48 protein-coding genes (2 of these 48 running past the window's edge) are annotated in these 57,671 nt (G+C 57.8%); 25 read left to right on the top strand and 23 right to left on the bottom strand.

The window, feature by feature from the left end; all coding sequences use genetic code 11:
* On the bottom strand, window positions 1-534 hold the 5' portion of the coding sequence (gene ubiG / locus B1C80_RS21640) for a bifunctional 2-polyprenyl-6-hydroxyphenol methylase/3-demethylubiquinol 3-O-methyltransferase UbiG (protein ID WP_077923300.1). Its footprint begins 258 nt before the window's first position; only the first 534 of its 792 coding nucleotides appear in the window; the start codon lies at window positions 532-534; the stop codon falls past the left edge of the window.
* A gap of 122 nt (window positions 535-656) precedes the next feature.
* Here ubiG and B1C80_RS21635 point away from each other — a divergent pair, with 122 nt between their 5' ends.
* Window positions 657-2,114 (top strand): APC family permease, encoded by a 1,458-nt coding sequence (locus B1C80_RS21635; RefSeq protein WP_077923299.1) that lies wholly within the window; start codon window positions 657-659, stop codon window positions 2,112-2,114.
* Here the strand turns inward: B1C80_RS21635 and B1C80_RS21630 are convergent.
* Entirely contained in the window at window positions 2,111-2,653 is a 543-nt protein-coding gene (locus B1C80_RS21630; protein ID WP_077923298.1) for a DUF2231 domain-containing protein, read from the bottom strand. The genes B1C80_RS21635 and B1C80_RS21630 overlap by 4 nt on opposite strands.
* A 162-nt stretch (window positions 2,654-2,815) precedes the next feature.
* Between B1C80_RS21630 and B1C80_RS21625 the strand changes: the two genes are divergently transcribed.
* A complete protein-coding gene (locus tag B1C80_RS21625) occupies window positions 2,816-4,162 on the top strand; it encodes a peptidoglycan DD-metalloendopeptidase family protein (protein WP_077923297.1) in 1,347 nt (448 codons plus the stop codon).
* Window positions 4,163-4,327: 165 nt separating this feature from the next.
* Here B1C80_RS21625 and B1C80_RS21620 read toward each other — a convergent pair whose 3' ends face one another.
* The 4 genes from B1C80_RS21620 to atpA all read right to left on the bottom strand — a co-directional run bounded on the left by B1C80_RS21620 (window position 4,328) and on the right by atpA (window position 8,250).
* Window positions 4,328-4,600: a hypothetical protein gene (locus tag B1C80_RS21620; protein WP_236648879.1), complete on the bottom strand. Its 273-nt coding sequence runs from the start codon at window positions 4,598-4,600 to the stop codon at window positions 4,328-4,330.
* Window positions 4,601-4,720: 120 nt separating this feature from the next.
* Window positions 4,721-5,296 carry a DUF4136 domain-containing protein gene (locus tag B1C80_RS21615; protein WP_077923295.1) on the bottom strand — a complete coding sequence of 192 codons (576 nt, stop codon included), beginning with the start codon at window positions 5,294-5,296 and terminating at the stop codon, window positions 4,721-4,723.
* Window positions 5,297-5,692: 396 nt separating this feature from the next.
* Window positions 5,693-6,577 (bottom strand): ATP synthase F1 subunit gamma, encoded by an 885-nt coding sequence (atpG, locus tag B1C80_RS21610; protein ID WP_077923294.1) that lies wholly within the window; start codon window positions 6,575-6,577, stop codon window positions 5,693-5,695.
* A 98-nt stretch (window positions 6,578-6,675) separates the two neighbouring features.
* The gene (atpA, locus tag B1C80_RS21605) at window positions 6,676-8,250 is read right to left on the bottom strand and encodes a F0F1 ATP synthase subunit alpha (RefSeq protein ID WP_077923293.1); all 1,575 of its coding nucleotides are present in this window, start codon (window positions 8,248-8,250) and stop codon (window positions 6,676-6,678) included.
* 356 nt (window positions 8,251-8,606) lie between these two features.
* Between atpA and B1C80_RS21600 the strand changes: the two genes are divergently transcribed.
* The 3 genes from B1C80_RS21600 to B1C80_RS21590 all read left to right on the top strand — a co-directional run bounded on the left by B1C80_RS21600 (window position 8,607) and on the right by B1C80_RS21590 (window position 11,875).
* Window positions 8,607-9,374, top strand: coding sequence for an FKBP-type peptidyl-prolyl cis-trans isomerase (locus B1C80_RS21600; RefSeq protein WP_255376584.1), 768 nt, complete (start codon window positions 8,607-8,609; stop codon window positions 9,372-9,374).
* Window positions 9,375-9,463: 89 nt separating this feature from the next.
* Window positions 9,464-11,548 (top strand): carboxy terminal-processing peptidase, encoded by a 2,085-nt coding sequence (locus B1C80_RS21595; RefSeq protein WP_077923292.1) that lies wholly within the window; start codon window positions 9,464-9,466, stop codon window positions 11,546-11,548.
* A gap of 87 nt (window positions 11,549-11,635) precedes the next feature.
* The gene (locus B1C80_RS21590; RefSeq protein WP_077923291.1) at window positions 11,636-11,875 is read left to right on the top strand and encodes a hypothetical protein; all 240 of its coding nucleotides are present in this window, start codon (window positions 11,636-11,638) and stop codon (window positions 11,873-11,875) included.
* Window positions 11,876-11,877: 2 nt separating this feature from the next.
* Here the strand turns inward: B1C80_RS21590 and B1C80_RS21585 are convergent, their stop codons facing one another.
* Complete coding sequence (locus B1C80_RS21585; RefSeq protein WP_077923290.1) at window positions 11,878-13,230, bottom strand: MATE family efflux transporter; 1,353 nt, start codon at window positions 13,228-13,230, stop codon at window positions 11,878-11,880.
* 157 nt (window positions 13,231-13,387) lie between these two features.
* Here B1C80_RS21585 and B1C80_RS21580 point away from each other — a divergent pair, with 157 nt between their 5' ends.
* The 3 genes from B1C80_RS21580 (at window position 13,388) to B1C80_RS21570 (ending at window position 16,512) form a co-directional block, all read left to right on the top strand.
* Window positions 13,388-14,176 (top strand): DUF4290 domain-containing protein, encoded by a 789-nt coding sequence (locus tag B1C80_RS21580; protein ID WP_077923342.1) that lies wholly within the window; start codon window positions 13,388-13,390, stop codon window positions 14,174-14,176.
* Between the two features lie 110 nt (window positions 14,177-14,286).
* Window positions 14,287-15,594: a UDP-N-acetylglucosamine 1-carboxyvinyltransferase gene (gene murA, locus B1C80_RS21575; protein ID WP_077923289.1), complete on the top strand. Its 1,308-nt coding sequence runs from the start codon at window positions 14,287-14,289 to the stop codon at window positions 15,592-15,594.
* A gap of 258 nt (window positions 15,595-15,852) precedes the next feature.
* On the top strand, window positions 15,853-16,512 hold the full coding sequence (locus B1C80_RS21570; RefSeq protein ID WP_077923288.1) for a DUF305 domain-containing protein: 660 nt from the start codon (window positions 15,853-15,855) through the stop codon (window positions 16,510-16,512).
* A 100-nt stretch (window positions 16,513-16,612) separates the two neighbouring features.
* Here the strand turns inward: B1C80_RS21570 and B1C80_RS21565 are convergent, their stop codons facing one another.
* Both B1C80_RS21565 and B1C80_RS21560 read right to left on the bottom strand, forming a co-directional pair.
* Window positions 16,613-17,398, bottom strand: coding sequence for a ferritin-like domain-containing protein (locus B1C80_RS21565; protein ID WP_077923287.1), 786 nt, complete (start codon window positions 17,396-17,398; stop codon window positions 16,613-16,615).
* A gap of 15 nt (window positions 17,399-17,413) precedes the next feature.
* On the bottom strand, window positions 17,414-18,175 hold the full coding sequence (locus tag B1C80_RS21560) for a ferritin-like domain-containing protein (RefSeq protein ID WP_077923286.1): 762 nt from the start codon (window positions 18,173-18,175) through the stop codon (window positions 17,414-17,416).
* A gap of 335 nt (window positions 18,176-18,510) precedes the next feature.
* On the opposite strand from B1C80_RS21560, the gene blaOXA reads away from it, so the two are divergent.
* Window positions 18,511-19,326 (top strand): class D beta-lactamase, encoded by an 816-nt coding sequence (gene blaOXA, locus B1C80_RS21555; RefSeq protein ID WP_139361708.1) that lies wholly within the window; start codon window positions 18,511-18,513, stop codon window positions 19,324-19,326.
* A 32-nt stretch (window positions 19,327-19,358) separates the two neighbouring features.
* Here the strand turns inward: blaOXA and B1C80_RS21550 are convergent, their stop codons facing one another.
* Window positions 19,359-21,191, bottom strand: a complete 1,833-nt coding sequence (locus B1C80_RS21550; protein ID WP_077923284.1) for an ABC transporter ATP-binding protein — start codon at window positions 21,189-21,191, stop codon at window positions 19,359-19,361.
* An 83-nt stretch (window positions 21,192-21,274) separates the two neighbouring features.
* Between B1C80_RS21550 and B1C80_RS21545 the strand changes: the two genes are divergently transcribed.
* Together B1C80_RS21545 and B1C80_RS21540 are read left to right on the top strand one after the other, a co-directional pair.
* Entirely contained in the window at window positions 21,275-21,619 is a 345-nt protein-coding gene (locus B1C80_RS21545) for a PadR family transcriptional regulator (RefSeq protein ID WP_077923283.1), read from the top strand.
* An 89-nt stretch (window positions 21,620-21,708) separates the two neighbouring features.
* Window positions 21,709-22,410, top strand: coding sequence for a hypothetical protein (locus tag B1C80_RS21540; RefSeq protein WP_077923282.1), 702 nt, complete (start codon window positions 21,709-21,711; stop codon window positions 22,408-22,410).
* Between the two features lie 269 nt (window positions 22,411-22,679).
* On the opposite strand, the gene B1C80_RS21535 is transcribed toward B1C80_RS21540, so the two are convergent.
* From B1C80_RS21535 to B1C80_RS21490, 10 genes are all read right to left on the bottom strand, one after another.
* Window positions 22,680-23,030 (bottom strand): hypothetical protein, encoded by a 351-nt coding sequence (locus B1C80_RS21535; protein WP_077923281.1) that lies wholly within the window; start codon window positions 23,028-23,030, stop codon window positions 22,680-22,682.
* A 34-nt stretch (window positions 23,031-23,064) separates the two neighbouring features.
* A complete protein-coding gene (locus B1C80_RS21530) occupies window positions 23,065-23,415 on the bottom strand; it encodes a hypothetical protein (RefSeq protein WP_077923280.1) in 351 nt (116 codons plus the stop codon).
* 38 nt (window positions 23,416-23,453) lie between these two features.
* On the bottom strand, window positions 23,454-23,798 hold the full coding sequence (locus tag B1C80_RS21525) for a hypothetical protein (RefSeq protein ID WP_077923279.1): 345 nt from the start codon (window positions 23,796-23,798) through the stop codon (window positions 23,454-23,456).
* 87 nt (window positions 23,799-23,885) lie between these two features.
* Window positions 23,886-24,224 (bottom strand): hypothetical protein, encoded by a 339-nt coding sequence (locus B1C80_RS21520; protein ID WP_077923278.1) that lies wholly within the window; start codon window positions 24,222-24,224, stop codon window positions 23,886-23,888.
* A gap of 76 nt (window positions 24,225-24,300) precedes the next feature.
* Window positions 24,301-24,663: a hypothetical protein gene (locus B1C80_RS21515; protein WP_165358914.1), complete on the bottom strand. Its 363-nt coding sequence runs from the start codon at window positions 24,661-24,663 to the stop codon at window positions 24,301-24,303.
* A gap of 102 nt (window positions 24,664-24,765) precedes the next feature.
* Window positions 24,766-25,455 carry a hypothetical protein gene (locus B1C80_RS21510; RefSeq protein WP_077923276.1) on the bottom strand — a complete coding sequence of 230 codons (690 nt, stop codon included), beginning with the start codon at window positions 25,453-25,455 and terminating at the stop codon, window positions 24,766-24,768.
* 58 nt (window positions 25,456-25,513) lie between these two features.
* Entirely contained in the window at window positions 25,514-25,885 is a 372-nt protein-coding gene (locus B1C80_RS21505; RefSeq protein WP_077923275.1) for a hypothetical protein, read from the bottom strand.
* Window positions 25,882-26,253 carry a hypothetical protein gene (locus tag B1C80_RS21500; protein ID WP_077923274.1) on the bottom strand — a complete coding sequence of 124 codons (372 nt, stop codon included), beginning with the start codon at window positions 26,251-26,253 and terminating at the stop codon, window positions 25,882-25,884. Before B1C80_RS21500 ends, B1C80_RS21505 begins: the two co-directional genes overlap by 4 nt.
* Window positions 26,254-26,282: 29 nt before the next feature.
* The gene (locus tag B1C80_RS21495; protein WP_077923273.1) at window positions 26,283-26,624 is read right to left on the bottom strand and encodes a hypothetical protein; all 342 of its coding nucleotides are present in this window, start codon (window positions 26,622-26,624) and stop codon (window positions 26,283-26,285) included.
* A 79-nt stretch (window positions 26,625-26,703) separates the two neighbouring features.
* Complete coding sequence (locus B1C80_RS21490) at window positions 26,704-27,039, bottom strand: hypothetical protein (protein ID WP_139361707.1); 336 nt, start codon at window positions 27,037-27,039, stop codon at window positions 26,704-26,706.
* A gap of 105 nt (window positions 27,040-27,144) precedes the next feature.
* Between B1C80_RS21490 and arfB the strand changes: the two genes are divergently transcribed.
* The 3 genes from arfB (at window position 27,145) to B1C80_RS21475 (ending at window position 28,649) form a co-directional block, all read left to right on the top strand.
* Window positions 27,145-27,546 (top strand): alternative ribosome rescue aminoacyl-tRNA hydrolase ArfB, encoded by a 402-nt coding sequence (arfB, locus tag B1C80_RS21485; RefSeq protein ID WP_077923271.1) that lies wholly within the window; start codon window positions 27,145-27,147, stop codon window positions 27,544-27,546.
* Between the two features lie 92 nt (window positions 27,547-27,638).
* Window positions 27,639-28,229 carry an RNA polymerase sigma factor gene (locus tag B1C80_RS21480; protein WP_077923270.1) on the top strand — a complete coding sequence of 197 codons (591 nt, stop codon included), beginning with the start codon at window positions 27,639-27,641 and terminating at the stop codon, window positions 28,227-28,229.
* Window positions 28,230-28,238: 9 nt separating this feature from the next.
* Complete coding sequence (locus tag B1C80_RS21475) at window positions 28,239-28,649, top strand: hypothetical protein (protein WP_077923269.1); 411 nt, start codon at window positions 28,239-28,241, stop codon at window positions 28,647-28,649.
* Between the two features lie 73 nt (window positions 28,650-28,722).
* Here B1C80_RS21475 and B1C80_RS21470 read toward each other — a convergent pair whose 3' ends face one another.
* A complete protein-coding gene (locus B1C80_RS21470; protein ID WP_077923268.1) occupies window positions 28,723-29,925 on the bottom strand; it encodes an acyl-CoA dehydrogenase family protein in 1,203 nt (400 codons plus the stop codon).
* 224 nt (window positions 29,926-30,149) lie between these two features.
* Between B1C80_RS21470 and B1C80_RS21465 the strand changes: the two genes are divergently transcribed.
* From B1C80_RS21465 to B1C80_RS21450, 4 genes are all read left to right on the top strand, one after another.
* A complete protein-coding gene (locus tag B1C80_RS21465) occupies window positions 30,150-30,830 on the top strand; it encodes a porin family protein (protein ID WP_077923267.1) in 681 nt (226 codons plus the stop codon).
* Window positions 30,831-30,866: 36 nt separating this feature from the next.
* Window positions 30,867-31,565 carry a porin family protein gene (locus B1C80_RS21460; protein WP_077923266.1) on the top strand — a complete coding sequence of 233 codons (699 nt, stop codon included), beginning with the start codon at window positions 30,867-30,869 and terminating at the stop codon, window positions 31,563-31,565.
* A gap of 212 nt (window positions 31,566-31,777) precedes the next feature.
* Window positions 31,778-34,792, top strand: a complete 3,015-nt coding sequence (locus B1C80_RS21455; protein WP_077923265.1) for a glycoside hydrolase family 3 N-terminal domain-containing protein — start codon at window positions 31,778-31,780, stop codon at window positions 34,790-34,792.
* On the top strand, window positions 34,789-35,244 hold the full coding sequence (locus B1C80_RS21450) for a DinB family protein (RefSeq protein ID WP_077923264.1): 456 nt from the start codon (window positions 34,789-34,791) through the stop codon (window positions 35,242-35,244). The genes B1C80_RS21455 and B1C80_RS21450 overlap by 4 nt, the downstream gene beginning before the upstream one ends.
* 29 nt (window positions 35,245-35,273) lie before the next feature.
* On the opposite strand, the gene B1C80_RS21445 is transcribed toward B1C80_RS21450, so the two are convergent.
* Window positions 35,274-39,500: a hybrid sensor histidine kinase/response regulator transcription factor gene (locus tag B1C80_RS21445; RefSeq protein WP_077923263.1), complete on the bottom strand. Its 4,227-nt coding sequence runs from the start codon at window positions 39,498-39,500 to the stop codon at window positions 35,274-35,276.
* Window positions 39,501-40,045: 545 nt separating this feature from the next.
* On the opposite strand from B1C80_RS21445, the gene B1C80_RS21440 reads away from it, so the two are divergent.
* From B1C80_RS21440 to B1C80_RS21420, 5 genes are all read left to right on the top strand, one after another.
* Window positions 40,046-43,195, top strand: a complete 3,150-nt coding sequence (locus tag B1C80_RS21440; protein WP_077923262.1) for a TonB-dependent receptor — start codon at window positions 40,046-40,048, stop codon at window positions 43,193-43,195.
* A 30-nt stretch (window positions 43,196-43,225) separates the two neighbouring features.
* Complete coding sequence (locus tag B1C80_RS21435) at window positions 43,226-44,815, top strand: RagB/SusD family nutrient uptake outer membrane protein (RefSeq protein WP_161492800.1); 1,590 nt, start codon at window positions 43,226-43,228, stop codon at window positions 44,813-44,815.
* Window positions 44,816-44,902: 87 nt separating this feature from the next.
* Entirely contained in the window at window positions 44,903-46,489 is a 1,587-nt protein-coding gene (locus B1C80_RS21430; RefSeq protein ID WP_077923260.1) for a glycoside hydrolase, read from the top strand.
* Window positions 46,490-46,497: 8 nt separating this feature from the next.
* Window positions 46,498-49,923: a VCBS repeat-containing protein gene (locus B1C80_RS21425; protein ID WP_077923259.1), complete on the top strand. Its 3,426-nt coding sequence runs from the start codon at window positions 46,498-46,500 to the stop codon at window positions 49,921-49,923.
* Between the two features lie 135 nt (window positions 49,924-50,058).
* Window positions 50,059-53,388, top strand: coding sequence for a DUF5107 domain-containing protein (locus B1C80_RS21420; protein WP_201723579.1), 3,330 nt, complete (start codon window positions 50,059-50,061; stop codon window positions 53,386-53,388).
* Between the two features lie 116 nt (window positions 53,389-53,504).
* Here the strand turns inward: B1C80_RS21420 and B1C80_RS21415 are convergent, their stop codons facing one another.
* Complete coding sequence (locus B1C80_RS21415) at window positions 53,505-54,380, bottom strand: AraC family transcriptional regulator (protein ID WP_077923258.1); 876 nt, start codon at window positions 54,378-54,380, stop codon at window positions 53,505-53,507.
* A gap of 102 nt (window positions 54,381-54,482) precedes the next feature.
* Between B1C80_RS21415 and B1C80_RS21410 the strand changes: the two genes are divergently transcribed.
* Both B1C80_RS21410 and B1C80_RS21405 read left to right on the top strand, forming a co-directional pair.
* Complete coding sequence (locus B1C80_RS21410; protein ID WP_077923257.1) at window positions 54,483-55,835, top strand: sugar porter family MFS transporter; 1,353 nt, start codon at window positions 54,483-54,485, stop codon at window positions 55,833-55,835.
* Between the two features lie 122 nt (window positions 55,836-55,957).
* Window positions 55,958-57,671 carry the 5' portion of a glycoside hydrolase family 2 gene (locus B1C80_RS21405; RefSeq protein WP_077923256.1) on the top strand. Its footprint extends 1,064 nt past the window's final position, so only the first 1,714 of its 2,778 coding nucleotides appear in the window; the start codon lies at window positions 55,958-55,960; its stop codon lies beyond the right edge, outside the window.

Here is a 57,671-nt window from a genome sequence, read left to right as displayed (position 1 = left end):
GAACGACCAGCGCGGCCAGTCCTGCGCAATTTTGATCAGGAAGAGCCAGCTCAGCCACGTTCGGTTCACGGTGTCGTAGAAAAAAAGGCCGCCCGGTTTCAGCACCCGGCTGATCTCGCGGATGACCGTATCGACATCGCGGACGTGCTCAAGGACGTCGCAGCAGCTGACATAATCGAAAGACGCATCGGCAAAAGGAAGTCGCTCTCCTTCGCCAACCACATACGTAATGGGAAGCTGTTGCTGGCTGGCATGATGGCGCGCCGTATCGATGGCCGAAGCCGAGGGGTCGATGCCTACCACCTGCATACCCATCTGCGTAAAGGCTTCGGCCAGGATACCGCCCCCACAACCTACATCGAGTAGGGTGGCGTGTTTGATGGGCACCTGCTGTTGCTGAAGAATACGCCGGAAGTAGCCCATACGAGCGGGATTGACGGAGGTTTCGAGCATGAAAAACAACTCATCGGGATCCCACCAGATGTCGCGGTCGGCGTTGTATACGGTATTGTTCGTGACTGGTTGAGCAAGCATAGGTCGACAGAATGGCCAGCGGTTCGCCGGTACATACTAACCCGATAGGACCCATCCTGTTCAGACAACTTGCTTTTTCGGCGGTTGCGATGCTTCTTGTAACACTTATCACCCCCTGACGCATGGCCGAACAACTCCTGACCGAAGAGAAGACCGATTTTAAACGCTCGCTGAGCCTGCTTGATTCAACACTTATCGTTTCCGGCTCCATGATCGGTTCGGGGGTGTTTATCGTTACCGCCGACATGGCCCGCAACCTGGGGTCGTCGGGCTGGCTGCTCATGCTTTGGGTGCTGACGGGGGTGTTGACGGTAGCGGCAGCGCTGAGTTACGGTGAGCTGGCCGGTATGATGCCCAAAGCGGGTGGTCAGTACATCTACATCCAGCGGGCGTTTGGCTCGCTGACGGGGTTTGTTTACGGCTGGACGGTCTTCACCGTCATTCAGACCGGCACCATAGCGGCTGTAGCCGTAGCGTTCACGAAATATACTGCGGTATTTATTCCGGCACTTAGCCCCGACAACGTGTTGCTGGTACTCGGGCCGATCAAGATTTCGGCGGGGTCGCTGTTTGCCATTGCCAGCCTGGTGCTGCTGACCTGGCTCAACAGCCGGGGGGTGCAGAGCGGTAAGCTGATTCAGAATGTATTCACCTCGGCCAAACTACTGGCCCTGGTCGGGTTAATCGTAGTGGGCATTACGCTGGGCCTGAGTACGGGTTTGCTGGGTACCAACCTCGAAAATGCCTGGGAGGCCAGTACAGCCACGGCTACCGGCGAGGTGCTGCCGCTGACTGGCATGGCGCTGCTGCTGGCTTTCGGTACGTCAATGATTGGATCGCTCTTCTCGGCCGACGCCTGGAATAACGTAACGTTCATTGCGGGCGAGATCAAGAACCCCCGCCGGAATATTCCGCTGGCCCTGTTCTTCGGAACGGTGATCGTAACCGTTATCTACTTCCTGGCCAACGTCTCGTACCTATCGCTGTTGCCCCTCAAAGGCTCTCCCCTGGCTACGGACATCGTCGGGCGCGGTATCCAGTTTGCCGAAGCCGACCGGGTGGCTACGGCGGCCGTTTCGACGCTGTTTGGTAACGTGGCTGTGGCCATCATGGCCGTGCTGATCATGATTTCGACCTTCGGCTGTAACAACGGGCTGATTCTGGCCGGAGCGCGCCTGTATTACGCCATGGCGAAGGACGGCCTGTTTCTAAAGCAGGGGGCCGAACTGAACCGTAACTCGGTACCTGGTAAAGCGCTCTGGTACCAGTGTATCTGGGGGTCGCTGCTGTGTTTGTCGGGTAAGTACGGTGATCTGCTCGACTATTGTACGTTCGCGTCGCTGATATTTTACATGATCACCATTGCCGGGCTGTTTCGGCTCCGGCGTACCGAGCCCAGCGCCGAGCGACCCTACCGGGCATTCGGATACCCGATCGTGCCAGCTCTGTACATTGGCGCTACGCTGCTTATCTGTGTAATTCTGCTGTATACGAAGACGTTCAATACCGGCATGGGCCTGCTGATTGCGGGATTGGGTATTCCGGTTTACTACCTCACCAAACGAAGCCAAAAGGCCTAGGCAAACCGCTGATGACTTCGCGGGTCGGTAACCCGCCCCCCTTTTCCATCTATATCCGTAGCCGGCCGACCCGATAGCGAATTGGGCGCGTTGAGGTGCGCGCCATCGTCGACACCAACACCCAGCCGCTCCACCAGCTCACTGCCCATCCAGCCCGTTACCCCGGCCAGGGCAAAGGCAACGAAGGAAAGGCTCATGGCTACGACCGACGGTACGTGGCCCGCTTCGTCGCGCCGGAACAGCCAGCTGACGGCGAACAGTAGCAGGACAACCACGTTGCCTACGCCATGCAGCAAACCGATGCGCTTGGCGCGGGTGCCGCCCGGAATAGCCAGCCAGTCGATCCAGCCGGGCAGAGCCGCAGCCACCCCGCCCAGCAGGCCCGCTACCACCATCCAGTACGCTACCAGTGCAAACACCGAATTGTCGGTTAGCAGATAAACCACGTCGAAAAGAACCGCCGTTGCCAGTAGGCCCAGCGGAAAAACGATTAGGATAGGGTGGGCCGCGTGACCCGCCAGTTTAGCCTGGCTTTCCATAACGTATGCTGTTTACATATAATGCCTATCAACATACTTGATTTTTCTTTGTTCACCCTATAATCCGTAAGGAAGCCGGTAGCTATTTACCGGTACCGGCGCATTGCCGGACCCGTGGAAAATACGGGCGGTGTAAAATTCGTTTGCTACTATAGGCATAGTATGATAAATAAACTTGTATCTCGTTATTGGCTGGCCCCCCTGCTGGCGGGGTGTTTGGGGGCGTGTACCGGCGTAGGACCTACAGCCAGTCTGTTCCGGCCATCGTCGCTTCATGATCAGTATGGACAGTCGCTCAAAACGGCTAAACTCGATAAAACCGCCCTCGGTACCGACTGGATAACGGCTGGCGAACGGGCCCTGACCGACTCGCTTCGGATTACGGTGCCGTACCGGGAAAGCGGCTACTTTTCGGCTTCCAGGGCATTTGCGGTTGGGTACCGGATCGATGTCCAGCGGGGCGATCGGATGCTGGTGCGGGTAGAAACGCAGGGCCGTTCCGACACGCAGGTGTTCATCGACATATTCGCGCTCGATTCCCGCAATCGGACCAGTCTGGTAGCCAGCTCCAAAGCCGATACGAACGTACTGGCCTGGGAGCCTCGTAAAACCCAGACTTACCTGATTCGGATACAGCCTGAACTGCTCCGGACCGGGCGTTATACGGTATCGATCACCCGCGAGCCGGCCTTGAGTTTTCCGGTACAGGGCCGCGACAGCCGGCAGATCAGCAGTTTCTTCGGGGCGTCGCGCGATGCCGGTCGCCGGCGACACGAAGGGGTCGACATCTTCGCCCCCCGCGGAACTCCCGCCGTGGCTGCCGTCGATGGTGTGGTGACGGGCGTTGGCACCAATAGCCTGGGGGGAAACGTGGCTTTCCTGACCGACAACGAACGGAATATACGGCTCTACTACGCCCACCTCGACCGCTGGCATGTGACCAACGGGCAGCGCGTGTCGGTAGGGGATACAATCGGGTTTGTGGGGAACACGGGAAACGCCCGTACTACGGGCCCACACCTGCATTTTGGCATTTACGGATTTAGCGAAGGTGCCACTGATCCGCTTCCGTTTATCCGGCTGGGGCGGGGTCCGGCCCGGCAGGTCCTGCTCGACGATGCCCGGCTGGGCGATTCAGTTCGGGTATCGGTAGCCCGGTCGGCAGTGCGTCTGTCTCCCACTGCGGACTCGCCCGTACTGCGTGAGATAACCAGAGAGGCCGGGGCGGTAATAGTAGGTGGTACGCAGGCCTGGCTACGGGTCGAGCTGCCCGACGGTCTGGTGGGTTATGTAACCAGCAAGGCTACCGAACCCGTCAGACGGCCGCTGCGGAGCCTGCGCCTGACTACGCCGGGTAAGCTGCTCGATACGGCGGATGCGTCGGCGGCTACGATCGATACGCTGGCTGCCGGCACCCCGCTGGAGGTACTGGCCACAACGGGTTCGTTTCAGCTCGTACGGCGACCAAACGGGCAAACCGGCTGGCTGTTGCGCCCGGCCGGTCCGTAACCGAATGCCGGAAGAATCGTTGCATTAGGATACAAAAAAAAGCCTCCTGAGTCAGGGGGCTTTTTCGTAACGTACTTGCCAGATTAGTGTGTGGATGGTGTCATATAAGCTGGCATGGATGAATATATTGAGAGGATATTTACTGCATCTATATTGAGAGAACGTTCACTGCATGGTCCATGACACCTGCCGAAGCACATCCAGAGAATCTGCTTTGGGTACATACCCCCAGGAGGTGTCGACAGGGGCTTCTGACGAATTGGTATCGCAATCCTGCAGGCGTTCCTGAAGGGTTTTGATCTGCCCCTGTTGCTGGGTTAGGTTACGTCTGAGATCGGTCGTTTCGTCGGCCAGCCGCTGATGACGGTAGTAAGCAACCGCAAGCAGGCCCGCAATGCCCATCAGCAGCACCAACACGACTGTCAAAAGCGAATACACAACTCCTCGATTTACGGCAGACATAACACCCTTATGACCAAAAATTCATGAAAGGTCACCACAAAAAAAGTCTGCAACCTATTAAAGTTGCAGACTTTTCAATGGAGGGTATATGCCTGGTTAGCGAGCCGCTCCGTAGTCCTGTCCGGCACTCTCGGGGAAGTTCTTCATGATGCTGGTCACCGTCTCGCGGAACGCCTGATCGCGGTCGCGCTCTTTGTTCCGGTTGTTAAGCTGACCCGTTGCCCATCCCTGCCATACGATGTCGTTGGTACGGGCGTCGATGACGTTGATCACCACCCGGTTTTCTTCATACTGCCGGGAGTAAACCTGGTTTGGCATGCCCCAGCCGCCCCAACCCCAGCCCCAGGGGCTCATGGTGTTGTTCGACTGAATTTGCTGCCGGTCGCGGGCGTCGGTAAAGAACCGGACAACCAGATCGGCTTCGCCCTGGGTGACGGGTTTGTAACCGCGAGCTTTGAGCGACTGGTCGAGCGCGTCGGCAATCCGGCGCTGGTTCAGGTTGCTCCCCACAATCGGGTCGGCATTGCGCTGCCGGTCGGCTTCGATGCGGTAGGTCGTGAACTGACGAACGTTCACTTTGGGGTCGTAATCGTACTTGACCGTAATGGCCGGGGCGCAGGACGCCAGCGTACCGACGACGAACAGACTGCTGATTATGCCTTTGAGTTTCATGAGTTTTTGTATCGTTAAGCGGTGTCAAACCAACTACTAAACGCACTGGATTGTGTTGTTCGTATGTGACATCTAAATAACTAAATGGCCCTGGTATTGGTTCCGAAAATGATGTGCTTTATTTGTTCCTGATTGTCCGTCAATATGTTGATAATCAGCAGGTAACAAGGCGTTCTGCCGGCTACTGTTATAAATGAACAGCCGGTGACGTCGGGCGCGGTTACATCCACGATTACGGTACGTGCCGGCCGGCCACTTCGTTGCAGAAAAGAAGCCGGGTAGTAGGTCTCGTTTGCCGCCGATGTTCAATAACGGTCTACTTTATACAGGACCCAAAAAAAGACCCTGCCGTTTACCAGCAGGGTCTTTTTTTTATGGAACCGGAATGGAAGTGGCTTAGGCATTGGCCAGCGCTTCGGCACCACCCACGATTTCGAGAATTTCGGTCGTGATAGCGGCCTGGCGGGTTCGGTTGTAAACCAGCTTCAGCTCTTTCAACAACTCACCGGCGTTGTCGGTCGCCTTGTCCATGGCCGTCATCCGCGCCCCGTGCTCTGATGCGTTGGAGTCCAGAACGGCTTTGTACAGCTGCGTTTTGAGCGTCTTGGGAATCAGTTCGGTAACGATCTCCTCTTCCGATGGCTCAAAGGTGTAGTTGATGGCAGCGGCCGCACCGGCTGCCGGGGGCGTTGCTACGATGGGCAACATCTGCTCGGCCCGTACGATCTGGACGGCCGCGTTTTTAAATTCGTTGTAGATAATCTCTACGGCGTCGTAGCGTCCGGCGGCAAAACCGTCCATGGCTTCTTCGGCGGCTATTTTCACCGTTCCGAAATTCAGCGACCCAAAGGTGTTGACGTGCGTCGTGTTGACCCGGAAGCCCCGGCGCTGAAATGCTTCGGCGCCTTTCTTCCCGATCGCCATGATCTCTACATTACCCGAACGAGCCTGGGCTGCATACTTCTGATCGAGCAGCGTCAACGCGCCTTTTACGGCGTTGGTGTTAAACGCGCCACACAGCCCGCGGTCTGAGGTAACGACAATCAACAGCACCCGCTCAACAGGACGTGCCTGCTTGTACGGGCTATCTGACGCCGTTTCGGCCCCGGCCGATACCGTGCCCAGCATCTGGCTCAGCTTCTGGGCGTAAGGCCGCAACTGCGTAATATTGTCCTGCGCCCGACGTAGCTTGGCAGCCGCCACCATTTTCATGGCTTTGGTAATCTGCTGGGTCGAGTTGACCGACGCTATCCGGTTGCGTACTTCTTTTAGAGATGCCATAGTTCAGTGAGCGGTATTCAGTGAACAGTTTTCGGTTTACGATGGCCGACCAGCGGGCCGTTAATCATAAACCGAAAACTGAAGACCGTAAACCCAGATTAATAATTTGCCGACAGATCGGCTGCTACTTTCTTGATGGCAGCGGTGGCTTCGTCGGTCAGTTTGCCAGCCCGCAGGTCGGCCAGTACGTTGGGGTACTGAGCGTCCAGCACGGCGGCAAATTCGCCTTCAAAGGTTTTTACTTTGCTGACCGGCACCTTATCCATCATACCGTTAATCGATGCGTAGATGATGGCAACCTGCTGCTCTACCTTCACCGGCGAGTACTGCGGCTGCTTCAGGATCTCCTGGTTCCGCCGACCGCGTTCGATGGTCAGTTTGGTTGAGGCATCGAGGTCAGAACCGAATTTGGCAAACGCTTCGAGCTCGCGGAACTGCGCCTGGTCGAGTTTCAGCGTACCAGCCACTTTCTTCATCGACTTGATCTGCGCGTTACCACCCACCCGCGATACCGAAATACCTACGTTGATGGCCGGACGGATACCGGCGTTGAACAGGTTCGACTCCAGGAAGATTTGACCGTCGGTGATCGAGATTACGTTGGTCGGGATGTAAGCCGATACGTCACCGGCCTGCGTTTCGATGATGGGCAGCGCCGTCAGCGAACCACCGCCTTTAACCTTATCCTTCAGGACAGGGGGCAGGTCGTTCATGTTGCGGGCAATCTCATCGTTGGCGTTGATTTTGGCGGCCCGCTCCAGCAGACGGCTGTGCAGGTAGAATACGTCGCCGGGATAGGCTTCGCGTCCTGGTGGCCGACGCAGCAGCAGCGATACTTCGCGGTAAGCAACGGCCTGTTTCGACAGATCGTCATACACAACCAGGGCCGGACGACCCGTATCGCGGAAGTACTCGCCGATGGCAGCCCCCGTAAACGGAGCAAAGAACTGCATCGGTGAAGGGTCAGAGGCACTGGCCGATACGACTACCGTATAGTCCATAGCACCCGCTTTGCGGAGCGTCTGCTCTACCTGCTTCACGGTCGACGCTTTCTGACCGCAGGCTACGTAGATACAGAATACCGGCTCGCCTTTGTCAAAGAATTCTTTCTGGTTGATGATCGTGTCAACAGCCACGGCGGTTTTACCCGTCTGGCGGTCGCCGATGATCAGTTCGCGCTGGCCCCGACCGATGGGGATCATGGCGTCGATAGCTTTGATACCTGTCTGCAGCGGTTCGTTTACCGGCTGGCGATAGATTACGCCCGGTGCTTTACGCTCCAGCGGCATCGGATACAGCTCGCCCTGAATAGGACCGAGACCGTCGATAGGCTGACCGAGGGTGTTAACAACCCGGCCCAGGATACCATCGCCCACGTTTACGTAGGCAATCTGGTCGGTGCGCTTAACGGTATCGCCTTCTTTTACTTCCGAGTAGTCGCCGAGCAATACGGCTCCTACGTTATCTTCTTCGAGGTTCAGCGCCATAGCCTGAAGCCCATTGTCGAACGACAGCAATTCGCCGGCCTGCACTTTCGAGAGGCCGTAGATACGCGCTACGCCGTCGCCGATTTGCAGCACCGTACCGACTTCTTCGAGTTCAGCTTCTGACTGTGTGCCGGCTAATTGCTGGCGCAGAATGGCCGATATCTCGTCGGGTCTTACGGATTCCATATGTATTGGGATGAGTTAAAACGATTGATTTTTCGGCCGCAAAGGTACGACTAAAATTTCATAAAAACGTGTTAATTCTCGTTTTCGCTTCCTGTAAATTAGACTTTTCCGATACGTTCGGTCGATTGGGCCAGGCCGCTGGGCCGTGCGAAAAACCGTTCGTCCCGATTCAGCGTATTTTTACGGGCCCGGGATTGCAGCCTGGCGTGAAAAATGCTACTTTTATCAGACGCAGAATCAATCTGAAAAGGAGGTTAAAATTTCCCGGAAAGCAATCATTGCCAAACTTTTCCGTTATCCGTTCGTGTTTTACCAATAAATACCTTTTTGTTACAATCACCCTGTTACTTGTTCGCATGAAGTTCAACCAATGGATGTTGGCCGGTATGGTATCGGCCGTTTTTGTGGCCGGTTCGGCCTCCGCGCAAACGAAAAAACCTGCTCCCAAACCGGCCGCCCGCCCGGCTGCCGCTCCGCCCCGGCCCGCTGCTGCCGGTGCCATTACCTCCAGTCGTGATTCAATCAGCTATAGCATAGGCCTGTTCATGGCGCAGAGCCTAAAGCAGCAGGGCATGACCGATCTGAATAACGCGCTGCTGGCGCAGGGACTGGAAGACGCGCTAAAAGGACAAAAAACCCGGTTGACCATTGACGAGGCTGGCGCTGTGATGAATGCTTTCCAGCAGAAGCAGTTTGCCGCCAAGAATGCCGAAGCCATGAAGGAGTCGGCCGAGAACAAGAAAATAGGAAACGCGTTTCTGGCTGAGAACAAGGCGAAGGCTGGTGTGACCACGACCGCCAGCGGACTGCAATATTCAGTCGAAAAAGAAGGCACGGGTGCCAAACCAACAGCCTCGGATCGGGTTAAAGTACACTACACCGGTAAACTGCTCGACGGTAAAGTATTCGACAGTTCGGTCGAGCGCGGTCAGCCCGCCGAGTTTGGCGTTTCGGAAGTAATCAAAGGCTGGACAGAAGCGTTGCAGCTAATGCCGGTTGGCTCGAAGTGGAAACTATACATCCCGTCTGAGCTGGCCTATGGGGATCGGGCCGCCGGTCCTGACATCAAACCCGGATCAACGCTGGTGTTTGACGTCGAGTTGTTGGATATCGTTAAACAATAAATGAGCGAAAAGGTGAACCGACCACAGGGCGTACCGACGACCAGATAATTCGTCCGCTGAGCTGTTCACCTTTTCATCAACGAAAGCGGATGAAAAAATATCTGGTAACCCTTGTACCCGTGCTGATGCTGAGCTTTCAGCCGGATTCGCCTTCGGGAGCGTCTACCCCGGGCAGTGCATCCATGCGCACCGTCTCATCCGGCCCCATCGACGAACTAAAACCGTCGATGTCGCAGGAGAAAGTAGAGACACTGGTGGCTAAACTGCTGACGACCTACCACTACCGGAAAGTTCGGCTGAACGATTCGCTGTCGTCAGTTGTATGGGACAACTACCTGAAAGAGGTCGATAATAATAAAACGTACCTGCTGGCGTCTGACGTGGCCGCTTTCGAGAAATACCGGTATCAGATCGACGACGCCCTCGTCAATGGCGACCTGACGGCTGCCTACGATCTGTACAATGTATTCCGGAAGCGCTACCAGGAGCGCAGTACGTTCATTAAAGAACAACTGAAGAAGCCGTTCACGTTTACCGCCGACGAAAGCTTCAACACCGACCGCGAAAAAGCGGCCTGGCCAAAATCGGTCGACGAGCAAAATGATCTGTGGCGTAAGATTCTGAAGAACCAGGCCCTGGAGCTGAAACTGGGCAACCGGAGCGACAGTGCGGTAACGGCTACCATGACGCAGCGTTACAACAACCTCGACCGGGCCATCAACCGGATCAAGAGCGCCGAAGTGTTTCAGCTGTACATGAACTCGTTTGCCGAAGCACTCGACCCGCATACCAACTACCTCTCGCCCAGCAATGCTGACCGGTTCAATCAGGAAATGAGCCAGTCGCTGGAAGGAATCGGGGCTATGTTGCAGGAAGATGGCGATTACATCAAAATCACGAGCGTACTGCCAGGCGGACCAGCATTTAAGAGCAACCTGCTGAAAACCAACGACAAGATTGCGGGGGTGGCCCAGGGCGATAATGGCCCGATGGTCAACACCATGAACTGGCAGGTCGACGAAGTGGTCAAACTGATCAAAGGACCCAAAGGAACCGTAGTCCGGCTGCATGTCGTATCGCCCGATGCGATTGCCGGTGCACCGCCGAAAGAAATCCGTCTGGTTCGTGAGAAAATCAAACTGGAAGAGCAGCGTGCCAAGAAAGAAACCATCGAAGTATCGGACAACGGCCGTACGTTCAAGATCGGTGTGATCAACATTCCGATGTTCTACCGCGACTTTGAAGGTGCCCGTCGGCGTGAAGAAGGGTTCAGCAGCACGACCAGCGACGTGAAGAAGTTCGTTGAAGAGCTGAAAGGCGAGAAAGTAGACGGTATCGTCATCGACCTGCGCGATAATGGCGGTGGGTCGCTGACCGAAGCCATCGACCTGACGGGTCTCTTTATTCCGAAAGGCCCTGTCGTTCAGGTTAAGGAATCGACCGGCGAAACCGAAGTGTATTCGGATAAAGACGGCGGGTCGGTATTCTACGACGGTCCGATGGCGGTGCTGGTAAACCGGTTCAGCGCGTCGGCATCGGAAATTTTTGCCGCGGCTATTCAGGATTATAAGCGGGGCATCATTGTCGGTGGCCAGACGTTTGGTAAGGGTACGGTACAAACGCTGATCGATCTGAACCAGTGGCTGCCCAAAGAGCCCGAGAAGGTGGGTCAGGTGAAAATGACGATCCAGAAGTTCTACCGTATCAACGGCAGCAGCACCCAGCACCGGGGCGTTACGCCGGACGTTGAACTCCCCTCGGCATTCTCGGCCGAAGAGTACGGCGAAAGCTCACAGCCAAGCGCCCTGCCCTGGGATCAGATCAACGCAACCCGCTACGAACAGTCGCGCGGGATCGATGACAAGATTCTGACCCGGCTGCGGACCCGGTTCGATCAGCGGCTGAAGTCGGACCCCGAGCTGAAACAACTGGCGCAGGATCTGGCCGACTTCCGGAAAGCCAAGGAGAACACGGTTGTATCGCTCCTCGAGAGCAAACGCCGGAAAGAGCGGGAAGAAGCCGAGCGGAAGCGGGCCGCTGCCAGCAAAGTATCGCAGGTGACGGCACCGATCGACGAAACCGGATCGCCCAATGCGCCCAAGAAAAAGAAAGACCTGTTTCTGAACGAAGCCGGTCTGGTACTGGCCGATTACATCCTGGCCGTTAATAAATAATCAGGGCCAACACTGGCTACCAACCCCGCGCAGCGAACCGTTGCGCGGGGTTTTTGTTACTACTCTACGCCAGCCATCCAGCTTCTTATGTGGTACTTTCTGATCAGACAGGATAGTCTCGACACTGCCCAATACCAGGGCCTGCAACGACAGGCTTCGCTTACCGAGGTCGAACTCTTCAACGAGCCGTACGCCAACTGGTATGTATTCTCAGTCGAGAAAGACCGGTATCGCGACTTCATCGATCACCTCGACCGGAACGGAATTGCCTACGACCTCACCGCCGGCCGTCCTACGCGCGACGAATTGCTGGAAACGATGCGGTAACGCTAGCGGGGTGTCGATTCGGTCAGCATCGGTAGGCGACGTACCCGCTGGAAGAACCGCCAGGTGAGCAGAATGGCCGCCAGGGTCAGCCCGGCCAGCAGACCGATCCAGACACCGACCGCATCGAGGCCGAACGGAAAGGCCAGCACGTAACTCATGGGCAGCGCTACCACCCAGTAGGCAAACAGTGTAATCAGCGTCGGTACGTTTACGTCTGACAGACCCCGCAGGCTGCCCAGGGCCACAACCTGAATACCGTCTGACAGCTGAAAGAAGCCCGCCATGATGACCAGCGTAGCCGCTATGGTCGACACCGCCGGATTGTCGCGGATGTATAACGACACCAGCCATTCGTTGGCCGTCAGGAAAATCAGGGCGGCCAGACTCATGAAGCCGATCGATAGCAGAAACGCAGCTACGCCCGCCCGCCGAACCCCGGCGCTGCTGCGTTGCCCCACGGCAGCCCCAACCCGGATGGCAGCCGCCGATGAGATGCCAGTGGCCATCATGTAGGTCACCGAGGCCATGTTGATCGCAATCTGGTGGGCGGCCAGCCGGTCTTCGCCGAGCCAGCCGACAATCACCACGGCCAGCGAGAAGGTAGCTACCTCGAAAAAGAACGTAAGTCCCCCCGGAATGCCCAGCCGCAGTACAGTCCATACCTCTTTGGTTGTAGGCAGTACCGCATAGGCCGACTCCAGGAACGGCCGGAACTTACCCGACCGGTAGATATAAAGCAGCATCGCCACCGCCATAAATACCCTCGACAGCAGGGTAGCCGTGGCTGACCCCATCAGGCCCATGGCCGGAAAGGGCCCCGCGCCCGTAATGAGCAGGTAGTTGAACCCGGCGTTTAGAAGCAGCGCCAGCAGCGTGATGGCCATAGCTACGCGCGGGTACCGAAGTCCATCGCACAGTTGCCGGGCGGCCACAAAAATCAGTAGCGGAAGCAGCGATGCGCTCAGAATCAGCATGAACGTCTGGGCCAGCGCGGTTACTTCAGCCGTTTGCCCGAACAGGTCGAAGAAGTAGGCCAGCAGCGCCGAGAGGCCGCCCAGGAGTAAGCTCAGCAGAACCGCTACCCGCAGGCCCGCCCGAAACAGCCGGTTTACCGCGGCCGGGTCGTTCTGGCTTCGCGCCGTCGATACCAGCGCGGCTACCACCGTCAGGCCGCCTACGCCCACACTCGACATCAGAAACGAAAGCGAGTTGGCCAGGCCGGCAGCGCCCAGCGGTACCGCCCCCAGCAGCCGCCCCACAAAAAGATTATCGGTAACCCCCATCAGCACCACCCCCAGCTGGGCAATCACAATCGGTATACTGAGCCGGAGCGTATCGGTCAAATCGGAGCGCATATAGTTGGACAGATGTAAACAGTTGATCAGAATCGGTGTTGTAGCTGGCAAAGGTACGGTTTCCTGTCTTGCCCTATGGACCGTAGCCGAAGAGCGCTGTTCACTGATGGCGGTTTTTCGTACTTTTGCTTTCTTTATCACGAATCCGGCTACGTCCTTGAAAGAATACGGTAGTAGTATCCAGAAGTTAGTTGACAATATGGTCAACATAGAAGACCGGGAGAAGCGTACGCGCTATGCTCATATCCTGGTTGAGTTGATGCGGCAAATCCATCCGAATATGAAAGATGGGCAGGATTACTACAATAAGTTGTGGGACGACCTGTACATCATGTCCGGATTTACCCTCGACGTCGACAGCCCGTATCCTCCGCCATCGGAAGAAGCCCTGGGGAAGAAGCCGCAAACGGTACCGTACAATACCCATCACCTGCGGTTCAAACACTTTGGCCGGAATATCGACCTGCTCATTGCCAAGGCCATCGCGCTCGAAGAACCCGAAGAACGCCGGGCCTTCGTATCGTATCTGACCCGGCTGATGCGTACTTTTTATCAGGCCTGGAACAAAGAATCGGTCGAAGACGAAACCATCTATCAAAGTCTGCTGGAGCTCTCGAACGGAAAGCTGGGGCCCGATATCCAGCTGATTCGGGAAGAGGGTCTGGTCGAAGCAACCCCCCGCGAACGAACCGGCGATCAGGTACAGCCGCAGCGGATTGGCGGGGGTGGAAACAACAACGCCTACCGCAACCAGAACAACCGCAACCGCAACGACGGCCCCGGTCGGCCCAATAACTTTGGCGGACCCAACCGAAATCAGGGTAGCCGACCCAACAACCAGGGCGGGCAGCGTAACTTCGGCAACCGCAACGACCGCGATGGCAACTCGGGCCAGGGCGGGCAGCGACCAAACAACAATCGAAACAATGACCGCAGAAGGCGGTAATTTCTGAACGATGAGTGATGCGCCAGGAGCGGAGCCATACGGCTCCTCTGTGTTTGTTCATGGCCACCAGATTCATTCATCGCTCACCACTCATAACCCAGTATTACATAATGGCATCTTTTCAAATTACCGGTGGGCGTCGGCTCAACGGCGAACTCGTTCCCCAGGGGGCCAAAAATGAAGCCCTGCAGATTCTTTGCGCTGTGCTGTTGACCAAAGAAGCGGTAACTATCCATAATATTCCGGGCATCCGCGATGTGAACCAGCTGATCGAACTGCTGGGCGATCTGGGCGTATCGGTAACCAGCCTGGGCGAAGGGTCGTACCGGTTCCAGGCCAGTGATGTCAATCTGGATTACCTGGAAACCGAGCAATACAAACGCAAAGCGGCCGCGCTGCGGGGATCGGTCATGCTGCTCGGCCCGATGCTGGCCCGGTTCAAGAAAGGCCGTATTCCTCGTCCTGGTGGGGATAAAATCGGTCGTCGGCGGCTCGACACCCACTTCCTGGGCTTTGAAAAACTGGGGGCTCAGTTCAATTACGATGCCAACGACGGCGGCTATTACCGGGTAGATGCCAGCAACCTGCGCGGCACCTATATGCTGCTGGACGAAGCCTCGGTAACCGGCACGGCCAATGTGCTGATGGCGGCTGTTATGGCCGAAGGCATCACAACGATCTACAACGCGGCCTGCGAGCCATATCTGCAGCAGCTCAGCAAGATGCTGAACTCGATGGGCGCCAAAATCACCGGCGTTGGCTCAAACCTGCTGACCGTTGAGGGCGTATCGGAACTGCATGGTACCGAGCATACCATGCTGCCCGACATGATCGAGATCGGCTCGTTTATCGGGATGGCGGCCATGACCCAGTCTGAAATTACCATCAAAAACTGTCAGATTCCGCAGCTGGGTATTATTCCCGATACGTTCCGGCGGCTCGGTATCCAGATGGAGTTTCGGGGCGACGATATCTTTATTCCGGCGCAGGAACGCTATCAGATCGAAAGTTTTCTGGATGGCGGCATGATGACCGTAGCCGACGCCCCCTGGCCCGGTTTTACGCCCGATCTGCTCAGCATCGTGCTCGTAACGGCCGTACAGGCGCAGGGGACGCTGCTCATCCACCAGAAAATGTTTGAAAGCCGGCTGTTCTTCGTCGACAAGCTGATCGACATGGGCGCGCAGATTATTCTCTGCGATCCACACCGGGCTACTGTAGTGGGGCTGAACCGCCAGTTGCCGCTGAAAGGCATCCGCATGTCATCGCCCGATATCCGGGCCGGGGTGGCTTTACTCATTGCGGCTCTGTCGGCTCAGGGAACCAGTATCATCGACAACATCGAGCAGATTGATCGCGGGTATCAGCACATCGACACCCGGCTCAACGCCATCGGGGCTGAGATCGTACGGTTGTAAGTAATGCCAAGGGCAGCGGTGGCGATCCGTCGCGCCCGGGTGCCGTGGGGGAGAGGGGCGCTCCTGTCTGGGATCGATTGGCTGATGAGCCGTCGCGGGCAGGAGCGCCCCTCTATATATAGGTAGCTTCCGCCGGCAGGGCGAGTCAGTAAGCGCCAACGGGACAGTTTGTTACAGCAATTTTGTTTCCCGATAAACCTTTGCGCTTTTTTATGGTCTCATTAGTGTATTGAGAAATTGACAATGTCGCTTTTTCCTATGAAAACCGTACAAAAAACTATCCGCCATCAGGCCGCTCTTCTGTTTGTTGGCGCCCTATCGCTCGGTTCACTGGCTGCCTGCGCGCAGGCCAAACCCGTTTCGTCTACCGGCGCTGCCCGGGCTGCGAGCCAGCCTGAGCCCGCCAAAGCAACCCTGCTTCAGCCCATGCAGCAGATGGTGGCGAAACTAAAAAAGCTACAGGCCACCGGCGACCCTGATTTTGACTATGCTTTCCAGGCCAAGGTGCATAACCAGGGCGTGCAGGACCTGCTGAAGCAGGAGATTGCGAACGGTAAAGATTCGGCGCTGAAAACAATGGCCCAGTCGCTGCTGACGGCGGCCCAGTCGGATATGAACACCATCGACGCCACGGTGAAACAGCTGAAGCCGTCGCGCCCGAACCAGACATTTACGCAGCAGCAGAGCCGCAATATCGAAGCGATGAACCTGAAGCTGCAGCAGACCGGATCGAGCGACAAGCTGACGAGCGATATCGATAAGAATTTCAAAGTACTGCTGCTCGACCAGCGGCAGGATGCCATCGATCTGGCAACGACCTATCTGCAATATGGCCGCAACAGCACCCTGCGGACCTATGCCGAACAGATGACCGCCAAAGCCAAAGCCGAGATGGAGCAAATCAAAGCCATGCCCTGAGGCAGCTGGCTCGTTATTACTAAAAAGGCGTTTTCCCGAACCGGGCAGCACGAGTGGTGACTGATCGATCGGGTAAAACGCCTTTTTTACAAAGTTTCGCTTAAGCCAAGAATGGCTTCACAATGGCCAGGATTTCTTCTTTTGTCAGGATTTCGTCCCAGGCTTCGGTCGCGTTCTCGTAGGGAACACCGGGTAGCAGCGCCGATATTTCGAGGTGTTTAACGGCTTCGTCGCCGGCGTAAACCTGGGGCGGGATACCTGGGCTCTGGTTGCCCGTAATCCATCCTTTCTGACCGCGCAGATCCCGAACCTTGGCCGCGTGCCGCGCTTCGACCGAGTGAATCTGCAGGGCCGCCGTCAGGATCGCGTCGTTGCTCATGAGCCGGGGGGCCTGGCCTTTATAAGCCCGAACGCCGGTATCTTCAAACGCCTGCGATACGGTCAGGTAAGTCTGGTAGTTTTTGAAGATATCCGGGAACATACCTTTGGCCGTAAAGTCAAAAGCGGGTTTGGCGATGGCCGCGCTGCCGAGTACCGATTTCAGGACGGCCACGTGTGCGTTCTCGTGCTTCCGGATCTGCGTAAAGGCAATGCGGGCGGCACTGTCTGTGATCAGACCGGGCATGTCCAGACCAACGTTGTAGAACTCAGCCTCCAGGTATTCGAGCGTGAGGGCAAAGTTGAGTACGTCGATGATGTCGGGGTTGAGCCCGGCGGCCTGCCCGTAGGCTTTGTTCAGGGCAGAAGCTAGCACCGTTGGGGCCGCCACGGCAGCGGCTTTCCGGCCGATCATGTTAAACATGCTGCGACGCGATACGTGCGCCAGACGGTCAACTACCTCGCCGTCAACTTTTTCTATTTCGGAGATAATATTCTGTAAATTCATGACAGTCAGGTCGGCTTATGCCATTGGTTTGGGCAGGGTGCTGGTGTTGAGTACTTCTTTGATAAACCGCGATGCCTGCGGTACAACCTGCTCGGGAAGCAGGGCCCGCTCCAGACCCGAAACCGGATCGATAACGTCGTCGCCCGCAAAGTCGGCGCTGCCCGGACTGATCAGCTCCCGGATAATGGATGCGTGCCGGGCTTCTACCGATACAATGTTGCCGCTAATGGTCAGGTTGGTTGCACTTGTCAGCAGCTGCCCCGCCCCGTTATAGGCCGCCGTTGCCAGGTCGGCAAAACTTTTAGCGGTCTCCAGCACACTCCGGCGACTGTTGAAATCAACACTGCTGTAATCGAGCGTCAGGGTAGGGATGGCGTAGCTGCCCAGTACCTGCTTGAAAAACTCGCGGTGGGTGATTTCCTGATTGCGCAGGTCGAGGAAAACCTGCCGCTCTTTCTGGCTTATGCCCGCGTAGGGTCGGTCGTTGACCAGCTCCAGAAAACGCAGTTCGGCCTGTTCCAGCGCGTAGGCATAGTTCAGGATGCCGATATCGCCCGAGCCCAGCTCGATCAGGTCACCCGCCCGGGCGCCTGCCGTTGACCCACCGCCCGGCCCGGCCAGCGGGTCAACAATGGTGTTGGTGCAGGCGCTCATGACAACACCTGTTGCCGTGGCAACACCCACGTACCGCATAAACATCCGCCGTCCTGAGAATACAGGGAGAATTGGCAACACCGATAATGGCCTCTCGGCCGGTGTCTGTGACAATTTTTCCATTAGTGGAACCAGTTATGTTGAGTAAGCTTTCCGCCCATCGGAAAAGCAACAGTAGTACTGGATCGGCGACAAACAGTTTTTTATGATCTATAAAATATGTAGACTTACTTATTTTATTGAGTAAGCGGTAGTCGCCGGACCGAATGCTCACTGGCGGGTCATTTTACGTACGGTCTGTAACCTATATACGTAGCCCAAATTCGAAGGCTATCGGGAGGTCGTCTGCGACCGGGGCGTGTTCCGAAATAGCCCGAGAAACGACGGTAGGGTAGGTCGTGGTGACGACTAATTTGCTTTATTTACGGTTGATCGTCTGCTCGTTCACCCACCTGCCCATGCTTACCCGCTTTCTGTTGATGGCCCTGGCCGTTTCCTGTGCCTACCGGCCTCCCGCACCCGTTATCGACCGGCCCGACCTGGGCCGTTTTTTCGAGGCCGAAAAGCTGAACGGCTCGTTTCTGCTGTACGATCTGAAAAAAGACAGATACACGGCTTATCGGTACGCGCGCAGTCGGCAGGGGTTCCTGCCTGCGTCGACCTACAAGATCATCAACACCCTGATCGGACTCGAAACCGGGCTGCTTACCGATGACGCGACGATCATGAAGTGGGATGGGGTCCGGCGTGAACGGGAGGTGCTGAATAAGGACATGACCCTCCGTGAGGCTTTTCAGGTATCCTGCGTACCGTGTTATCAGGCGCTGGCCCGCCAGATCGGGGTGCAGCGTATGCGGTCGTTCGTGAAAAAAGCCGACTACGGCCGTATGGACATTCAGGCTGGCAGCCTCGACACGTTCTGGCTACGCGGAAAATCGCGGATTAGCCCCAAAGAAGAGGTCGATTTTCTCCGCCGTATCTATACGGGGCAGGTGCCCTTCTCGAAACCCCATCTGGCAACGCTGAAAAAGGTGATGCTGCTGGACGATCAACCCACCCACCGGCTGTATGGCAAAACGGGCTGGGCTTCGACCATGGACGGTATCGAGATGGACGGACCCGACATTGGCTGGTTCGTTGGCTACGTCGAGAAGGGCGACGACGTTTATTTCTTCGCTACCAATATCGAAAGCCCCCAGCCGGTGCCCGATACCTTTCTGGCGGGTCGCCGGCGGGTTACGGAGCGCATTCTGGCCGAACTCGGTATTCTCTAGGATACGGTTTTCGATCAAAAGCCCGCCCGCGGCTAAACGCTCTGCATGGTGCTGAGTTTCCGGTAAAATCCTTCGTCGAGGCTCAGCAGCTCGGTATGGCGCCCGCGTTCAACGATACGCCCCTGGTTAACGACCAGAATCTCGTCGGCATGCTGAATGGTGCTGAGCCGGTGTGCAATGACGAGGGTAGTCCGGTTGGCCATCAGGCGCGTCAGGGCTTCCTGCACCAGTTTCTCCGACTCGGTATCGAGGGCCGACGTCGCTTCGTCCAGAATCAGAATGGGCGGGTTTTTCAGAATAGCGCGGGCAATGCTGATCCGCTGCCGCTGTCCGCCCGATAGTTTGCCGCCCCGGTCGCCGATAACGGTCTGGTAGCCGTCGGGCTGCGCCAGAATGAAATCGTGGGCGTTGGCAATCCGGGCCGCTTCCATGACCGCAGCTTCGGTAGTGGGCGTGCCGAAGGCGATGTTGTTGAAGATCGTGTCGTTGAACAGAATACTCTCCTGGGTTACGATGCCCATCTGGCCGCGTAACGAAGCCAGCGTACAGTCGCGGAGATCCACACCGTCGATCAGGATGCGGCCGGCGGTGGGGTCGTAGAAACGCGGAATCAGGTCGGCAATGGTCGATTTACCCCCGCCCGACGACCCGACCAGGGCAATGGTTTTTCCTTTGGGCAGGTCGAAGCTGACCTCGCGCAATACTTGTGTATCGGCGTTATAGGCAAAGGATACCTGCTGTACCGAAATCCGGTCGCTGAAGTCGCTGAGCGTTACGGCGCCGGGTTTGTCCTGAACGGCGGGCTCCGTATCGATCAGCTCCAGCACCCGTTCGCCCGAGGCCAGTCCGCGTTGCGAGCCGCTGAACGCATTGCTGATGTCCTTGGCCGGGCGCGTCACCTGTGAGAAAATAGCGATGTAGGAAATAAACTCGGCCGCGGTCAGGTCAGACTGGCCGCTCAGCACCAGCGAACCGCCGTAGAGCAGAATCCCGGCAACTACCGCCACGCCCATCACTTCCGAAAACGGAGAAGCCAGCTCGCGCCGGTTGGCCAGCGAGCGAACGGCCTGTCGGTAGCCTTCGTTTTCGGCTCTGAACTTTTCCAGGATAAACCCTTCGGCCACAAACCCTTTCACGACGCGCATCCCGCCAAACGTTTCATCGAGCAGGCTCACCAGCCCGCTCAGCCGTTGCTGCCCGGCCTGCGCATCGCGTTTCATACGCCGAACCAGCGTAGCGATGAAGCCGCCCGATACCGGAATGACAATAATGGCAAACAGCGTCAGCTTAACCGATATGCTGAGGAGCGCCACGATGTAGCCAATCAGCAGAAACACCTCTTTCGAAGCCGCCGACAAGGTATTGGCAATGGAGTTTTCGACCTCCTGCACATCGGTTGTGGTCCGCGAAATGAGATTTCCTTTCCGCTCGTTCGAGAAGAATCCCAGATGCAGCCCGAGCGTCCGGCTGAAGACCGCTTCGCGCAGACGGGCTACCATGCGGGCTTTGAACGATTCCAGCTGCCGCACCGACAGGTATTTGAACAGATTGCTGAACAGAACCGAGACCACAATAACCGCGCATACGAACTGGAGCGCGCCGACTTTCCCATAATCGCGGAACACCTGCGCAAAATAATACCGGAAAAAATCGACGGGCCCGGAGGTCAGGTCTGGGGCAGGCTGGCTGAGGAAGGCCTGCATCTTGGCCGGGTCTACCTTATCGAAAAGAATGCTGAGCAGTGGAATCAGTAAGGTGAAGTTCAAAACGCCAAATACACTGGCCAGGAGCGACGTTGCTACAAACGGCGTCAGAAAGCGGCCCAGCGGACTGGCAAACGAGAGTAAGCGGAGGTAGGTCTTCATTGCTCCCGCAAAGGTAGCACCCCACTTACCATTTTTATACCTAAGACTTGTAGGTATATAATTTTCGTTTGTATGTTTGTCGTATGAACAACAGCAACAACGCTCAACTGCTTAAAGGTAGCTTATCGGTCATGATTCTGCGGCTGCTGGAGGATCGCGACCGCATGTACGGCTACGAGATTACCCAGAAAGTAAAGGAGCTGACGGCGGGCGAAATGACGATAACGGAAGGCGCCCTGTATCCGGCTCTGCACAAACTCGAAGCCGACGGCTTACTGACTACCGAAACCCAGGTCGTTGAGGGCCGCGCCCGCAAATACTACTCACTGACCAAAACCGGCCATACCGAAGCGGCCAGTCGCGTAGCTGACCTGTCGGCTTTTCTGAATAACCTGAACCTGGTGCTTAACCTCAAACCGTCTGTATAACCAATGGCGCTTACGACTTGCTGATCTATGCCGCCAGCTTTATTCAGTTATACCAACAGAAATACGTCTATAAACCCGCCTGATCAGTTATGTGTACATCCCACCAGCTCGATGCCATAGATCGTCATCTGCGTAAGGAGAACTGGCTCCTTAACGAAGAATTCATTGCCGAACTGACCGACCATTACATCAGCAGCATTACTGACCGCCTGGCAGAAGGAAGTTCTTTTGAGCAGGCGTTGGCCAGCGTACACCAGGATTTTGGTGGTCGAACCGGTTTGCTGAATATGGAAGAGCAATATGCTCATAACCAGTTTCTCCGTACTAGGCGGACCTCCCGTGCTGTATTTCTTGCTTACCTGAAGCCCCCTAGGCTTGCGATTAGCCTGCTCCTATTGGCTTGCTTTTATCAGTTGACATCCGCCTATCCTCACCATGGGCGGTACGCCATGATCCAGGGAGGGCTTATGGCGCTGGTTTTAGGTGGGGGTGTTGCAGCTGCGTTTATCCTGCTGATCGAGCGATTCAAAAGCCGCCAAAACTCGATCACTAACCACAGAAAGCTGATTTCGATCGGCGTACTTGTCGGTAACTTCGGACTCGTTACTCTGGTAGCCCTCGGGCCGGAAATCTGGGTAGAGCCAGCCTTCTACAATCAGCATGTGCATGTATTTGATGCAGCAGGTTTAACAGCCAGCGTTATTTACCTGCTCAGTACCGTTGAGTACCTGATGAAAGCGTGGCCGACTTACGGAACTGTGACCACCCCTGTTAGTGGTCGAAGACCCTGACAGGGGTGGTCACAGTTCCGTTATTGGCAGTAGTGCTTCGGCTTTACTATCCCCTGTCAGGGTCTTCGACCACTGACAGGGGATAGCTGGGTCCCTGCTGAAACGGGTTTGCAAACATGTCTGATTCTACAGTACTGGTAGGGATAATATTCTTTTGTTCATCCCTGCTGTAGCCACTGTCAGGGTCTTCGACCACTGACAGGGTATGAGCTGGTCCCCGCTGCCAGTGGTCATAGACCCTGACAGGGGTACTGTTTTTTCTTTTCTATTTATTCGTTGCCGATCTGACCTGCCAGCGATCGGAGGGCGGAAGAGAGTCCTTCGAGCCGGGGGGCTATGTCGCCCTCCGAACCCATCAGGGTGCTGAATTCGGTGGTTTGGGTAGCCAGCGTCTGGAGCAGGCCGCTCAACTCCGACGTGTTGATCTGATCGCTTTTCAGTTGCGTCTTTACCCGTTCGAGGGTATCGGCTATCTCCGTTGCGTTGTCGGTCTGGCGGAGCTGTTCGAGCCACTGGTCAATGACACCGGTGCCGCTTTGGGGCGTTTCGTTGGTGACGTCGGCTTCCAGAACTCCCATCGTCGAGTCGAGGAGGTCGGTTGATTCTTCGTGATTGAGCATTGGCGTGATAACGTATAATTAATGAATAGATCGGTTAAAACTGGCTGCTGAAGTTGCGCAGGGCGCTGGCGAGTTGTACCAGCTGGCTCGACGTGGCTCCGGTGGCCGAGGGTTCCTGAGCAATGGCCGACGTATGACTGGCGAGGCTCAGGAGCAGATGCCGGATCGATTCAGGGTCGGGGGTATCCATTTTCAGCTGGTCGCGCAGGGCGGTCAGCTCAGCCTGAATACGCTCCGTGCCGACATCGCCCCGCAGCGCGTTCAGCCAGCCTTCCAGCATCAGCGTGCCGCGTTCGGGCGACACAATGGCAGCGCTGCCCTCTCCAAATGCACCGAGAGTATCGGCCAGCATCCGGTTTTCGAGTGAGGTTTGAGTTCCTTCCATGGTCTTGTGTAGTGTATTGATGAAAAAAACGGCAGCTGCTACAGCTTGCTGCCAAAATTCCGCAGAATCTTCGACAGGCTTTCGAGTCCGCCCGTCCAGGTGCCTTCGGCGTTGGGGGCCTCGGCGGTTTGCTGAGCCTGGTCGGCCAGTCCTTCCATGAGCAGCCGAATCCGCTGGCTGTTGGGCTGGGCAGCCTGAAGTTCCGTGCGCAGTTCATTCAGATGGCCCTGGAGTTGACCCAGATTCGGGTCGCCCTGCAGGGCCTGTAACCAGCCATCGATGAGCATGACGCCCTGAGCAGGCGAAACTCCGCCCTGGTTGCCATCGCGAAAGGTGGTCAGTGTGTCTTCGAGCATGCGCTCTTCGAGTACGTTCGATCCCATAGTAGTTGTTGTTTGAATACGCTGTCCCGGTCATGGCGGCTCGCTTCGCTATAGGGCATCAAGCAGGCCGACATGACCGGAGAGCGGTTATAATTGATCGGCAAACAGCCGCAGCGACGTGGCTACGTCTTCGAGCTTACCAGCCATCTGTTCCTGTATGTTCCGGCCCTGTGCCACCTGCGACGTATGGTCGGCAATGATCATAAGCAGGTCTTTGATGCGGTCCGTGTCTGGTTGCGCCAGTTGCAGCTGACCGCGCAGTTCCCGGAGCCGCCCTTCAATAATTTCGGCGCTTGGGTTACCGTCAATTACCTTCAGCCAGCCGTCGATGAGTTTTACCCCATCGGTGGGAGAGGCCGCATCGACACTACCCAGGCCGTTGGCCGTCTGTTCGAACAGACGCTGATCCAATGCATGTGAAGCCATAATTCGGTATTGTGTTTAGGGGTGATAGTGGTCCGGAGGGCTATCAATGCGACCCTCCAGACCAGATACAGTCTGTCTAGACGGTTGTCGATAACTGACCGGCAAAGTTGCGCAGGGCGGTAGCCAGCGTTTGCAAGCCCGATTGCATATCGCCCTCGGCTTTGGGGGCTGTCTGCTCGGTTTTATCGGCGAGTTCGTTCAGCAGCTGCGTAAGTCGCTGATTGTCGGGCGCGCCCGTCTGCAGTTCATCGCGGAGCTGGGTGAGGGGGGCCATCAGGTCGCCGGTGAGGTGATTATTTTTGATGGATGAGAACCAGTCGGTAATCAGCGACATGCCCTCCTGGGGCGATGCGGCCTGGCCCTGATCGAAAGCGGCCACCGTAGCGTCGAGCAGGGTAGCGGCCGATGAGCCGGCGGTTTGTGAATGTTGGTTTGCCATGATTCGTTGAGTAATGTATACTATGGAAACCGCCTGTGAAGCGGTTTGTTTCGTTTTGGCTCTTCCCTTTCTGCGGGTGAAAAAGAGAAGAGCCAGGGTGGTTTAGTACTGTGACCGTCCGCCCGAGGATCCGCTGCCGGAGTCGGCGGTGCCGCCCGAAACGCCCGAGCGCTGGGTGCCGGAGTTGGCGCTGTAGTCGTCGCCATCCGAACCGGTGCCGTAGCCCGATCCGTACGAGCCGCCGTCCTGCATCCGGGCACCGTCGCTACCGGTCGTGTCGTCCATACCCATTGCCGAACTGTTGCGATCTACCGTGCCGCCGTTGCGATCCGAGAAGTCGTTGTCGTTCTGCTGCGAAGGAGGAACGCCCGATCCGCTCGTGGTCGATTCGCCACCGACGGTGCTGCTCATGGGTGCCTGCTGATTTTTGGCATCGGTCATATTGGCCGAGCCGCCGAGTTGGTTGCCAAACCCTTCGAGGGCTTCGATCAGGCTGTTGAGCCGGGTCTTCACGTCGGTATCGGCCGAGTTAGCTACCGCCCGCGCCTGTTCGGTCAAATCGTTGAGCAGCTGCCGGATCTGCGAGCTGTCGGGGTTACCGCTCTGCAGTTCGGCTTTCAGGTCGTTGAGGCTGCTGCTGACCGGGTTGGCGCTGCCGTCGGCGTCGCGCAGGGCACTGGTCCAGCTATCAATGAGCGAAACGCCATCGAGCGGAGATACCGCTTTGGAATCGCCGTTGAAGGCATTGATGGTGGTCGTAATCAGGTTGGATGTCTGCTGATCGATTGCCATAGTTGTACTGATGTAAGGGTATGGTTTTGTTGAGTAAAGCCTGTTGACTAACAGGGTATCAGAGGGTAGCCGCAATCTGCCGGTGCAGGTTTTCGAGGGTGGCTACCAGTTGCGAGAGTTCGGTCTGCTCGGCGCTGGCCTGGGCCGACTGCATAACGCCTTTTGTCTGGGTAATCAGGTCGTCGAGAATTTCGGCGATGACCTGTCCGTCGGGCTGGCCTTCGTTCTGATCGGGGTCGAGTTCGCTCCGCAGTTCTTCGAGGGTGTCAACAATCTCGTCGGTTTCGTCGTCGCCGGCTTCGTCGATGCGGTCGAGCCACTTGTCGATGAGTGCAATGCCGTCCTGAGGCTCAAGGGTACTGATGCTGCTGTCAAACGCGTTGACGGTTTCGTCGATCAGCGAAAGCTGGTTTGGGTCGTTAGAAATCATGAGTTGTGTTTGTTGATTGATAATGGCTGTTCAGTCGACAGGCGCTGCCCAAACGAGGTCAGGGCTCTGACGAGGTCATTCAGCGCGGAATAATAGGTATCGGCTGCTTCTGGAATGGCCCGGGCCGTTAGCTCACCCAGTTTGTTCACCAATGTACGTACCCGGCTGGCCTGGGGGGCTCTGCTGGTCAGTTCCTGCTGCAGGGCCTGCAGGGCGGTGATCAGCTCGTCGAACCCATCTTCCTTTTTCAGGGCCGTGATCCAGTCTCTGGTCAGGCTGGCCCCGTCGGTCGGCAGCGCTGTATCGAGGTTGCCATCGAGGAAATCGATCGTCACGTCAATCAGTTTATCGCTGTGTTCCTGTACCATGGGGTGTCGATTTTGGTGAACGAAGCGCGTCAGCTTGCCATACCCTGCGCAAAATCCTTGAGCGCTGTCGAGAGGTTTTGTAAATCCTGTTTGTAATTTCCTTCGGCCGCGTTGTTAGCCAGGTCGATGGTTTGACCCGACAAGTCGCGCAGGAGCCGCTCTACGCTGCGCATGTCGTTGGCGTTGAGGGCGTCGCGGAGTTTCTCGAGCGGTTCAGCGACCCACTGGGTGCTGACGTCGGAACGAACAATGCCAATCCAGTCCTGAATCAGGTTGACGCCCTGATCGGGGGTTGTATCGGGTGCGCCCCCGCCCAGCGTATGGAGCGTATCGGAGAGCATAGTAGCAATTTTCTGATCGTGATGTGCCATTGGGCTTGGGTTTTTAGTTTTCGGTTTTGGCCTGACCCGGTGCCCGACAGGAGTTGTCGGTAGCCGGAAAACCAGCGGCTTACGCCTGCTGCAGGTCGGTAGCAAAGGAGCGGAGCGAGTCGGCCAGCTGCCTGAGCGCATCCGCGTAGGGGCTGGCGGCCGAGCGCGACAGGTGCTCGGTCTGTTGAGCCACCCGGGTCAGCAGGTCCCGAATCCGGGACGCGTCGGGCGTAATGTTGTGCAGCTCGTCGTAGAGCGCGGTAAGTGTTTCGGCGGCCGCGTCGGCGCCCTCCGTGTGTTTAAGAACCGAAATCCAGTCTTTAATCAGATCGGCGCCGGTGGCGGGTGGCAGATCGCGCTGTTGCAGCGATTGGAGCGTCCCGTCAATCATAGCCGATGGATGTGCATGTGCCATACCGTTGAATCCATTAGTTTTGGATTAGGAAAACCCGCTGTCCCGGCGATTGTTCGGTGGGTTATGTACATTTCATACTAAACCTACCTACTGAGTCTATTAATCATGGATGCAACCCGCCTACAGCCCGAATTACGCTATCAGTTTGCCCGGAGCGGAGGAGCGGGCGGACAGAACGTAAACAAAGTGGCTACCAAAGCCGAGCTGCGGTTCAACGTTCGTACGTCGGCGCTGCTGACGGACGAGGAGCGGGCTGTACTGAGTGCCAAACTGGCTGGCAAATTAACGGCTGAGGGCGAGCTGGTGCTGACCCACCAAACCGAACGGACGCAGCTGGCCAACCGGGAAAAAGTAACGAAAAAGTTTTACCGGCTGATCGAAAAGGCCTTCGAAGAGCCCAAACCCCGCCGAAAAACGAAGCCGTCGAAGGCTGCTGTTGCCGAGCGAATGGCGGAGAAAAAGCACAAGGGCGACCTGAAAGCCAACCGCAGGCCGGTCGACTACTAGACCGGCCGTCGGCTCCGGCACAAAGAATACGTCGTGTTTGTTATGCAATTCCGTCCCTGGCTGCATCATACGGTCAGGTAGCCGGGTCGCTCATGTTTCTAAAACGTTTTCGCAAAGCCAAATCCCAGACGGATCAGTACGATACCCCGGCTGGCTACATCGCGGCTTACCGGGCCACGGGCGATCTGGCTATTCTGGGCGAGCTCTATGAGCGGCATATGGACCTGGTCTACGCCGTCTGCTACAACTACCTGCGCGACGAGGAAGAGGCCAAAGATGCGGTGATGCATCTGTTCGAGCAGCTGATTACCGATCTGCTCCGGCATGATGTGCAGCAGTTTGTACCCTGGCTCCATACGGTGGCGCGCAACTACTGCCTGATGCAGCTGCGCCGGAGTCAGGCGCACCCCAAAACGACCCTGGCCGGCCAGGACGATGCGGATGCGGATGAACCCAGCCTGTCCGATTTTCCGGATGCCAGCCCGGAGCTGGAAGAAGACCTGACCCGCATGGAGTCCTGTCTGAAAACCCTGCCCATGGAGCAGCAGACCTGTCTGACATTATTCTACCTCGAACAGAAGAGTTACGTTGAGGTAGCCGAGCAAACGGGTTTCGATCTGAAACAGGTCAAGAGTTATTTGCAAAATGGTCGGCGAATGTTGAAAATTTGTATGAGTAAGTAAGCAATCAGCATGAACGATCAACTGACTTTCGATGAGTTACGGGCCTACCAGGCCGGACGCCTGAGTGGGTCGGCCCGCCATCGTGTGGAGCGATTACTACTCGAAGATCCGTTCTACGCCGACGCGCTGGCGGGGCTGGAGGCCATGCAGCAAACGGCCACCACCACCACGGCCGAGCAACTCACCGACCTGCGCGATGCGCTCCACGAACGTATCCACGCATCGGCCAACAAAAAACGGCTCTGGCCGCTCTGGATCGCTACGACCACCGCTGCCATTCTATTCATGCTGGCGATGGCTATCTATTTTATCTTCTTCCTGGCCCCCAGACGGCAGACGACCCCGCCGAAGCCTGCTCCTGTCGAGACGCATCTCCCGGCCCGCCCGCTACCGCCGGTTATGGTCTTACCGTTAGCCTGAACGGGTTGGTCACCGTGGTCCGTGTCCCCACGGACCACGGTGACCAACCCACGGACGTTCCTCCCGAATGGGATTATTTCGATTGGTAGACAGGTTTGTAGGCGACGGCGTCGATGACGATTTTGGCGATGATTTCGCGCATGATTTCTGACGAGCCGCCGGCAATGGTGCCCACCCGGACGTCGCGGTAGGCGCGGGCGATGGGGTAATCTTCCATGTAGCCGTAGCCGCCAAAAAACTGCAGGCAGGTGTCGACCACGCGCTTCTGGAGTTCGGACGTGGCCAGCTTCGCCATCGAACACTCTTTGACGATTACGTCGCCCTGGGTGAAGAGCCAGCAAGTGTGGTAGACGAACTGGCGGGCCATCTCGATCTCGGTGGCTATGTTGGCAATCTGGTGGCGAATAGCCTGAAAGGTCCCGATTTTCTTTCCAAAGGCTTCGCGCTCGTTGAGGTACTGAAGCGTCCAGTCGAGGGCGAGCTGGGCCCCCGATACGGCCAGTATCGCAGCTACCAGCCGTTCGAGCTGCAGGCTTTCCATGAGGTAATAAAAGCCCCGGTTCTCCTGCCCGATCAGGTTAGCAACCGGCACCCGCACATCGTCGAAGCGAATCTCGGCGGTGTCGGACGAGTGCCAGCCGATCTTGTTGAGTTTGGTACGGGTAATACCGGGGCTGTCTAGATCAACGACGAGCAGACTGATGGGATGGGTTCCGGCACCGGTCCCTTCTGCCGGGCTGCCGGTTTTAACGACCAGCGTGACAAAATCGCCGTAGGTGCCGTTGCTGATGAACGTTTTCGTGCCGTTGACGATATAGGCATCACCTGCATCGGTACGTATGGCCGTAGTTCGGATGGCCGATACGTCTGAGCCTGCGTCGGGTTCGGTAATGGCCAGGGCGGCCACTTTCTCACCGGCGATGGCGGGCTGCAGGTAGCGCTGTTTGAGGTCGGTACTGCCCACCCTGGCAATGTGGTTGATGGCCATATACTCATGAACGCTGACGGCGGTAGCAAAGCCGCCCATACCGCAACGGGCCAGCTCTTCCAGAAAAACAACGGAGTACCAGAAGTCAGCGTTTACTCCGCCATATTCTTCGGGAAAGGGCAGGCCGAGGTATCCCAGCTGGCCCATTCGCTGGAAAATCGACAGCGGTATCCGGCGGGCCGTTTCCCAGGCGTCGGTATGCGGAACAACCTCGTTGTCAATAAACTGTCTGACGCTTTGCCGAAACAGCTCGTGTTCGTCGCGGAAGTATAGGGAGGGTCGGTCCATAATCTGAGCACCGGACGGCCACGCTTGGCATCACGACTGATGGGTCGATACGCCCAGCCGGGGCCGCCTGGATTGGAGAAACGTAAATCAGTCCAATATTTCCTCAAAATTAACTTAAACCCCGCCCGTTCGCTAGTCAGCCATTCAGTAAGATGATCCCATGTTTTGCAAAACAATTCCAGCAGTGGGGCGTTAAGCGGTGAACTCATCATTTTTTTAAATCTATGTTTCGTTTACATTCGCTACGTGCAATTGTCCTCTCTGCTTTGTTCGCTACTACCTGTTTGTCAGCAGCTTCGGCTCAACAACGGTTTAGTGCTGGTCCGCGGGTAGGCTTGAATTTGTCTAAATTTGGCAAGGATGTCGTTGACAACCAGTTTCACCCCGGATTCACGGCGGGCGCGTTTTTGATGTACAGCTCGCTGAACCACTTCGGGATTTCGGTCGATGCCTTGTACAGCCAGCGGGGCGCTGCCTTCCGCAACCCGGATGGCTCGTCGCTCAATTACAACCAGCGGGTCAACTACCTCGAAATTCCGGTGGCCCTGCGCTACTTCCTGACGCTGAACGGCAACTTCCGGCCCAACGTTTTCTTCGGTCCGTCGCTGGCTTTCAAGCTGAATGCGAAGAACAATCTGGTGCCGGCGCCCAACAACGACAACTCGGCTGCGTTCAACTCGGCTGATCTGGGTCTGCTGGCTGGTTTTCAGCTCAACTGGCCGGGCTTCGGTGAGCGCCAGCGGTTTCTGGTCGACGCGCGTTACACCTACGGGCTGACCGACGTAACGGCCCAGCCGATTCCGGGGGGCATCAACGGACAGAATATCAACAACTCTATGATTACCCTTACGCTGGGGTACGGATTTGGCGTAGGACCGGAATACCGCAGCCGGTATCGCCGTTAGGCTTAACTTGGGGCGTTTTACCAAACTTATTCAGGTATGTCTGTTCGGCTCATGGTCCGTCAATCCGTTCTGGCAACGGTTGGTTTTTTTATAGCAATGTCGGCGCTGATGGCGCAGCAGCGGTTCAGCGCTGGTCCGCGGGTGGGGGTAAACTACTCGACCTTTGCGGGCGACGCAGCGGGTTTTTCGTTCCGGCCGGGGCTGGTAGCCGGCGGTTTTCTGATGTACAGCTCGCTGAATCATTTCGGGATTTCGGTCGATGCCCTGTACAGTCAGAAAGGTGGTAATTACTCGGCAACGATCAATCTGCCAGTGGTTGGCCCCACCACCACGACGTATAAACAACGGGTCAACTACCTCGAAATTCCGGTGGCCCTGCGCTACTTCCTGACGCTGAACGGGAACTTCCGGCCCAACATTTATTTCGGTCCGGCGCTGGGGTTCAAACTCAACGCGGAGCAGACCAGTGAAACGGTGCAGAACGCAGCCTTCCCGGCGGTCGATAACAGCGATCAGTTCCGGTCGGTCGATCTGGGCGGGTTAGCGGGTTTTCAGCTCAACTTTCCGGGCTTTGGCGCCCGCCAGCGCTTTCTGATCGATGCGCGTTACACCTACGGGCTCAGCGATATTACGATCGACAATAACGCCCGTATCAACAATTCGGCGTTTACGCTCACGCTCGGCTACGGGTTCGGCGTAGGGCCCGAGTACCGGAGTCGATACCAGCGCAAATAAGGCTCAGGTTCAGACTAACGGGTAAGAAAAAGCAGGACAGGGCCTGTTGGTGGGTAGTCACTTCATCCGAAGAAACTACCTACTGGCAGGCCCTGTTGCCGTATAAGCACTGGGAGAATTGGCTAAACCCGCCCGGACGGGCGCAGATTGAGGGCCGCCGTGTGGGTAACGTTTCGTAATTTTGGGGCTTCACCTGCCACCAGCCCTATTCCATGACCAAGCGCCGGTCCATTCTTTCTATTCTGTTCAGCGTTATTCTGTTCACGACTGCCTCTGCGCAGGCTCCCACTCCCGTTTTTCAACAACTCACCGAGCGTCAGAACCGCTGGGTCGATTCGGTCTTTGCGTCGCTGACGCCCGACGAGCGGATTGCTCAGCTCATTATGGTGGCGGGCTACTCGAACCGGGGCCGGGCCAGCTACGACGATTCGCTGGTCACCCTCGTCCGGACCAACAAGCTGGGGGGCGTCGTTTTCTTTCAGGGCGGACCCGTTCGCCAGGCCAAACTAACCAACCGGCTGCAGGCCCTCTCAACGGTACCGTTGCTGATTGCGATGGACGCCGAGTGGGGGCTGGCCATGCGGCTCGACAGCACCGTTCGCTACCCGTATCAGATGACGCTGGGCGCCATGCAGGGTACCGCTACCGACTCGCTCATCTATCGGATGGGGGCCAACCTGGCCCGGCAGTCGCGTAGGCTGGGCGTACACGTCAACTTCGCGCCCTCGGTCGACGTCAATAATAATCCGAACAACCCAGTTATCAACTTCCGCTCCTTTGGTGAAGATAAATACGCCGTGACGCGCAAGGCTCTGGCCTACGTGCGAGGTATGCAGGATAACCGGCTGCTGACCAGCATCAAACACTTCCCGGGCCATGGCGACACCGGTACCGACTCCCACTACGACCTGCCGCTGATCAACAAAAGCCGCGCCCAGCTCGACTCGCTCGAACTGTATCCGTTCCGGCAGCTGATCAACGCCGGAGCCGCCGGCGTGATGGTGGCTCACCTAAGTATACCGGCGCTCGACACCACCCGCAACCGGCCCTCTACGCTGTCGCCTGCTATCGTGACCGACCTGCTCAAGAACGAAATGGGGTTCCAGGGGCTGGTCTTTTCCGACGCCATGAATATGAAAGGCGTGACCAAATTTTTTCCGTCGGGGCAGGCTGACCGCTACGGCATCGAAGCCGGTATGGACGTGCTGGAGTTTACCGAAGATGTGCCAGCGGCTCTGCTGCAGATCAAACAGGCCGTTGCCGAAGGGCGTATCTCGCAGGAGTCGCTGGACGAGCGCTGCCGGAAGGTGCTGCGGGCCAAAGCCTGGGTCGGGCTGGATCAGTACAAACCTATTGTGCTCGACAACCTGGTGCGCGACATCAACCCCGTACAGGACGAACTGCTCAACCGGCAGATGACCGAAGCCAGCCTGACGGTGCTGAAGAACGACCGGAATCTGTTACCGCTGCAGCGGCTCGACACGCTCCGGATCGCATCGGTCGCCGTCGAAAGCGAAAAAATCACCGCGTTTCAGCAGATGGCGGCCAACTATACGCAGGTCGACCATTTCAACATCACCTCCAAAACCCCCGACTCTACGCTGGCCCGCATGCGCGACTCGCTCCGGAACTATAACCTGCTGCTAGTCGACGTGCACCTGAACAACATCCGGCCGGGTACCAATTACGGTCTGCAGGCCAAAACGGCCGCGCTGGTCAGTGAGCTGGTGGCTACGGGCAAGGCCGTCGTTACGGTATTTGGCAATGTGTACGCCCTGAACAAACTGACGTTCCCGGCCGATACGGTGCAGATGAGCCGCAACATCGAGCAGGCGCGGGCCATCGTGATGCCGTATCAGCTGACCAGCTATGCCGAAGACCTGTCGGCTCAGCTGATTTTCGGGGCCATCGGTGCGTCGGGTAAACTACCCGTAACCGTCAACCAGCGATTCCGGGTAGGCGACGGCATTGCGGTACGGCCCATCGGCCGGATGAAATACACCATTCCCGAAGAAGTCGGCATCGACAGCCGGTTCCTGACCCGTCAGGTCGATTCGCTCGTCAACGTGGGGCTGACCCAGCGGGCTTTTCCGGGTTGTGTGGTCCAGATGGCTAAAGATGGCAAAGTGATTTTCCGCAAAGCCTACGGGAGCCATACCTACGATGCCAGCCTGGGTGCCGAACCCAAACCGGTCGACCTGAACGACCTCTTCGACATGGCTTCGGTAACCAAAGTAAGTACGTCGACCCCCGCCCTGATGCGGATGGTCGACGAAGGCAAATTTAACGTAGACGGCAAGATGGCCGATTATCTGCCTTTCCTGAAAAAATCGAACAAGGCCAACCTCGTCTGGCGCGACGTGCTGACCCACCAGGCCCGGCTCAAAGCCTGGATCCCGTTCTGGCGCGATACCAAAAACGAAGACGGCAGCTGGAAACCCCGCACCTTCCGCAACGAGCGTTCGGCGCGGTACTCCATCGAAGTAACGGATAGCCTGTACCTGTTCAGAAACTACCCCAAAACCATTTACGAACAGATCAAAGAGTCGCCCCTCAACGAGAAGAAAGAGTACGTTTACTCCGATCTGTCGTTCATCCTCTATCCGCAGGTAATCAAACGGCTAACGGGCGAGAACTTCGAAGACTACCTGAAGTCGACTTTCTACAAGCCGCTGGGCGCCACCACGCTGACCTACAACCCGCGCCGGTTCTACAGCCTCAACCGCATTGTACCAACCGAGTATGATTCGCTCTTCCGGCAAACCCTGATCTGGGGTCGCGTGCACGATGAGGGCGCGGCTATGCTCAACGGCCTGTCGGGACACGCGGGCCTGTTCGGAACGGCCAACGACCTCATGAAGCTGGTGGAGATGTATCGCCAGCGGGGGCAGTATGCCGGACAGCGGTTCATTTCCGAGAAGACAATTGCCGAGTTCACCCGCTATCAGTTTCCGGAGCTGGGCAACCGGCGCGGGTTGGGCTTCGAAAAGCCGTCCTTCACGTTTACGGGTAACGCGCCCCGCTCCGCGACCAAAGATAGTTTTGGTCATTCGGGCTTTACGGGTACCTTCACCTGGATCGATCCGGACCCGACTTACAACCTGAGCTATGTGTTTCTGAGCAATCGGGTTTACCCGACTCGAAACAACAATCGAATTAGCACGTTGAATACACGAACGAATGTTGCCGAAGCATTTTATCAGGCAATCAAGCGCGGTATCCAATGAAAAACTTTCTGATCCACCTGCTGAATTACGAACTATGGGCTAATCAGCGCGTCATTCAGGCGCTCGAATCCCTCGATAAACCCCCGGCGCGGGCCGTAGCGGTGATGGGCCACATTCTGGCCGTACAACAGGTCTGGCTGGGCCGGGTCGAGCACGAAACCATTTTTGTGTCGATCTGGGAAGATACGCCCATCAGCTGGATGGAAGAAACCGCACAGCGACAGCATCGCAAGATCGTTAGCTATATATCGAGCCTGTCGGAGCCGGAACTGCTGCTCCCCGTCGACTATACCACCGCCGAAGGCGAATCGTATAAAAGCACCCTGGTCGATATTCTGACGCATATGTCGCACCACGCAGCCTACCACCGGGGGCAGGTCGTGCAGCTCATCCGTCCGCTGATGACCGAAGCTCCCGTTACCGATTTCATCGTCTGGTCGCACGAAGCCTGACCGGCGTAACCCAAGCGGCTGGCCCCTGGTCAGCCGCTTATTTCTTCCTGCACCGCTTTGTCGAGCCGGTGTTTCCTGAGGTAATCGGAAGGCGACAGGCCGTGTAGCTGCTGAAACGCTTTCCGGAAGTACTTGATATCTTCCAGCCCGACCAGTGCGCAGACCTCCGATACCCGTAGCTGCCCCGACGTAAGCAGCTGGGCCGCCCGTTTCATCCGTACGGCGTTGATAAACTCAACTGCCGACTGACCGGTAATACTTTTAATCCGGCGGTAAAAAACCGACCGGCTCATGGCCATTTCCTGAACCAGCCACTGTACGGAGAAGTCGGCGTCGGCGAGGTGGGTTTCGACCAGGTTCATGGCCGTTTCGAGAAATGCTTTGTCGGCATCCGGAATCAGCAGTTCGGTCGGTTCGAGCAGGAGTTGCTGCTGGTAATACTGCCGGAGCTTTAGCCGGTTCTGGACCAGCGTATTCACTTTGGCCAGCAGCAGGTCGGGGTTAAAGGGCTTGCCAACGTACTCGTCGGCACCGGTTTCGAGGCCTTCGAGCTCGTGAACAGCCGCTACCCGCGCCGTCAGCAGGAGAACCGGAATGTGCATGGTTCGGGGGTGCTGCTTAATTTTTTTGCAGAGTTCCAGCCCATCGCTGCGCGGCATCATGATATCGCTGATGATGACATCGGGCAGTATGTGCATAGCCTGCTCCCAGCCGTCGAGACCATCGACAGCGGTAGATACCTCAAAGTCGGAGTCGAACAGGTGGGCCAGGTACTGCCGTACTTCGTTGTTGTCTTCAACCACCAGCAGCCGCAGGGTACCGGCTGGCGCAACCGACTCCGAAACGACGCGACCGATGGCCTGGACGGGTTCGGCGGGAGCGTTCTCGGCGGGGGTAGCGGGTTCGGTCGCCAGGTCTGTATCGGGCAGGTGATCGGCCCCGAACGGTAAGCGTATCGTGAAGGTGGTGCCCTGGTTAGGCTGGCTGGTAATGGCTACGTCGCCCCCGTGTCGTTCAATAAACTGCCTGACCAGCGAGAGGCCAATGCCGGTACCCATCACCCGCATCGTGTCCGTATGGGAAGCCTGATAATACACATCGAAAACGCGGTGTAACTCCTCGGGCTTCATCCCGACTCCTTCGTCGCGAACGGTAATGGTCAGGTAGTTGGTCTGGAGCTGACCGTTGCTGAACCGGGCGGGTTCATCCGGTTGGCCGGCAACGCCTACCGCCAGCTCTACCCGCCGGCCGGCCGGGGTGTATTTCAGCGCATTGGACAGAACGTTGATGACGGCGACCTCCAGCTTGCTGCGGTCGAAATACAGATAGATCGGGGTGTCGGGCCGCTGAAAGCTGTAACGAATGTCCTGCTCGTCGGCTTTCAGCCGGAACATCAGGAACAGTTCGGTCAGAAACGGGATCACGTCTTCCCGGGCCGCCTGGAGCGGAATCTGCTGCGATTCCATCTTGCGGAAGTCGAGGAGCTGGTTGATCAGCGAGAGCAGCCGGCGGGTTTGCTGATGCATCAGGAGAACCTTATCCTTCATGCCGTTCAGTTTCCAGGCCGACGCGGCCAGCTCTTCCATCGGACCCAGAATGAGCGTCAGGGGGGTGCGCAGCTCGTGCGAAACGTTGGTGAAAAAGCGCAGTTTCAGCTCGCTGAGTTCTTTCTCCTTTTCGTACTGAAAATGCTCGAAAGCGACTTTGTTTTTCAGCGCCTGTTGTTGCAGGACAATGCGTCGGGCCAGTAGGAGCCCTCCGCCAATCAGGGTGGCATATAGCAGGTAAGCCCACCAGGTTTTCCACCAGGGCGGCAGTATGTTCAGTTGCAGACTGGCCGGCTGATCGGCCCATCGGCCCTCGCCATTGTCGGCTTTGACCAGAAATGTATAGCTACCGGGGGGCAGGTTGGCGTAGCTGGCGGTTCGCTGGCCGGGGGCCGGCCGAATCCAGTTGTCGTTATACCCGACGAGCCGGTATGCATAGTGATGTTTTTTGGGATTGGCGAAGTTGAGCCCCACAAACGAGATCGAAAAATCGTTTTCGCTGGCGTTGATCTGAATAGACTGGGGCTTGTCCAGTGGTTTCTGAATCAGCACCCGCCCGTTGATCGTTTCGCCTACCGTGACGGGTTTGTTGGCCAGCGCCAGACTGGTAATGCGAACAATGGGCGGATACGGATTGGCCCGGATGTAGCGGGGTTTGAGGTAGGTGATGCCGTTGATGCCGCCAAAATACAGGGTTTCGTCGCTGGCTTTGCAGGCGGCCCCTATCTTGAAGGAGTTGCTCTGAACCCCGTCGGCTACGTCGTAGCGCAACACCTGCCGGGTGTGCGGATTGATGCGGATCAGGCCTTCGCTGCCGAGCCACAAATGCCCCTGGTTATCTTCCAGGATGCTTTCTACATCGCTGTTGGGCAGCCAGCTGTTGCAGCGCCGGACCTGTTCGGTGCCGCTACGGGTTGGCAGGAGCTGGTGCAGTCCACCGCCAATGGTGCCTACCCAGAGTGTGCCCTGGCGGTCTTTGTGGAGCGGCCAGGCGTAGTTGACGCTGAGGCTGTTTGGGTTGCGGGCGTCGTGCTTAAACTGATGCAGCAGCTCGAACCCGGTCGGTAGCACCCGCAGCTTCAGCACACCCGCATCCCGGGTGCTGGCCCAGAGCACGCTGGTCGCGTGGTCGTAGAGCAGAAAAGTAAACCGGTCGGTGGGTAGGGTACTGTTGCGGGGCGTGTAGGTAGCCAGCACCCGCCCGTTCCGATCCATCCGGATCAGCCCGCCAATGAACGAGGCCATCCAGAGGGTGCCGTAGCGGTCTTCCCGAATACTTTCGAGGTGTTTGAAGGGGCCGCTGGCGTAGGGATAGGTCGTCAGCACATCGCGGCCGTTGCGTCGGCGGAGCGAGATCAGACCGTCGTAGCGGGTGCCAAACCAGCGCGTACTGTCCGACGCCTGAAAGATGCACGACACATCCATGCCGGTCACGTTGCCGGGTAGCTGGCGGCTGAAATAGTTGGTATAGGTTTTCTGGCTGAGGTCGTAGCTGGAGAAGCCGTTGCGGGTGGCAATCCAGAGCAGGTTGCGGGCGTCTTCGTGATAAACGGCGTTGATGTAGTTGTTGGGCAGGGTCGGCTGCTGGCTCGTCTGCCGGCGCAGGTGTCCGAAGGGTTTCTGCCGGAGGTCGATTTTGTTCAGCCCCCCGGCCGACGCAGCCAGCCACAGCACCTGAAACCGGTCTTCGAGTATGCAGTGAACGCGCCCGGAGTTGATGCTGTTCGGGTCGCTGTCGAGTGGCAGGTAGGTTGTCAGTTTGCCCGTAACGATGGGTTTCTGGCCGTCTGCCGTCCGGATCGGCAGCACCGACAGACCAAAGTCAGTACCAACCCAAAGCCGGTCGAACGAGTCGCGGTACAGATAATCGATACTCCGGAAGGTGGGGGGCAGTATATGCGCATCGGCCACCTGCCGGTTCTGTAATTGCCGGGCCGATACCCACATAATGCGGCTGCTGGTGCCGATCCAGAGGTCGCCCCGCCGGTCGAGCGATAGGGCCAGCAGCTGAGCATGGTCATACGAAGCTGCGCGTCGGGCCAGGGGCGCGACTTGGCCGGCGTCGGCCAGGAAAAGACCTTCATTGAAGGTGGCGATCCAGACATTACCCGCCCGGTCGATTACCAGATCCATAATTTCGCACTGGCGCGCCGGGCCGGTAGCCAGCTGAACCCGCTTCAGCGACTCCAGCTGCCCTGCCGCGTTGGTCCGGAGCAGAAACAGGCCGTGGTAGCGCGTGCCGACCCACACCCGGCCCTGCTGGTCGGTCGCCAGGGTCGATATATCGGCCTGGGTCATCGCCTGCAGCAGGGTCCGGTCGGCTGCGGCCAGTTGGGTACCCGTGAGCCGCACAAACCGGTCCTGGTTAGGATTGTACAGGTTTAGTCCACCGCCTTCGGTACCCGCCCAAAGGGTTCCCTGCGGACTGACGTGCAGGGTACGGACCCGGTTGTTGGATAACCCGTTGTCATTGTCGATGGGAAGCAGGTAAGGTTTCAGCTCGTAGCCGTCGTAGCGGTTGACGCCTTTGTTGGTGCCTACCCAGATGAAGCCGTCGCGATCCTGCACAACGGCCATGGCGTCGCTATGGGACAGGCCTTCGTTAACCGTCAGGTGCTCGAACCGGAACTGACTCGGGTCGGCCTGCGCCCGGAGGGTAGCTGGCAAGCCTATCACCAGGAGGAGGGAGAGGAGCAAAACGTGTTTCATGTCGTTGATCAGTAGCCCGGCCCATACTGACTACAACGTGAAAAATACATACTTTTTACAACATTATCACAACCGCCCCTTCGAAAGGCTTCTGTACCGATTCTGCGCGGATTCGGCCTGATCAAACCGTGTCTGGCCAGTTTGTCCCCTCTTTTTGGCCATTTATACCCCCTGTTATTGTGTTTTGCCAATATAAGTTTGCATCGTGTTTGACGGGCGAATCCAGCCGGGCATTGATAACGTCGGTCTGACTTCCGGTAGACGCCTGCTCGGCGATCAGTTCGCTCTTACTCCAGAAACAGTCGTCACGATCGGGAGCGGACCCGGCGGGAGCCTCACCATCAGCTGCGTTTCAGGGCCAATCAGGCATCATAAAATCATCTATCATTTGCATAACTATGGCTATTTCAGGAGCGCCCGTAATATGGTCAATTTGCACCATTCTGGTAATTAATTGAGCAGAAGCTATAGTGTTTTATCTGGTCAGGTTCCTGCATCCGGCCCACGACCTTATCTCAATCCATAGTCGTATTTCCCCAAATTCAATGATGAACAAATTACTTCTTACCGGCTTATTGTGTCTGAGCGCGGTAGTCACAACAGTGGCTCAGGCGCTCACAGTCAGAGGCAGAATTATCGACGCCGACCGAAAAGGAATCCCCGGCGTCAACGTACTGGTGAAAGGAACATCGCGCGGCACGACAACCACCGCCGACGGTGATTTCAGTCTCCAGGCCGATGCGAAAGACCGGCTCGTGATCAGCTACCTGGGTTATGCCACGCAGGAAGTAGCGGTCAACAACCAGACCCAGCTGGAGGTGACGCTGGCCGAGGATAACAAGATGCTCAATGAGGTGGTCGTTGTTGGGTACGGTGAAACCAAACGGCGCGACCTGGTTAGCTCGGTAGCGTCCATTTCGGGCCAGGAAATCAACGAGTTCAAAACGGGGAATGCGGCTACGGCTATTCAGGGAAAGCTGCCGGGTGTGCGCGTAGTGACGCCCAGCGGTGGTCCCGGTGCCCAGCCTACGATCTACATTCGGGGCGTGTCGTCGCTGCAGGGCGGTACATCTCCGCTGCTGGTGGTAGACGGGGTGCCGATCTACTCGGGTGGGTTGAACTCCATCAACCCAAACGACATTGCCAGCCTCGATGTACTGAAAGATGCGTCGGCAGCGGCTATCTACGGGGCCAAAGCCTCGGGGGGCGTTATCGTGATCACAACCAAGCGGGGTAAGATCAACTCCGGCCGACTCGATGTCGATATCAACGTACAGGCGCAGCAGTTGCAGCGTCCGTATCAGATGGCCAGCTCCGACGAGTACGTACAGTTTCAGCGGCTGAAGAACCCCAGCTTTTTTAACCCACCGCCATCGGGCCAGAGTCTGACCAACAACACCGACTGGTGGGGCGCGGTGATCCGGCCGTCGTCGCCGGTTTACAACGCCAACATTTCCTATACCGGTGGCAGCAACAAAAGCACCTACGCGGCCACGCTGGGCTACTTTCGGCAGGAGTCGCAGGCGCAGTTCGGCTACTGGCAGCGGGTCAACGCCCGCTTCAACGGCGACTTCGGCGTAACCGACTGGCTGAAGTTTGGTGTGGTCTTCGCCCCGCGGCTGGAAGACTGGAAAAACTACGCCGTATCGGATTTTCTGGGTCTGCTCGGCACCGACCCAACCACGGCGGTTCGGCGGGGTGATCTGAACCACATTCCCGCAGCCGACCGGAGCCAGTACGATCTGGAGTGGAGCGGCTGGGGGTATCCGTATGCCCGCCCTTCCAACAACCCGGTCAACTACTACCTGGAGATGAAACGGGCGCAGCTGGGGCTGAACCGCGTTTATGGTATCCAGAGTAACGCCTATCTGGAAATCAAACCGGCCAAAGGGTTCACCTTTACGAGTAAAGTGGGCGGTAACGTCGATACGTATAACTACCAGAACTTCTCGCCTAAGTTTTACCTCGATCCGCAGAACTTTACGAACCTGGTCAGCGCGTCGTCGAGTTTCAACACCAACTATTCGTGGTCGTGGTTCAACACCCTCGGCTATGCCAACACGTTCAACGGCATTCATAACCTGAAGGCGCTGGTCGGTCAGGAAGCTCAGTACATCGACGGGTATTACGGATCGGCCACGCGCTACTCCTCGCAGGGAACGAACGACCCGCTCTTCAACTCCATCGACAACCTGGTGTCAGACCGCTCGCCGGAGCAGATCAACCGGCAGTATCCGGGTACGGGTGGCGGCACAACGGACATCAACCGGCGCGAAGCGATCTCGTCGCTGCTGGGGCGGCTGGAGTATAACTACGACAACAAGTATTACTTCACGGGGAACGTCCGGCGCGACGGCAACTCCAAGTTTACCCGGGCCAACCAGTACGCGCTGTTCCCGTCGGCCTCGGTAGGCTGGCGGCTCAGCCAGGAGGGCTTCCTGAAAAATAACAAGCTGGTCAACGACCTGTTCCTGAAAGTACGCTGGGGGCAGCGCGGCAACAGCAACGCCATTCCGCCAACGGCTACCTACGACATTGCCAAGGTCGACTGGCCCTACGCGTTTGGCGGAACAACCGTCTATAGCACCGGGCCCTGGCTGTCGGGTAACCCGAACCTGCAATGGGAAGTCGACGAAGATTTCAGCATTGGCCTCGACGCTACGGCGCTGGACAACAAGGTGAGCGTCAACCTCGAATATTTTGACAACAACGCCCGCAAACTCCTGCTCAACGCGCCCATCCAGCTCAGCTACGGCACGCAGTACGGCTGGAGCAACAGCCAGTGGCTGAACGCCGGAGCACTGCGGAACCGGGGCTGGGAAGCGACCATCAACTACGGCGACAAAAAAGGTGACTTCGGCTATAATGCCAGCCTGATCTTCAGCCACGTAAAAACAACGGTGCGTCAGCTGTACGGTACGCTGGCTTACCTCGATGGCGGTGGCAACGACTACCGCGAAGGCGAACGGTTCGGTACCATTTCGCGGACCTATGCCGGTGGGATTCTGGGTGCTTTCTATGGCTACAAAGCCGATGGTATTTTCCGGAATCAGGAAGAGGTCGATGCATACCGGGGTCCCGACGGACGGCCTATCCAGTCGGATGCCAAACCCGGCGATCTGCGCTTTGCCGACGTGAACGGCGACGGCGTGATCAACAGCGACGACCGTACCATCATCGGCAACCCATACCCCGACCTGACGGCTAACTTCAACCTGCGGCTGAGCTACAAACGCTTCGACCTGACGGCCGACATGTATGGCGTCTTCGGGCAGGACGTGTTCAACACCGTGAAGCGCTACTTCACCCTGGGCGATTACTTCTCGAACGTACAGGCGGGGTCGTACAACAACGTATGGCGGCCCGACAACCAGGACGCGCCCAACCCGAACCCCAACGCTACGGCGGGTAATTTTCAGTCGTCGAGCTACTACGTCGAGAAAGGCTCGTTTGTTCGGGGGCGTAACTTCGTCTTCGGCTACAACCTGCCCGACAACCTGATCAAAGGCATTCGGGCGTGCCGGGTATACGTGGGTGCGCAGAACCTGTTCACCATCACCAACTATACGGGGGTTAACCCGGAGGTGCAGTCGAATAGCGGCAACGGCACCACGCCCCAGCTGGGCATCGGTATCGACCACGCCCAGTATCCCGTATCCCGCAACCTGCAGGTTGGCTTGAACCTGTCTTTCTAACCGTCTTCGCAGCAAATCCATATGAATACAATGCGGCTTTTTCAAACGTCAATCGTAGCGGCTGCGCTGTCGCTCAGCGCTATCGGTTGTAAAGAAAGTTTTACCGATCTCCCGCTCAATGGTATCCAGACCGTCGAGAACCTGAAGGTGTTCGACACGCCGGAAGGGACGGTCAACTACGTAAATTCCTGCTACAGCGCCCTGAACTGGGACGACTGGTGGCAGGTGCAGTTCCGGCGGATGGTCTTCGAGTCGGCCACGGACGATGGCTGGCTGGGAAATACCGAGCAGTGGGGTAATGCGGCCGGCGATCTGCCCGTAGCCCACTTTCAGGGATTGAGCCCGAACGATGGTAACACCGAAAACTACTGGACCTTCAATTACTTTGGCGTACAGCGGGCCAATGTCGGTATCGAGCGGGTCGCTACGGCGCCCGTCAACGATGCGCTGCGGAAACGGCTGGTGGCCGAAATGAAGTTTCTGCGCGGCTGGTTCTATTTCGAGCTGGTCAAGAACTGGGGCGACGTGCCGCTCTACACGGTTCCCCGAACGGCCAACGATACGCCGGTGCCCCGTACGCCGAAGGCGCAGGTATACGAGCAGATCATGAACGATTTTCAGGAAGCGGCTCAGGACCTGCCCCAGCGTAAAGACTATACCGGGCTCGACAAAAGCCGGGCCTCGAAAGGGGCCGCGCTGGCGTTTCTGGCCAAAGCCGCCTTATGGGCCGAGAAATACGACGTTGCCGAACAGGTAGCCAAACAGCTGATGGACCTCAACGAGTACTCGCTGGAGCCGGAGTTCGGCAACATCTTCCAGGCCAGCTACTACAACGGACCCGAGTCGATTTTCGAGATCAGCTCCAGCGTGCTGAACGGCAACGTACGGGGCGTTACAGCGGGCTCCCGCAATGATGGAGGTTGGGGCTGGAACGTACCCAGCAGCAACCTGGAGAGCGCCTTCCTGGCCGAGAACGACACCGTTCGGCTGAGTCGTACCATCATCAAACACGGACAGCGGGTATGGGGCGATCCGGCGGCTTCGGGAACGGGTATATTCGACGCCCGGCCGAGCGGCAACAAGTCGGGCCGGATCTGGCGCAAGTTCTACGTGCCGCGGGGCAAGCGGGTTGTGCCGAACCAGAGCTACCAGTCGGTATGGGTGCCGGTGCCGTATATTTTTATCCGCTACGGTGAGGTGATGCTGATCTATGCCGAAGCATCGGCCCGGCAGGGTAAAGCCGCCCAGGCACTCGACGCGCTGAACGCCATTCGTCGGCGGGCCAAACTGCCCGTCAGAACCGGCCTGTCGGGCGAGGCCCTGACCGACGCCATCATTGCCGAACGGCGGCTCGAACTGGCGGGTGAGCTGAGCTTCCGCTGGGACGACCTGCGCCGGGTACGCAAAAACGGGAAACTGCTGATTGCGTCGGTACTGGGTCCTAACGGTAGCTTCGTACGCTACAATGCAGCCAGCAAAGATCCGTTCGAAACGGCTACCAATACCGAGCCGCAGAATAAAGGCACGCTATTCAGAGAAGGTGTAAACGAGCTGCTGCCCATTCCGGCGCGCGAGGTCAACGCATCGAACGGCGTGGTGACCCAGAATCCGGGCTACTAACCAGTAAGGCCGGGCAGATGATGGCTACGTGAGCCCGTCTGCCCGGTTTTGTTTATTTCCTGACCTGTCTGTGACGATCCTAGCTACATGAACAAACTGCTTATTTATACATCGGTTCTGCTGCTGTCATGCTCCAAAGGGGGCGTTGTACCGGCCCTGCCACCCGCCCAGCCGGAGCCCGAAAAAAAAGTCGTGGTTACGCTCGACAATGAGTTTCAGACCATCCATAGTTTTGGCGCATCGGACTGCTGGTCGGCAAAGTTTATCGGCAAATGGGCCGACGAAGCCAAAAAAAACCAGATTGCCGACCTGCTGTTCAGCCTCGATACGCTGGCGAACGGGCAACCGAAAGGAATCGGACTGTCGCTGTGGCGCATGAACATTGGGGCGGGGAGCTTCGAGCAGGGCGCTGCCAGCAATATTACCGACGAATGGCGCCGGGAAGAATGTTTTCAGAACGCGCAGGGGCAGTACGACTGGACCAAACAGGCCGGCAGCCAGTGGTTTTTGAAGGCGGCCCGGCAGCGTGGCGTTCCGTATACCCTCGGGTTCAGCATCTCGCCACCCGTTCACATGACCGTTAACGGAAAAGCTTTTTCGCCCGGCGGAGGTTCGCTGAACCTGAAAGCCGACCGCATGGCCGACTTTGCCAATTTTCTGGTAGAGGTCTGCCGGCATTTTGAGTTCACCTACCTCAGCCCGATCAACGAACCACAGTGGGACTGGAAAGCAGGCAACGACGGCAAGGCCTCGCAGGAAGGATCGCCCGCCCAGAACAGCGAGCTGCTGGCCGTTAGCAAGGCCCTGTCTGACAAGCTGGTCTCGACGGGTAGCAAAACGACTATCGTAACGGGCGAAGCCGGTCAGATCGACTACCTCTACCAGCGGGCCGAGTCGGGCCGGGGTAATCAGCTGGCGCAGCTGTTCGGTACCAGCGGCCCGTCGCTGGCGAACCTGCCCAAAACGGAGCGGGTGCTGGCCTATCACAGCTACTTCAGCACCTGCGACGATGCTAATCTGGTCAACAGCCGCCAAACCGCCCTGCAGGCCGCCCGAGCCGCCGGGAACACGGCACTCTGGCAAAGTGAATTCGGTATTCTGGGCGATATCTGCGGGAAGTACAACGGCTATCCGCGCAATACCGGGATCGATTATGGGCTGTACGTAGCCAAAGTGATTCATAATGATCTGGCGGTTGCTAATGTAACGTCGTGGCAGTGGTGGCTGGCCATCAACCCCTACGACTACAGCGACGGACTGGTCTATATCAATGGCCTCGACGGTCAATATAAAGATCATAACAACGCGCGCGAGTCGGGCCAGGTCATCGATTCGAAGCAGCTGTGGGCCTTCGGTAACTATGCGCGCTTTATCCGGCCGGGTATGAAGCGGGTCCGCGTGCAGATCGAGAATAATCCGGACCCGGTTGCGCAGGCGGGTAGCTACATGCTGTCGGCCTATAAAGACGAAGCCAGCCGGAAAATTGTGCTGGTAGCCGTCAACATGACCGATCAGGCCGTGTCGCTGCCGCTCTCGGGCCTGTCGGTAACCAGCAACCGGTTTACGACCTATACCACCAGTCAGGTCAAAAGCCTGGCCCGGGCCACTGCTGCTGCCGATGTGATTCAGATGGAGCCTAAATCCGTAACGACCCTGGTCGGCACGTATAACTAAGCAACGGCATGCGTACTGGCTGGTTTTGGTGGCTGTATGTGCTGGTCGGCTTCAGCAGCGGGTGCGCGCCGGATCCGGAAACCGCCAGCCGCTTCGTCGTACTGTCGCCCGCAAAAACGGGTGTCCGCTTCACCAACCAGATTTCCGAAAACGATTCGGTGAATCTGGTGGTGAACGAATACACCTACATGGGCGGGGGCGTTGGCATCGGCGATTTCAATCGAGATGGGTTACCCGATCTGTTCTTTACCGGCAATCAGGTCAGCAGCCAGCTGTATCTGAACCGGGGCGCCTTCCGGTTCGAAGAGGTGACGAAACGGGCCGGGCTACAAACCCACAACTGGTGTACAGGGGTTAGCGTGACTGACATCAACCAGGACGGCTGGCCCGATCTGTATGTTTGCACAACCGGCGCCGGCCAGACTCATCACAACCTGCTTTTTATCAATAACGGCCGCATCGAACCCGGCGGAGTGCCCACCTTTACCGAGTCGGCCATAGCCTACGGACTGGCCGACTCGGGCTTTTCGACCCAGGCCGCTTTTCTGGACTACGACAAAGATGGCGATCTGGATATGTATCTGCTGCGGCATAAAACCGGGGCCGAAAACCCGAACGACATCCGCCCCAACACCATCGACCCCGCCGACCCGTCGGCTGACCGGCTACTCCGCAACGAAGGGACGGTCCCGGGCAGGAGTGCCCCGGGCAGGACTGCCCATCCGGTATTTCGCGACGTATCGGTCCGGGCGGGGATACAGGGCGGGGGCTACGGGCTCGGCATCGTGGTTACCGATCTCAACCAGGACGGCTGGCCCGATCTGTACATCGGCAACGACTACCTCGGCAATGATTTTCTGTGGCTCAACAACCAGGACGGTACGTTCTCCAACACGGCCCCGACCAGCCTGCGCCATCAGAGCTACTCGACCATGGGAACCGATGCCGCCGATCTGAACAACGACGGTCGGCCGGATCTGGTCACGCTCGATATGATGCCGGCTACCGACGAGCGCAAAAAAATGATGTTCTCGTTTTTGAGTTTCGAGCGTCACGAGCTGGAACGGCGGGCCGGATACGCGCCTGAATTCATGCGTAATATGCTTCAGCTGAACGTAGGCGACCAAAACCAGGCCCGAAAACGGGTGCCGCTCTTTGCGGAAGTAGGACAGATGGCGGGTGTTGCCGAAACAGACTGGAGCTGGAGCGTACTGCTGGCCGACTTCGATAACGACGGCGCCAAAGATGTTTACATTACCAGCGGTATGGGCCGCGACCTGATCAACGCCGACTTTGTACAGTACCGCGCCGACATCCCCGACGATCCGCAGACGGGCGCGGTGGGCCGACAGCGGGCCGTCCGGCAACGGCTGGCCGAACTGGGCGAGGTGCCGCTGCCGAATCATTTCTACCGCAACCGCGGCACAACGGGCGGGACTACCCCGCGGTTCGACGACGAGTCGGCCCGGATACGCGGTGCCGAACCAGCCCTGTCGAACGGAGCTGCCTACGCCGACCTCGATAACGACGGCGATCTGGACCTGATTGTCAGCACACTCAACAAACCGGCGTCTATCCTGGAGAATACGGCCCCGCCGACCGATGCGCACGCCATTACGCTGCGGCTGGAAGGCCAGCGTCCGAACCGGCAGGGCATCGGCGCTACGGTTCGGGCTTACGCGGGCGGGCAGCTGCAAACGCTGGAGCAACACCCCGTACGTGGCTTTCTGTCGACGGTCGACGATCGGCTGCATATCGGGCTGGGTCGTGCTACTCAGCTCGACTCGCTGGTCATTACCTGGCCCGACAACCGGCAGCAGACCCTCCGCCACCTGCGGGCCGACAGCGTATATACCCTCCGGCAGGCCAGCGCAACCGCCCGCCCGGCCCCCAGGGTGCCACAGCAGGTGCCCTGGCTGACCGACGTGACCGACCAGCTGGGCGTGGGGTACCGGCACCAGGAGACGTTTTTCAACGACTACTCGTTTCAGCGACTACTGCCCCGCCGGTACTCGCAGCCCGGCCCCTATCTGGCCACCGCCGATCTCAATGCCGACGGCCGTACCGATTTTTATGTGGGGGGCGCCTTCCGGCAGACGGGGCAGCTGGGTATTCAGCAGGCAGACGGTCGCTTTGCGTTGCAGCCGCTGCTGGCCGGACTGAAACTCGAAGAAGATACCGACTGCCTGTTTCTGGACGCCGACGGCGATACCGACCTCGATTTGCTCGTAACGAGTGGGAGTGTGGAGTTTGCTCCCGACTCTCCGCATTACAAACCCCGGCTGTACCGGAATACGGGTTCGGGCCGGTCGCCCCGGTTCGTGCTGGACACGACGGCTTTTCCGGCCAGCGTGCGTGTCAGTACGGGCTGTGTGGTAGCTACCGATTTCGACGCTGATGGAAAAACAGACCTGTTTCTGGGGGGGCGTATCGTGCCGACCCGCTATCCCGAAGCCCCGCGCAGCTACCTGTTACGAAACACCGGACCGGTTGGGCAGCCGGTCCATTTTGAGGATGTTACGGCCCGGCTGGCTCCCGAACTGGTCACGCCCGGTATGGTCACGTCGGCGGTCTGGACCGACACGAACCAGGATCACCGCCCCGACCTCGTCCTGGCGGGGGAGTGGATGCCGGTTCGGGTATTTGTGCAAACGCCACAGGGCACCTTTCAGGATACCGGCACGGGCAAAAACGGACTGGCTGCCAGTGCCGGCTTCTGGCGTCGGCTGGCCGCGGCTGACCTGGACGGGGATGGCGATACGGATATCCTGGCCGGGAATATGGGGCTCAATCACTCGTTCCATGTGTCGGCCCGGCAACCGGCCTGGCTCTATGCCGCAGACTACGACGATAACGGGACCATAGACCCCATTCTTTGTCACTACATCCGCCAGCGCGACGGGGCGTATACCCTCAGTCCGGCCCTCACCCGAAATCAGTGGGCGGCCCACATGCCCGCCATCCGGCAGCGCTTCCCCGACAACAGCAGCTATGCACAGGCTTCGCTGGAGACCATCCTGCCCGAAACCATGCGTACGCGGGCCCGGGCCCTGCGCTGCGAAGAAACCCGGACAGGCTATTTCGAGAACCGCGGCAACGGACGGTTTATGTTCCATCCGTTGCCCGACGAGGCTCAGTGGGCACCCGTCAACGCCCTGCTGGTAGCTGACCTGACCGCTGATCGGATTCCGGACCTGTTACTGGCGGGTAACGATTACCAGACGGAGGTGGGCCAGGGGCAGCAGGATGCCTCGTACGGGCTGCTGCTGGCCGGCCGGGGCCGGGGCCGGTACGAGGCTGTGTCGGCCCGGCGCAGTGGTCTCCGACTGCCGGGCGAGGTGACCGACCTGAAACTGGTTCAGATGCGGGGTCAGCAGGCGGTACTGGTGGCTACCAACAACGACCGGCTGCGCGTTCTTCGGGTTCGGCCATAAGGGGAGCGGCAGGTCGGTCCGGCTACGGTTAGTAAAATCGTAAAATTCTCCATCTTTCTTTTGATTTATCCATTTTGTAGCCAGCCACGATTGCTGAATTTTGACCTTCATTCAGTACCTGAAAAAATGGCAAGTATGACTACGGATGGTCAGGCAGTAAGGGCCTGGGAGGAGCCGGTATCCATTCCCACGTATGAAGTAGGGGCGCCTGAGAAAAACCCCATGTTTCTGGAAAAACGGGTGTATCAGGGCAGCAGTGGGGTTGTTTACCCACATGCCGTGATCGAAACCATTGCCGATACCCGGGTCGACAAAACCTATCAGGCGGTTTATCTGGAAAATGCGTACCTCAAAATCATGATCCTGCCCGAGCTGGGCGGACGGATTCAAATGGCGTATGATAAGGTTAAACAACGTCATTTTGTCTATTATAACAGCGTCATAAAACCCGCGCTGGTGGGGCTGACCGGCCCCTGGATTTCGGGAGGTATCGAGTTCAACTGGCCGCAGCACCACCGGCCCAGTACCTTTGAGCCGGTCGACTTCAGCATAGAAGAGCAGCCCGACGGCGCCAAAACGGTTTGGGTGAGTGAAGTGGAGCGTATGTTCCGAACCAAAGGGATGGCTGGGTTCACCCTGTATCCCGATCAGGCATACCTCGAAATTCGCGGGGTGCTGTACAACCGAACCCCCGTACCGCAGACCTTTTTGTGGTGGGCCAATCCGGCCGTACGGGTCAACGAGCATTATCAGTCGGTGTTTCCGCCCGATGTGTACGCGGTTTTCGATCATGGCAAACGCGACGTGTCGGCTTTTCCCATCGCCAAAGGCACCTACTACAAGGTCGATTATGCGCCGGGTACCGATATCTCCCGCTACGCGACTATTCCCGTGCCGACATCGTACATGGCCATTGCCTCAAGCTATAACTTCATGGGTGGCTACGAGCACGACAGCCGGGGTGGCCTGCTCCACGTGGCCGACCATCACGTATCGCCGGGCAAAAAGCAGTGGACCTGGGGTAACGGCGAGTTCGGCTACGCCTGGGATCGTAACCTGACCGATACCGATGGCCCGTACATCGAGCTGATGACCGGCGTGTATACCGATAACCAGCCTGATTTCTCGTGGATCATGCCGAACGAAGAACGGCGGTTTACGCAGTATTTCATGCCCTACAGTGAAATCGGTCTCGTCAAAAACGCCACCCGGGAAGCGGCTATCAACCTCGAGATCGAAGCGGGCCACGTGCATTTGAAAGCCTACGCGACGGCCCGGTATCCCGACGCTGTTATCCGGCTGAGGAAGGAAGGAGCGCCGGTCTTTGAGCAGACGCTAACCATCTCGCCGGAGCGGCCTTTCCTGCATACACTGGCCCTGGCCGTCGACCAGCCGGAAACCCTCCGGCTGAGTCTGGAAACCGCCGATGGCACCGAACTGGTTGCGTACCAGCCCGACGCGCCCGTCGAGAACGAGATTCCCAAACCCGCCGAAGCCGCCCTCGATCCGCAGGAGATCGACAGCAATGAACAGCTGTACCTGACCGGCCTGCACATCGAGCAGTACCGGCATGCCACCTACGCAGCCACCGATTATTACGAAGAAGCGCTGCGCCGGGACCCCGCCGACGTCCGCTGCAACAACGCTATGGGGCTCTGGAATTACAAACGCGGGCAGTTTGCGCAGGCCGAGCCCTACTTCCGCCGGGCGGTACAGACCCTGACGCAGCGTAACCCCAACCCGTACGAGGGTGAGCCCTACTACAACCTGGGCCTTTGTCTGCTCATGCTGAACCGGCCCGACGAAGCTTACGACGCTTTTTTCAAGGCCACCTGGAACGGCGCCTGGCAGGACACCAGCTACCTCGAGCTGGCTCGCATAGCTACCCGCCGGAAGCAGTACCGCCAGGCGCTCGAGCTGGTCGATAAGTCGCTGATTCGCAACGGTCACGGTCACCAGGCGAGGCATCTGAAGGCGGCTCTGCTCCGGAAACTGAACCGGCTGGCCGATGCCCGCCAGGCCAATGCCGACGCCCTCTTGCTGGATGGGTTCAACTTCGGGTGCGGCTATGAGCAGGTGCTGCTCGGGCAAACAGACATGGCCAATCTGAACATACGGATGCGGCAGTACGTACACAATTACCTGGAATACGCCATCGACTACATGCGCGCCGGGCTGTATGACGAAGCCGTTGGGTTGCTGATGGAAACCGTTCGGGCCGACCGCCCCACCTACGCGCTGGTCTATTACTTCCTGGCCTATTGCCGGGCGCAGCAGGGGCAGACCGACGCCGTAGCCGACTGGCTGCAGCAGGGTGCCCAGGCGAGTCCGGACTTCGTTTTCCCGAACCGGCTCGAAGAGCTTGTGGTGCTGACGTGGGCCCTTGAGCAGCAGCCGACCGATGCCTTTGCCCACTATTACCTCGGTAACTTCTGGTATGCCAACCGGCAGTATAACAACGCCATTGCCCACTGGGAGCAGGCCGCAACGCTGAATCCGGCCTTCCCCACGGTTTTCCGAAACCTGTCGCTGGCTTATTATAACAAACGGCAGAATCCGGAGAAGGCGCTTCAGGCGCTGGAAAAAGCATTTGCCCTCGACCCTGCCGACGCGCGGGTGCTGATGGAGCTGGATCAGCTTTACCGAAAGCAGCAGGTGCCGCATACCCGGCGGCTGGCGTTGCTGGAACAGTATCTGCCCCTGACAGAACAACGCGACGACCTGTATCTGGAGCGGATCACTCTGTGTAACCAGCTGGGGCAGCACGAAAAAGCCCGGACCCTGCTCGCCAGTCGTCAGTTTCATCCGTGGGAGGGCGGAGAAGGAAAAGTCGTTCGACAGTACCTGATCTGTCATATCGAGCTGGCCAAACAGGCGCTGCAGGCCGGTAACTATGAACAGGCGCTGGCCCTGCTGACGGCCGCCGAAACGTACCCGACCAATCTGGGCGAAGGAAAACTGTATGGCGTGCCGGAGAACGATATTTTTTATCTGAAAGGACAGGCCTATCAGGCCCTGCGCGATGTACAGCTGGCCCGGTCGTATTTTGAGCGGGCAACCCAGGGGCTGAGCGAGCCGGTGCAGGCCGTTTTTTACAACGACCCCCAGCCCGACACCATTTTTTATCAGGGCCTGGCCTGGCGGGCGCTGAACCAGCCCGAGCGGGCCGAGCTGCTGTTTCGGCGGTTGATCCAGTTTGGTGAGGCTCACCTCAACGACACCATCCGGATCGACTATTTTGCCGTTTCGCTGCCCGACCTGCTGGTGTTTGACGCCGACCTGAACGAGCGCAACCGGATTCATTGCTACTACCTGATCGGACTGGGCTATCTGGGGCTAGGGAGTGCCTACGCCCGGCAGGCCCTGGATGCTTTCGACCGGGTGCTGCAACTCGACCGGAACCATCAGGGGGCAGCCCTCCACCGAAAAGGGGTGAACCAGCCGGCTGCTGTCTCTATTTTGTGAGTTCGTTAGTTGCCCATATTAGCTGATTGTGGACTGGCAGCCGGCCGATCGCTTCCATCGGAGCAGGCATGGCTGTCAGTTTTGTGTTTACCCGAACGGGAGCCAGGCATACTTCGTTAGGTCGTTTCTTTCCGACGGAAGTCGCGGGGCGGGATGCCCATCACCCCCGTAAACACCCGGCTGAAGTGGTAGGGGTCGCTGTAGCCAACCTGGTAGGCCACCTCTTTGATCCGGAGGTGGCTGTACTTCAGCAGCTGACAGGCTTTCTGCATCTTGAGGTAGGTAAAGAAGTTAATGGGTGCGCTCTGGACTTTCTGCCGAAACAGGGCCGAGTAGTGCGAAGCCGACATATTGGCCACCCCGGCCAGTTCATCGAGGGTGAGGCTCTGGCTCAGGTGCTGCTTCATGTAGGCAATGGTCCGGCTAACGGGGTCCTGGCTGGCCGACGCGTCCCGGTCGGGGTTGTAGACCGAGGTTTTGAAGGTGGACAGAAAATGGGCGAGGCTATTGTTGGCATAGACCAGACTGTCTTCATTGAATGACATTTCTACGTGGGCGATGATGTCGTCGAACAGTGAAAACCGCTCATCGCGGGCCAGTACGGTAACCGGCCCCGGCTCCTGCTGCAGGAAGGTCAGAAAATGGGCCGATCGGGTGCCGGTAAAATGGATCCAGTAAATGGTCCAGGGGTTAAGCTGATCGGCACCGTAGGCGTGGGATACATGGGCCGGTAGAATACAGAATTGATTGGCGGTGATGGCGTATTTACTGGCGCCAGTCCGGCACCAGCCTTCACCCTGAACGCAGTAGATCAGGATATGCTGCGGGCAGCCGCTGCGCCGTTCGCGGTCGTGAAAAGCAGCCTTGGGGTAGTAGCCTATATCGGTGATGTACAACGATTCGCAGAGCGGATGAGTCGCCATCTGGGTCAATACATCAACGGGTAAACTGGCGCTGCGCTGGCCGGTGAAACCTTCCTGTTTTTTGATCATGATCGAATGCGTACAGTAATTTCGTCCATCTATTTAGTAAGAATGACTATGTAAAAGTACAATATGAACTGGTATTTTTGCTACTTTATAACCGAATAGTGTATGAATTCAACCCTGTCGACCTCTCCTGCCAACACGCATTATTCACTGGGCATCTCGTTTATTTCGGCTCTGGGAGGCTACCTGTTTGGGTTCGATTTCGCCGTCATTTCGGGGGCTCTACCGCTGCTGAGGGGCGTTTTTGGGCTAAATGCCTGGTGGGAAGGGTTCATGACCGGCTCGCTGGCGCTAGGCTGTATGGTTGGCTGCGTCGTGGCCGGAAAACTGGCCGATCAGTATGGTCGGCGCCCTGCCCTGATGGTAGCCGCGGGGATCTTTGCGGCCTCGTCGGTCTGGATGGCGCTTTCCAGCAGTTTATCTATCTTTATGCTGGCCCGGTTTGTAGCTGGTATCGGTGTTGGGATGGCGTCCATGCTCAGTCCGCTCTACATAGCCGAGGTGTCGCCCGCCGAAATTCGGGGGCGAAACGTAGCCATCAACCAGCTGACGATCGTGATTGGCATCCTGATCACTAACCTGGTCAACTACGGCCTGGCCGATAACGGGCCCGATGCCTGGCGCTGGATGTTTGGCCTGGGGGCTGTTCCTTCGGTGGCGTTCCTGGTGGGGGTAATCTGGCTGCCCGAGAGTCCCCGCTGGCTACTACAGAACGGGCATACCGCGCGGGGTACGGCTATCCTCCAGCGCATCGGCGGCCCGGCCTTCGCCGATAAAACGGTGGCCGATGTCAACAGCGCTTCGGTAGGGCAGGGCAACATATCCCTGTCGACCCTGTTCGAACCCGGTATCCGGTCGGCGGTGGGGGTTGGTATCGGGCTGGCTATTTTTCAGCAGCTGTGCGGCATCAACGTGGTATTCAACTATACATCCACCATCTTCGAAACCGTAGGTGCCAACCTGGACCGGCAGTTGTTCGAGACGGTAGCGATCGGACTGGTAAACCTGGTTTTTACGGTCGTAGCCATGTGGCAGGTTGACCGACTGGGGCGCAAGCCGCTGATGCTGACCGGCGCCATCGGGCTAACGGTGCTGTACGTCGTCATTGCGATGCTGCTGCAGAACGGCGCAACGGCGGGGCTGCTGTCGGTGTTTGTGCTGCTGGCTATTGCCACTTACGCCACATCGCTGGCTCCCGTAACCTGGGTGCTGATTTCCGAGATATTTCCGAACCGGGTTCGGGGGCTGGCCTCGTCGGTAGCCATTCTGGCTCTCTGGGGCTCCTATTTCGTACTGGTGTTCACCTTCCCCATTCTGGCCGAGACGCTGGGTACGTACGGCCCATTTTGGCTTTATGCGGCTATCTGCCTGGTCGGCTTCGTGTTCGTGCTCCGTAATGTCCGCGAAACCAAGGGCAAAACGCTGGAAGAGATGGAAGACGTTTTTCGGCCCCACTGACTCCGGTTCAGCGCTCAGTCTCCGCTGTTTTGTCCGTTCGGTCACGCGCTACGGGCCAACCGTCGCGACCCCTCAGGAAGCGCCGGGCGTGGCTTAATCGACTACTAATCACTTTGCTTGTTATGAAAAAAATAGGTCTGCTGGTACTGGCTGCTCTGGCTGGCGTACCCGGATTGGCTCAGGATAAACTGTCGCTGGCGGGTACCTGGGAAGTAGCCTTCGACAAGGGCGACGACGCGGGCGTTCACCGCTGGCAGAACCGGTCATTTCCGCACAGGATGCAGCTGCCCGGCACCACCGACGAAGCCCGGCTGGGCGACTCGCTGACCCTCAAACCGGCGCTGAACCGGGAGTCGCTGTATCAGCTGGCCCGGCGACATCGGTACGTAGGAACGGCCTGGTACCGGCGCACCGTTACCATTCCGGCTGGCTGGCAGGGTCGGCAGATCATCCTGTCGCTGGAGCGGGTACTCTGGCAAAGCCGGGTCTTTGTCGATGGGCACGATGCCAGCGGGCAGGAAGAAAGCCTGACAACGCCCCACCGCTATGACCTGACCCGATGGCTCAGCCCCGGCCAGCATACCCTGCTCATTCGCATCAACAACACCCGCCAGTACGACATCAGCTACCAAAATCTGGCCCATGCCTATACCGACGGTACCCAGACCATCTGGAACGGTGCTATCGGTTCGCTGACGCTGACTGCCCACGACCCGGTTTGGATCAGCCATGTCCGTACCGATCCCAGTCTGGCCACCAAACAGGTGAAAGCACAGGTTCAGCTGCACAACGGCAGCGGACAGCCCGTATCGGGAAAAATGCAGCTGGTAGCGCGGCTGAACGGTACGGACCTACCCGTATCGGAGCAAGTGGTGCGGCTGGACACCGGTCGGCACCACCTGACGTTTACCTATGATCTTGGCCCGGCGGCCCGGCCGTGGGATGAGTTCTCGCCCAATGTGTACCAGCTGACAACCGTCTTTGTGGCCGACGATGGCAAAAGCCGGAGCCGCTACCAGACCTCGTTTGGATTGCGGCAGCTATCGACCGAAAATAGTCTGCTGCATATCAACGGACGCCGATTGTTTCTGCGTGGCACGCTCGAGTGCGCCATCTTTCCGCTAACGGGTCACCCGCCCACCGACCGCGCCGGCTGGCAGACCGTGTTTATGACGGCCCGGCAGTACGGCCTCAACCACCTGCGTTTCCATTCGTGGTGTCCGCCCGAAGCGGCTTTCGACGTGGCCGACTCGCTGGGTTTCTATCTGCAGGTCGAGTTGCCGATGTGGAGCTTACAGGTGGGGCAGGACCCCAAAGCCGATCGGTTTATCCGCAGCGAAGCCACCCGTATCAGCCGGGAGTACGGTAACCATCCGTCGTTCTGCTTCTGGTCGATGGGAAACGAGCTGGAAGGGAATTTCGATTTTCTGAGCCAGCTCGTGAATGAGCTTAAACAAAACGATGCGCGCCGGTTATACACCACCACTACCTACAGCTTTCAGCCCCCGCACGGCAGCTGGCCCGAAGCCGCTGACGACTACTTCATAACCCAGCAAACCCGGCTGGGCTGGGTACGCGGCCAGGGTATTTTTAACTCTCAGTCGCCGGCCTTTACCGACGATTACTCGGCTTCGCTGAAAGGGCTGCCCGTTCCGCTGGTGACGCATGAAGTCGGCCAGTACGCCATGTTCCCCAACATGGCCGAAATAGATAAGTACACGGGTGTGCTGGCGCCGGTCAACCTCATGGCTATCCGCGATGACCTGGCCCGCAAACAACTGCTTCCCCTGGCCGATGCGTATCTGAAAGCGAGCGGCCGGCTGGCGGCCATCCTCT

Source organism: Spirosoma sp. 209 (genome assembly GCF_002006735.1).
Lineage (GTDB): Bacteria > Bacteroidota > Bacteroidia > Cytophagales > Spirosomataceae > Spirosoma > Spirosoma sordidisoli.
This window is presented reverse-complemented; position numbering and strand designations above follow the sequence as displayed.

Excerpts from the sequence above, each read along its gene's own strand:
- B1C80_RS21535 (WP_077923281.1), bottom strand. The coding sequence starts at position 23,030 with ATGCTCAATCACGAAGAATCAACCGACCTCCTCGACTCGACGATGGGA.
- B1C80_RS21635 (WP_077923299.1), top strand. The coding sequence starts at position 657 with ATGGCCGAACAACTCCTGACCGAAGAGAAGACCGATTTTAAACGCTCG.
- arfB (WP_077923271.1), top strand. The coding sequence starts at position 27,145 with ATGGATGCAACCCGCCTACAGCCCGAATTACGCTATCAGTTTGCCCGG.
- B1C80_RS21550 (WP_077923284.1), bottom strand. The coding sequence starts at position 21,191 with ATGAAGACCTACCTCCGCTTACTCTCGTTTGCCAGTCCGCTGGGCCGC.
- B1C80_RS21425 (WP_077923259.1), top strand. The coding sequence starts at position 46,498 with ATGCGTACTGGCTGGTTTTGGTGGCTGTATGTGCTGGTCGGCTTCAGC.
- B1C80_RS21515 (WP_165358914.1), bottom strand. The coding sequence starts at position 24,663 with ATGGCAAACCAACATTCACAAACCGCCGGCTCATCGGCCGCTACCCTG.
- B1C80_RS21540 (WP_077923282.1), top strand. The coding sequence starts at position 21,709 with ATGTGTACATCCCACCAGCTCGATGCCATAGATCGTCATCTGCGTAAG.
- blaOXA (WP_139361708.1), top strand. The coding sequence starts at position 18,511 with ATGCTTACCCGCTTTCTGTTGATGGCCCTGGCCGTTTCCTGTGCCTAC.
- B1C80_RS21520 (WP_077923278.1), bottom strand. The coding sequence starts at position 24,224 with ATGGCTTCACATGCATTGGATCAGCGTCTGTTCGAACAGACGGCCAAC.
- B1C80_RS21600 (WP_255376584.1), top strand. The coding sequence starts at position 8,607 with ATGAAGTTCAACCAATGGATGTTGGCCGGTATGGTATCGGCCGTTTTT.
- B1C80_RS21420 (WP_201723579.1), top strand. The coding sequence starts at position 50,059 with ATGACTACGGATGGTCAGGCAGTAAGGGCCTGGGAGGAGCCGGTATCC.
- murA (WP_077923289.1), top strand. The coding sequence starts at position 14,287 with ATGGCATCTTTTCAAATTACCGGTGGGCGTCGGCTCAACGGCGAACTC.
- B1C80_RS21545 (WP_077923283.1), top strand. The coding sequence starts at position 21,275 with ATGAACAACAGCAACAACGCTCAACTGCTTAAAGGTAGCTTATCGGTC.
- B1C80_RS21585 (WP_077923290.1), bottom strand. The coding sequence starts at position 13,230 with ATGCGCTCCGATTTGACCGATACGCTCCGGCTCAGTATACCGATTGTG.
- B1C80_RS21410 (WP_077923257.1), top strand. The coding sequence starts at position 54,483 with ATGAATTCAACCCTGTCGACCTCTCCTGCCAACACGCATTATTCACTG.
- B1C80_RS21435 (WP_161492800.1), top strand. The coding sequence starts at position 43,226 with ATGCGGCTTTTTCAAACGTCAATCGTAGCGGCTGCGCTGTCGCTCAGC.
- B1C80_RS21510 (WP_077923276.1), bottom strand. The coding sequence starts at position 25,455 with ATGGCAATCGATCAGCAGACATCCAACCTGATTACGACCACCATCAAT.
- B1C80_RS21595 (WP_077923292.1), top strand. The coding sequence starts at position 9,464 with ATGAAAAAATATCTGGTAACCCTTGTACCCGTGCTGATGCTGAGCTTT.
- B1C80_RS21500 (WP_077923274.1), bottom strand. The coding sequence starts at position 26,253 with ATGGTACAGGAACACAGCGATAAACTGATTGACGTGACGATCGATTTC.
- B1C80_RS21470 (WP_077923268.1), bottom strand. The coding sequence starts at position 29,925 with ATGGACCGACCCTCCCTATACTTCCGCGACGAACACGAGCTGTTTCGG.
- B1C80_RS21440 (WP_077923262.1), top strand. The coding sequence starts at position 40,046 with ATGATGAACAAATTACTTCTTACCGGCTTATTGTGTCTGAGCGCGGTA.
- B1C80_RS21625 (WP_077923297.1), top strand. The coding sequence starts at position 2,816 with ATGATAAATAAACTTGTATCTCGTTATTGGCTGGCCCCCCTGCTGGCG.
- B1C80_RS21465 (WP_077923267.1), top strand. The coding sequence starts at position 30,150 with ATGTTTCGTTTACATTCGCTACGTGCAATTGTCCTCTCTGCTTTGTTC.
- B1C80_RS21495 (WP_077923273.1), bottom strand. The coding sequence starts at position 26,624 with ATGGCACATCACGATCAGAAAATTGCTACTATGCTCTCCGATACGCTC.
- atpA (WP_077923293.1), bottom strand. The coding sequence starts at position 8,250 with ATGGAATCCGTAAGACCCGACGAGATATCGGCCATTCTGCGCCAGCAA.
- B1C80_RS21480 (WP_077923270.1), top strand. The coding sequence starts at position 27,639 with ATGTTTCTAAAACGTTTTCGCAAAGCCAAATCCCAGACGGATCAGTAC.
- B1C80_RS21450 (WP_077923264.1), top strand. The coding sequence starts at position 34,789 with ATGAAAAACTTTCTGATCCACCTGCTGAATTACGAACTATGGGCTAAT.
- B1C80_RS21630 (WP_077923298.1), bottom strand. The coding sequence starts at position 2,653 with ATGGAAAGCCAGGCTAAACTGGCGGGTCACGCGGCCCACCCTATCCTA.
- B1C80_RS21565 (WP_077923287.1), bottom strand. The coding sequence starts at position 17,398 with ATGAATTTACAGAATATTATCTCCGAAATAGAAAAAGTTGACGGCGAG.
- B1C80_RS21475 (WP_077923269.1), top strand. The coding sequence starts at position 28,239 with ATGAACGATCAACTGACTTTCGATGAGTTACGGGCCTACCAGGCCGGA.
- atpG (WP_077923294.1), bottom strand. The coding sequence starts at position 6,577 with ATGGCATCTCTAAAAGAAGTACGCAACCGGATAGCGTCGGTCAACTCG.
- B1C80_RS21590 (WP_077923291.1), top strand. The coding sequence starts at position 11,636 with ATGTGGTACTTTCTGATCAGACAGGATAGTCTCGACACTGCCCAATAC.
- B1C80_RS21430 (WP_077923260.1), top strand. The coding sequence starts at position 44,903 with ATGAACAAACTGCTTATTTATACATCGGTTCTGCTGCTGTCATGCTCC.
- B1C80_RS21525 (WP_077923279.1), bottom strand. The coding sequence starts at position 23,798 with ATGGGATCGAACGTACTCGAAGAGCGCATGCTCGAAGACACACTGACC.
- B1C80_RS21445 (WP_077923263.1), bottom strand. The coding sequence starts at position 39,500 with ATGAAACACGTTTTGCTCCTCTCCCTCCTCCTGGTGATAGGCTTGCCA.
- B1C80_RS21530 (WP_077923280.1), bottom strand. The coding sequence starts at position 23,415 with ATGGAAGGAACTCAAACCTCACTCGAAAACCGGATGCTGGCCGATACT.
- B1C80_RS21615 (WP_077923295.1), bottom strand. The coding sequence starts at position 5,296 with ATGAAACTCAAAGGCATAATCAGCAGTCTGTTCGTCGTCGGTACGCTG.
- B1C80_RS21460 (WP_077923266.1), top strand. The coding sequence starts at position 30,867 with ATGTCTGTTCGGCTCATGGTCCGTCAATCCGTTCTGGCAACGGTTGGT.
- B1C80_RS21490 (WP_139361707.1), bottom strand. The coding sequence starts at position 27,039 with ATGGCACATGCACATCCATCGGCTATGATTGACGGGACGCTCCAATCG.
- B1C80_RS21415 (WP_077923258.1), bottom strand. The coding sequence starts at position 54,380 with ATGATCAAAAAACAGGAAGGTTTCACCGGCCAGCGCAGCGCCAGTTTA.
- B1C80_RS21560 (WP_077923286.1), bottom strand. The coding sequence starts at position 18,175 with ATGGAAAAATTGTCACAGACACCGGCCGAGAGGCCATTATCGGTGTTG.
- B1C80_RS21455 (WP_077923265.1), top strand. The coding sequence starts at position 31,778 with ATGACCAAGCGCCGGTCCATTCTTTCTATTCTGTTCAGCGTTATTCTG.
- B1C80_RS21505 (WP_077923275.1), bottom strand. The coding sequence starts at position 25,885 with ATGATTTCTAACGACCCAAACCAGCTTTCGCTGATCGACGAAACCGTC.
- B1C80_RS21570 (WP_077923288.1), top strand. The coding sequence starts at position 15,853 with ATGAAAACCGTACAAAAAACTATCCGCCATCAGGCCGCTCTTCTGTTT.